We start from the raw sequence: 55,721 nt of genomic DNA on the forward strand, positions 1-55,721 counted from the left end.
ATTTGATATTTTAAGTATCGCGGAACTTGGTTACCCTTGTTCCGCGTGCACTTTCATCAAACGTCCACACTTATCGACTGTTAATTTTTAAAGAACTTTGTTTGGTGCTGCTTGCACGCTTGACAAATCGTTTTGTTCGTCAGCGAAGAAGGAAGAGTATGAATCGTTTAGACCGTTTCGTCAACCTTCTTTTTTATCCCGCTTCACTCTGCAACACCTTGTTTTGTGTGCACCGTTTTGCGAGGAGGCGAACTATAGCAAAGGCCCCTTCATCCCTGCAAGGCTTTTTTTTCGGCTGCTACAATCGCGCCTTTTTCGACACAGCGACCTGCAGCAATGACTAAGCAATCCATCAAGCGCGGCGGCTTCAGCTCCAGCTTCGGCGTTCTCGCCGCCACCCTCGGTTCCGCCGTCGGCCTCGGCAACATCTGGAAGTTCCCCTATCTAACCGGCGCCAACGGCGGCGCCGGCTTTTTGCTGGTGTACCTGCTCGCCACACTGGTCATCGGCCTGCCAGTAATGATTGCCGAAATCACCATGGGCCGCGCCGCGAAAGCCAATCCCATCACCACACTGCAACAGCTCGCACCCACCAAAATGCCCTGGTGGCTGATCGGCGTCGCCGGCATGGCGGCAGCGTTCCTGATCCTCTCGTTCTATTCGGAAGTGGTGGCGTGGGTGTTCGCCTATGTCTTCAAAGCCATTGGCGGCTCAATCCTCAGCAGCGATCGCCAAGTCACGGAGGCGGCTTTCACCTCCCTGATCAGCGATCCCCTGCAATCGCTGCTGTGGCAATGGGCGGTGCTGGTGTTTATTGGCGGCATCCTGCTGATGGGTGTGACCAAAGGCATCGAAGGAATCGCCAAGAAACTGATGCCGATATTGTTTTTTCTACTACTGGTGCTGTGCGCGGTCAGTCTTTCGCTCGACAAGGCGGCAGACGGCCTTGCCTTCCTGTTCCGTCCGGACTTTAGCAAGATTACGGCCGGTGTCATCCTCACGGCGATGGGCCTGGCATTCTTCAAACTGTCGCTGGGCATGGGGACGATGATGACCTACGGCTCCTACTTCCGCGACGACCAGAACATTCCGCAAACAACGCTGCGCGTGATGGCGGCCGATCTATGCGTCTCGATGCTGGCCGGGATCGCCATCTTTCCGGCGGTCTTCACGTTCGGTTTCGAGCCGGCCGCCGGCCCGGCGCTGGTGTTCATCACCATTCCGGCCGTGTTCTCGCAGATTCCCGGCGGCCACCTGCTGATGATCGCCTTCTTTGTGCTGGCCGCGGTAGCCGCGACCGGTGCGATGCTGTCGCTGATGGAGGTGCCGGTGGTGATCCTGCATGAGCGCCTCGGCATGAGCCGCGCGAAGGCGACGTTGCTGACCATCGCCATCCTGATGCTGCTCGGCTCGACCTGCGCGTTGACCAACAATGTACTGGCCGACTTCAAACTGTTCGGCATGAACATGTTCGACCTGTTCGACTTTGTGTCCTCCAACGTGCTGCTGCCGCTGGGCGGCATAGCGCTGGCCTTGTTCGTCGGCTGGGCCTGGGGCCCCGACCGGTTCGCGCATGCGCTGTCGAATCACGGCGCGCTGGCCAACCAGGCCACCGCGCGCGTGGTGTTTTTTCTGCTGCGTTATGTGTCGCCGCTGCTGATCCTGCTCGTCATGCTCAAGGGGCTGAATTTGCTGTAATCGGCAACACAGCCTTTACCTATTCCTGCGACCAGACGGCAACGCTTTCACCCGGCAAAATACTTGCCGCCGGGACGCTCGTGCCGCCCGTGGTCGCGGGAACGCTCATGCGCTGGACCAGGGCATATCCGGTGGCGCCGTTGGCGCGCACATAGCTGTATGCGAAGAAATAGAAATCCAGGTTATTCGCGGAGTCATGCAGCATCTGGCCTTTCAGACCCGCGTTCACGGTCGCCGCGTCGATCTTGCTCACGCCGGCAGCAGAAGTGAATGTAGCGTTGCCAGCGCTATCGAAACTGATCGATTGCCGAACGCTGTTGATGGCGCAATCCTCGCGGTACGTCGCCAGGGTTTGGCCCGCCAGTTCCGAGGCGGCGCCGAGCTGCCGCGCCGCGCGCGCCACCAGCACGTCGGTGGCGTCGGGAACCGAGGTGGTGCCCGTCGCAGGCCGGCACAACATTGTCACCGCAGGCATCAAGCCGCCTCCCTGGATAGTGGAGCTGGTGATAAAAGTAGAAGCGTACTGGATCTGATTCGCGGCGCCGCGCGTCCAGCCGACGGTTGTTTGCCCCAGCCCATAAATCAGGCTGCCGGCCGTGGCGGGGGGAGCGACGCCTCCCGCCGAGTAGCTGAAGCGCGCGGAATAGGATGGCGTGCCGGTCGGACGTTGCGCCGTGCTGAACCCGGAGTAACGCACGATCGTCGGGTATGCTCCAGGCCCCTGTATCGAGGCAACATATTCGTCGATCTGCGCCTGGTAGGCGGCCATGTCCGTTGTGGCTGTGATCGCGCTAAGAAGATCGCGTGCGCCCTGCAGGATGGAATCGCCGGCATAGGCGGCGCTCTCGGCCGGGGTATCCAGCGCGGCCGTGACAGCGGTGGCGCCCTGCGTTTTCTTCGTGATCATCATCGCGTCGCTGCCCTGCGCACCGTTCAGGATGACCAGCGCAATTTGCGCGCGCGTGAATTTTCCGCCATCGACAAGCGCACTCCAGTAGTCATTTCCGGTTGATTCAGCGATGCGATTAAACGCGTTGAGATAGACGGCGTTGACAAAGGCCGCGCTGGTGCCGGAGGTGACATCCTGCGCCTCGACGCTCAGGGCGAAGGCGTCGACCATTTGCTTGACACCGTCATTGGTCGCATAGCTCGACGCGAGACCTAGCAACGTCAGCGGCATATTGGCATTGCTGAACTGCTGTCCCCAAAACGCCAATCCCGCCGGGTCGGCCGGGCGGCCGTAGAAGCCGAGATAGATTTGCTGCAGCAGCGGTGTATAAACCGAAGCGGCCTGCTGCGCGGCCTGTGGCGAGACCACGGTGGCTCCCGATGAAAGCAACGCCGCCTTTTGCCCGGTGGTTTCCGTGTCCGAGCCACCGCAAGCGCTCAACGCCGCGCCCACTACGCAAAGACATGCAACTTTCGATGGGATCTTCATGAGGTCATCTCCAATTATCAAGGAGAAAATGATACCATTTTTGCAACCGCGAGAGCGAAATAAAAATACCCCGCCGGCGTCATGCGCGGCGGGCGCCCTGGGGTCCTCGTCAGAACCAGGTCTCGACCTGGAAGCCGACCGAGGTCCCGCTGGTGCGGTTGTTATACACCGGGCCGCTGCTGTTGGCGGCGTTCACGGACGCGGTCGCCGCGTCGTTCCACTTGCCGTACGTGACGAAGGCGCGCAGTTCGGGGCGCGCCCACAGACCGGGCCCGGCCGAGATGGTCGGCGCGAACGTCACTTTGGTCAACCGCTGCGCCGCGCCGCCGGTCGGCGAAGTCACGCGGTCGGTGCCCAGCTCCATCACCAGTTTGAAGTTCTTGGTCAGCGCGTAGACCGGGCGCACGCCCAGCGATGTCCAGGTGCTCGAACCGATCGCGTCGGATTTGTCCTTCTGCACCAGCGCCACCATTTCCACGCCGAAGTTCCAGGTGGGCTGGATCCACAGGTTGTCGAACACACGCATGCGCGTCACGTCCGATCCCAGCAGCGTGCTGCCGGCCGACCCCATGCCGCCATGGTCGCCGCCGATGCCGGTGCCCGGCCCCACGCCGTACTGCACGCCGAAGTTGTTGGCGCCGCCAAACACGTCAGCCTGCTTGTGGAAGGCCGACAGTTGCCAGCCGTTGTGACGGGCGCCCAAGGTCTCGTCGCCCTGCGCCGTGATGATGGACGCGGCCATGTCGATGGTGCCGCCGGCGTTGACCGGCAAGTCCTGGTACATCAGGTTCTGGCGGGTGGCGGCGGTGGAGCCGAGCACGGCGCCGTTCGGCGCGATGGCGTTGATATCGTTGTCCTTGAAAAAGGCGTATGAGATCTTGCCGGGGCCGGCCTGGATCTTGTCGAGGCCCGCGCCGGTGCCGCTGAAATTAATGTACTGGAAATCCATCATGTGGATATCGGGACGGTTGTAGTAGCGCTTGCCGATCCAGGCCGTGCCCCCGTGCAGGAAGTCCAGGCCCTTGGCCTCGACGTAGCCCTTCAAGATATCGAACTCGGCGTCGCGGAAGCCGGACTTGTTGCCGTAGGCGATCACCCACAGGGTGGCGACGTAGCGCACGCCATCCGATTCGGCGATCTCCTTGGTGTAGCCGCCTTCGAAGTCGGAATCGCACTCGTTGCCCAGCCGGTATTTGCGGGTGCTGCCGCCCAGGCCATAGCAGCCTTGCGGTCCGCGATCGCCGTTAAGCGAGGTGCCGGCGCCCACGCGCAGATAGCCGTGGAAGCCTTCGGCGTCCTGCCCGGCCTGGGCAGCGGCGGTGCCGCTCGCGACGCCAAGCGCCAGCACCATAGCCATCGGCAGCGCCGCTTTTTGCATTTGATTTTTCATGTTTGTCTCCGGTTTTATCGTTTTTTTGTTTTCGACGGACGTAGGGGTGCCGCCGGAGCGCCGTCGAGGAGCGCTCCGCTGTTTGCCACTGCGGGAAAAAGAACGAGCGTCTAGCTCATGACACTGCCGCCGTCGACGTTGAGCGTCTGGGCGGTGATGTAGGCCGAGTCGTCGCTGGCCAGGAAGATCGCGGCGCCGACCAGGTCCGCCGGTGTGCCCATGCGCCCCAGCGGCACGGCCAGGCCCACGGCTTTCTTCTTCTCGCCCGGCTGCAAACCTTCGTAGCGGGCGAACAGGGAATCGACATGGTTCCACATCGGCGTGTCGACCACGCCCGGCGCGATGCCGTTGACGCGGATGCCGTAGGGCGCCATGGCCAGCGCGGCCGACTGGGTGTAACTGATTACGGCAGCCTTGCTGGCGCAGTAATGCGCCACCAGCGCCTCGCCACGGCGGCCGGCCTGCGACGCCAGGTTGACGATGGCGCCGGTGCGGCCGGCGTCGCGCATGCTTTGAAGGACCCGCTGCATGACGAGGAACATGCCCTTGACGTTGACATCGAACAGGCGCTGGTACATGTCCAGATCCGATTCCAGCAGCGGCGCCATGTCAAACACGGCGGCGTTGTTGAACAGGATGTCGATGGGACCGAAGCGGCCCTGGGCCGCGGCCAGCAGCGCGCCGACCGATTCGGCGCTGGTGACGTCGGCCTGCACGTACTGCAGCTGCGCGGGATGGCGCGCCATCACCTCGGCCAGCGCGGGCGGCGCTTGCGGCGCCAGGTCGGCCACGGTGCAGCTGGCGCCTTCGGCCAGGTAGCCCTCGGCCACCGCGAGGCCGATGCCGCCACCGGCGCCGGTCAACAACGCATGCCGGGAAGCGAGACGATTCATGCGGATCTCCTTTCGTTATAGTCGATACAGTCATCTGCATCGTGAAAGAAAGTCTAGCAGCGGCCCCTCGGCAAAATCGATACTGCAAGCGCGATAATCGATACTCTTATACCTGTCAGGCGCCGAATCGTCCCGACGCCTGCTGGCGGAACTCCTTGGGCGTCATGCCCTTCAGCTCCAGGAAGCGGCGGTTGAAATTGGCGACGTTGTTAAAGCCGGCGTCGTAGCAGATGTTGGTGACATAGCGCTCCGTTTCCATCAGCAGCTGGCAGGCCTTGTTGACGCGCAGGCGGTTGACGAAATCGGTGAAGCTGTTGCCGGTGGCGGTGCGGAAGAAGCGCGTGAACATGCGCTCGGACATGCCCAGTTGCCGCGCCAGGTCGCCCATCGAAAACTGGCTGCTGAAATTCTGCACGATGAAGTCGACTGCGGAGCTGATGCGCGCCAGCGCGTCGTCGTCGTCGAACGACTGCATCGGCACGGTCGACAGCAGCTGGTAGTCGCTGCTGTCGGCCAGCTCGCCCAGCAAGGTGAGGAACTCGATGAAACGCGGCAGGCCCTTGCCGTCGCGGATGCGGATGAAGCGCTGCCTTGCCTGTTCGCTGATGCCGAAGAACTCGATGCCGTGGGTGGCGCGCTGCAGCAGCGGCATGATGCTCTTAACTTCGGGAATGGCGCCGGCCATCTGCTCCAGCGGCGCGTGGGTGAACTGAATCACCATGTCGCGCAACTTGACGCCTTCGGCGGGAGTGTCCAGCGACACCCAGTTGTGCGGAATGCGCGGCGCCGTCAGTACCAGATGGCCGGGGGAGAACTGGCCGATATAGTCGCCCACGAACACCTTGCCGCTGCTGGCGCAAATCAGGTGCAGCTCGTACTCGTCGTGGTAGTGCCAGCGTACCAGGGAGCTGGGGAAGCCATGCTCCAGGTAGCGGATAAAACCATATCGTCCATTCGGCTCGAACCCCTCGCTCGCGTCGCGCGCGCAATCGTGTTCCAGCTCCAGTGTGCGGTGTATGCTCTTGGGTGGCATGTCGCTGTCCTCCTCTCCTCGGTATGTGCTGCGCCAAATGAGTATAGCAAAGCCGATCCGCCTCAAAACAATGGCTGAACCTTCCGGTACAAGTCGCGGAATCGCTCGTGGCGCGGCAGCAGCTGCGCGCGCCAATCGGGTTCCGGCGCGATCACCTCCAGCACCGGCGGCGCCACGCATACCCGCGCCACATCAAGACCGGGATCGGCGGCCAACATCGCCAGCCGGGCCGCGCCCAACGCCGCGCCGACGTGCGCGCCGGCATTGAGCGTCAGCGGCACATCGAGCGCGCTGGCCAGCAGCCGCGCCCAGTATCGGCTTCGGCTGCCGCCGCCCACCAGTGCCGCCGTGCGCATGTCGCCGCCGGCGTCGCGCAGCGCCAGGTAGCTGTCGCGCAGGCCGAACGCAACGCCCTCCAGTACCGAGTAGCCTAGCGACGCGCGGTCGGTGTCGTGCCGCAGGCCGAGCCACACGCCGCTGGCCAGCGGATCGTTGTGCGGCGTGCGCTCGCCCGACAGGTACGGCAGGAACAATGGCGCGGTCGCGCGCACTCCCGGTCCCGCGCTTTCGATTTCCTCCAGCAGCGCCGCCTCGTCGGCGGCATGCGTCAGCGCCGTCACCCAGCGCAGGCAGCTGGCGGCCGACAGCATCACGCCCATCTGATGCCATTGCCCGGGCAGCGCGTGGCAAAAGGTGTGCAGGCCCTGCGCGGGATTCGGCCGGTAGGCATCGCTGGCGGCGAAGAAAACGCCCGAGGTGCCCAGCGAGATGAAGGTGTCGCCCGGCGCCGCGACGCCCATGCCCACCGCGCTGGCCGCGTTGTCGCCGGCGCCGCCGGCCACCACCACCGGCGTCGCGATGCCCCATCCGCGCGCCAACTCCGCGCGCAGCATGCCGCCCGGCGCCGTGCCCTCCACCAGACGTGGCATGTGGGCGCGGGACAAGCCGCAGGCCTCGAGCATTGTGTCGGACCAGTCGCGCCGCGCTACATCCAGCCACAAGGTGCCGGAAGCGTCGGACATGTCGGAGATGAACTCGCCCGTCAGCAGGTAGCGCAGGTAGTCCTTGGGCAGCAGCACCGTGGCGATGCGGGCGAACAGCTCAGGCTCGTGGCGCGCCACCCACAGCAGCTTGGGCGCGGAAAAGCCGGGCATGGCGAGGTTGCCGGTGATATGGCGCAGTTCCGGCGCGCGCCGTTCCAGCTCCGCGCATTCGGCGCCGGCCCGGGTATCGTTCCACAGGATGGCCGGACGCAGCACCCGGCCCGAAGCGTCCAGCAGCACCGTGCCGTGCATCTGGCCGGACAGGCCGATGCCGCGCAGCGCCGCCATCCCCTGGGGATGCTCGCGGACGATGGCGTCGATCGCGGTCCGGGTGGCGAGCCACCAGTCGGCCGGGTCCTGCTCCGACCATTGCGGCATCGGCCGGCTGATCGCCAGTGGCGCGTGCGCGCTGGCGACGGTGCGTTGCTCCGCGTCGATCAGCAGCACCTTCACCTCCGAAGTGCCCAGGTCTATGCCCAGATACATGGTCCTACTCCTTCGTGGCCAACACGTGATCCAGCGCGGCTCGCACGCCGTCGCGGTACAGGCGCGCGAGAGACTCTGTAACGGCCGCCGCAAAGCGCGGCTCGTCGGCCAATTCTCCGAACAATTCGCGCAGCGATAGCAGCGGCCCCGCATTGGCGCCGCCGCGCAGCGCGTGCTCGCGCAAGCGTTCCCCGTGCGGGTCGATCAGCGGCATCACCGCGCCCGACTCGGAGCGGCCGTTCAGGTAGCGGAACCAGCACGCCACGGTAAAGCCGAGCCGCGTGATCGGGCCGCCCCGTTCCAGCTGTTCCCGCACCGAGGGCAGCACAAATTTGGGAATGCGCGCCGATCCTTCGGTGCCGATGCGCGACAACTGGTCGCGGATGGTCGGATTGGAGAAACGCTCGATCAGCGTGCGCTTGTAGGCCTCCAGGTCGATGCCCTCGACGGCGGGCAGCAAGGGCGTGACCTCGATATCCATCATGTCGCTGAATAGCTGGCGGATGCCGGCGTCCGCCATCGCTTCGTGCGCGTACTCGTAGTCGAACAGCATGCCGAGATAGCACAGCGACTGGTGGCCGGCGTTGAGCAGCCGCAGTTTCATTTTTTCGTAGGGCAGCACGTCGCCCGTCATCTGCGCGCCGACCAGCTCCCACGCCGGCCGGCCGCCGGGGAAACGGTCCTCGATCACCCACTGCAGGAATGGCTCGGTCATCACCGGCCAGGCGTCGGCCAGGCCGAAGCGGTCGCGCAGCAGCGCGCGGTGTTCGTCGGTGGTGGCGGGCGTGATGCGATCGACCATGCTGTTGGGGAAAGCGGCGTGTTGCGCCACCCACTCGCTCAACGCCGGATCGCGCAGGGCGGTGAAGGCCAGCAGCATCTTGCGCAGCACGTCGCCGTTGTTTTGCAGGTTATCGCACGACATCAGCGTGAAGGGCGCCAGGCCGCGTTCGCGTCGGCGGTTCAGCGCCTCGGCCAGATAGCCGAACGAGCAGCGCGGCGTGAGCGGGTGCGCCAGGTCGTGCGCAATGTCCGCATGGCCGGCGTCGAATTCGCCGGTGCCCTGGTTGATGTAGTAGCCGCCCTCCGTGATCGTCAGCGCGACGATGCGGGTGCCGGGATCGGCCATCTTTTCCAGCACCGCCCCGGCGTCGTCCGGCGCGTACAGGAATTCCAGCAGTGATCCGATCACGCGCGCCGCATCGCCCTGCGCGCCGCGTTCGACCACGGTGTACAGGCAATCCTGGGCCAGCATGGCGTCGCGGATGGCCGCGTCGTGCGGCAGCAAGGCCACGCCGCAGTAGCCCCATTGCTGGTGTCCGGGCAGGTGCAGCAGCCGGTCCAGATAGACCGCCTGGTGCGCGCGGAAAAATCCGCCGACGCCGATATGCACGATGCTGCGCGCGACATCCCGGCGATCGTAATCCGGCCCGGCGACATTAGGCGGCAGATTGGCCAGCGCGGTCTGGTTCAATGCGATAGCCTTCATGCCGACACTCCCCGCGCGGCGGCATAGGTTTTGCCGGCGGCGTCGAAATGGTGCACCGCGCCCGGGTCGAAGCAAAGCCGCGTGCCGTCGCCGGGACGCAGGGCGGTGCGCTCGCCGCCACGCGTGACGATCTGCACGTTGTTTTCCAGGCGCGCGTAGACCAGCGTCTCCACGCCCAGCGATTCGACCAAGTCCACCGTCGCCGGCAGGCTGCCGGGTGTCGCGCCCTCCCCCGTCCCGCACAGCCGCACGTGTTCCGGACGGATGCCGACGAAGCCGTCGCCACGCGCCCCGCTCCCCGCCAGCGGTCCCAGCATCGGCAGGGCGGTCGCCGGCACCACGTTCATGCTCGGCGTGCCGATGAACTGCGCCACGAAACGGTTGGCGGGACGGTCGTAGAGTTCCAGCGGCGTGCCGTGCTGCTCGATCTGGCCGTCGCGCAGCACCACCACGCGGTCGGCCAATGTCATCGCCTCGACCTGGTCGTGGGTGACGTAGATCGAGGTCGCACCCAGTTCGGCGTGCAGCTTGGCGATCTGGATGCGGGTCTGCACGCGCAGCGCCGCGTCGAGGTTCGACAGCGGCTCGTCGAACAGGAACACCTTCGGATCGCGCACGATCGCGCGCCCGATCGCCACGCGCTGGCGCTGTCCGCCCGACAGGTCCTTCGGCGTGCGTTGCAGGTATTTTCCCAGGTCGAGAATGGCGGCGGCCTTCTCGACCTTCTCGCGGATCACCGCGCGGTCGACGCCGGCCAGCTTGAGCGCGAACGACATGTTCTCGAACACCGTCATGTGCGGATACAGCGCATAGGACTGGAACACCATCGCCAGGTCGCGCTTGGACGACGGCAGCGCGGTGATGTCGCGCCCATCCAGCAGCAGGCTGCCCTTGTCGATGGTTTCCAGGCCGGCGATCATGCGCAGCAAGGTCGATTTGCCGCAGCCGGATGGACCGACGAAGACCACGAATTCGCCCTTTTCGATGGCCAGGTCGATGCCCTTGATGGCGTGGTGCTCGCCGAAGAATTTTTCGATGTTACTGAGTTGGAGGTATGCCATGGTTGCTGTCCTAAGTTGATGGTTGCCGCGCTTATTTGACGGCGCCGAACGTCATGCCTTGCACCAGCTGCTTCTGGCAGAACCAGCCCAGCGCCATGATCGGCGCGATCGCCATCAGCGAGGCGGCCGACAGCTTGGCCCAGAACAGGCCTTCGGGGCTGGAGTAGGAGGCGATCAGCCAGGCCAGGGTGCCGGCGTTGGCCGCGCCCAGGTTCAGCGACCAGAACGACTCGTTCCAGGCCCACACCATGCACACCAGCGCGGTCGAGGCGATGCCGCCCGTCGACAGCGGCAGCACGATGTGGCGGAACTCGTGGAACACGGTGGCGCCGTCCATGCGCGCCGCCTCCAAAATCTCGCGCGGCAGTTCGCGCAGGTTGGTGTACAGGAGCCAGATCATGATGGGTAAATTCATCAGCATGAACATGACGGTCAATCCGGCCCAGCTATCGAGCAGGCCGAAATACTGGTAGCAGATATAGATCGGCATCAGCGCGCCCACGCCGGGCATGTAGCGCGAGCTGAGGATGAACTTGAGCAGGCCGATGGTGCCGCGCGTGGGGAAGAAGGCCATCGAGTACGCTGCAGGCAGCGCGATCGCCAGGCCGATGGCCGTCGACAGCACGCTGGTGAGCAGCGAATTGAGCGCGTAGCCGATGTAGTGGTCGCGCGCCATGACGTCGCGGAAGCTTTGCAACGTCGGCGAGAAGAACAGCAGCGGCGGCGTGGAGATGGCCTGGGCTTCGGTCTTGAAGGCCATCAGTCCGAGCCAGAAGATCGGAAAGAACAGCAGCAGCGCGAAGAACCAGGCGGCTACGGTGCGGACGTGCAGGGTGGTGTGCTTGTGCATCGCGGTCTCCTTATTTGGCCAGGTTCTTGCCGATGACGCGCATCAGGAAGAAGGCGGCGATATTCGCCAGCAGCACAGCGAACAACGCGCCGGCCGACGCCGCGCCGATGTCGTAGGATTGCAGCGCCTGTTGATAGATCATGAACGTGATCGTGGTGGTGTCGAAACCGGGGCCACCGCCGGTGGTGGTGAAGATTTCGGCGAACACCGACAGCAGGAAGATCATCTCGATCATCAGCACCACCGACACCGCGCGCCCCAGGTGCGGGATGTACAGGTAGCGCAGCTGCTGCAGGTAGTTGGCGCCGTCCATGCCGGCCGCCTCCAGCTGCTCGCGGTCCATCGACTGCAGCGCCGTCATGAAGATCAGGCAGGCGAAGGGCAGCCACTGCCAGGACACCATCATGACGATCGACAGCAGCGGATACTCCGACAGCCAGTCGATCGGCGTCTGCCCGAGCAAATGGCTGACTTGTGCGAACAGGCCGTAGATGGGATTGAGCAGCATGTTCTTCCACATCAGCGAGTTCACCGCCGGCATGACCAGGAACGGCGAGATCAGAAGCACGCGGACGATGGCGCGGCCGGGAAAGGCTTCGTTGATCAGCAGGCCGAGGGCGGCGCCACCCAGCACGGTGATCAGCATGACCGAGAACATCAGCACGAAGGTGTTGTGCAGCGCCGGCACGAAGGCGCCGTCGGTGAAGAAGAAGTAGAAATTCTCCAGCCCGTGGAACGGGTGGTCGCCCGGCGCCAGCAGGCTGAATTTGACCAGCGAGTAGTACAGCGTGATCAGCAGCGGGACGATGGAAATGATGGCGATGGAAAGCACCGCCGGCGTCAGCAAAGTCCGAGGTATCAGTCGTTTCATGGGTAATCTCAAAGTGCGTGCGGGTGCTTACGGAACCGCCGGCGGATGCCGACGGCCCGGATGACTGTCAGTGCGGGTACGACGGTCGCGCTATTTGTAATAGCCTGCCTTGCGCATTTCCCGGTCGGCCGCCTGTTGCGACTTCTCGAGCGCCTGGTCGACCGTCACCTTGCCCAACAGCGCTGCGGTGATCTGCTGGCCGGTGGCCATGCCGATCGCCTGGAACTCCGGCACCGCCGCGTACTGCACGCCGATGTAGGGCGACGGTGGCAGGGTGTTTTGCTTGGGACTGGCGGTGGCGATGGCCTTGCCTTCGGCCGCCGCGAACTTGGCCGCCTTCACGAACTCGGGATTGGCGTAGGTGGACTTGCGCGTGCCGGTGGGGACGTTGGCCCAGCTGGTTTCCTTGGCCACCAGCTTGATGTATTCCTTGGACGTGGACCAGTTGATGAACTTCTGCGCCGCTTCCGGATGCTTGGAGCTTTTCGGTATCGCCAGCGCCCAGGCCCACAGCCAGTTGGCGCCGCGCTCGGTGACGGCGAACGGCGATTGCGCGTAGGCGACCTTGTCGGCCACCTTGCTTTGCTTCGGATCGCTGACGAAGGAGGCGGCGATGGTGGCGTCGATCCAGATTCCGCACTTGCCTTCGTTGAACATCGCCAGGATTTCATTGAAGCTGTTGGAGGACGAACCGGGCGGCCCGTACTTCTTCATCAAGTCGACGTACATGGTCAACGCGTCGCGCCACGGCTTGCTGGTGAACTGCGGCTGCCATTTCATGTCGAACACCTGGCCGCCGTAGGAGTTGGCCATGGTGGTCAGCAGCACCATGTTGTCGCCCCAGCCTGGTTTGCCGCGCAGGCAGATGCCGTAAACACCGTTGGCCGGGTCGTGGATCTTGGCCGCCACGGCGCGCAACTGGTCCCAGCTGGGCCGGTCCGCGATTGTCATGCCGGCCTTTTTCACCAGATCGCTGCGGTACATGATCATCGAGCTCTCGCCGTAGAACGGCGCGGCGTACAGTTGGCCGTTGAACGACAAGCCTTCGCGTATCGTCGGCAGCAAATCGTCGACGTCGTAGGCGGCGTCCGGTTTGATCGGCAGCAGCCATTCCTTCTTGGCCCAGATCGGCGCTTCGTACATGCCGATCGTCATCAGGTCGAACTGTCCGCCTTTGGTGGCGATGTCGGTCGTCATGCGCTGGCGCAGCACGCCCTCTTCCAGGGTGACCCACTTCAGTTTGATATCGGGATTGGCTTGTTCGAAGTGTTTGCCGAGTTTTTGCATCTCGATCATGTGACCGTTGTTGACGGTTGCGATAACCAGGTCGGTGGCGGCGAGAGGGGAACCGCTGGCGCATAAAAGACCAACGCATAACGCACTGAGGGCGATACGATTCATGGTGTTGTCTCCAGATTTTATGATTTTTTGTCGGGGCGGCGCCTGTGAGCACCACTCCTGCAATGTATCATCGGCCTCCGATACTTTCCGATACTGAAAACCCAAGTCTCGATACTTTTCGGTACGGGGAACGGGATCAGGAAGGGCGTAACGGGAACCAGAGTATCTGGATAAGAAAACGCGAGATGAAAAGCAGGACGAAAAAAAACCCCACCGGCGCTCATGGCGGGTGGGGCTTTTAGGAATAACTAGCTTGACGATAACCTACTTTCACACTGGTTGCAGCACTATCATCGGCGCAGAGTCGTTTCACGGTCCTGTTCGGGATGGGAAGGGGTGGGACCGACTTGCTATGGTCATCAAGCATTGACCGGTACTACAAACGTCGCGTTTCCGCGCCGCTGAGAATCTTGGGATGAAAAGACCCCCACCTGCACCGGACGCGTTCTTGCGCATTCAGGCGGATGGGGGCTTCTCTATATAACTAGCCTGACGATAACCTACTTTCACACTGGTTGCAGCACTATCATCGGCGCAGAGTTGTTTCACGGTCCTGTTCGGGATGGGAAGGGGTGGGACCAACTTGCTATGGTCATCAGGCATTGACTTGTACGAGCCGCGTTCTTGTGAACGTTGCTCAGAATCTGGAGAAGTAAGTAATCAGTATCTCAATACTGGGTAATGAAGTTGTGTATCAACGAACGTTTCAACGCACTTCTTATTCAACCATAACCTGCTAAGGTTATAGGGACAAGCCGTACGGGCAATTAGTATCAGTTAGCTTAATGCATTACTGCACTTCCACACCTGACCTATCAACGTCCTGGTCTCGAACGACCCTTCAAAGAGCTCAAGGCTCTGGGAAATCTCATCTTAAGGCAAGTTTCCCGCTTAGATGCTTTCAGCGGTTATCTCTTCCAGACTTAGCTACCCGGCAATGCCACTGGCGTGACAACCGGTACACCAGAGGTCTGTCCACTCCGGTCCTCTCGTACTAGGAGCAGCCCCCTTCAAATTTCCAACGCCCACGGCAGATAGGGACCAAACTGTCTCACGACGTTTTAAACCCAGCTCACGTACCACTTTAAATGGCGAACAGCCATACCCTTGGGACCGGCTACAGCCCCAGGATGTGATGAGCCGACATCGAGGTGCCAAACTCCCCCGTCGATATGAACTCTTGGGAGGAATCAGCCTGTTATCCCCAGAGTACCTTTTATCCGTTGAGCGATGGCCCTTCCATACAGAACCACCGGATCACTATGTCCTACTTTCGTACCTGCTCGACTTGTCAGTCTCGCAGTTAAGCACGCTTATGCCATTGCACTATTAGCACGATGTCCGACCGTACCTAGCGTACCTTCGAACTCCTCCGTTACACTTTAGGAGGAGACCGCCCCAGTCAAACTGCCTACCATGCACTGTCCCCGACCCGGATAACGGGCCAAGGTTAGAACCTCAAATGAACCAGGGTGGTATTTCAAGGTTGGCTCCACGAGAACTGGCGTCCCCGCTTCAAAGCCTCCCACCTATCCTACACAGATTGATTCAAAGTCCAATGCAAAGCTACAGTAAAGGTTCATGGGGTCTTTCCGTCTAGCCGCGGGTAGATTGCATCATCACAAACACTTCAACTTCGCTGAGTCTCGGGAGGAGACAGTGTGGCCATCGTTACGCCATTCGTGCAGGTCGGAACTTACCCGACAAGGAATTTCGCTACCTTAGGACCGTTATAGTTACGGCCGCCGTTTACTGGGACTTCAATCAAGAGCTTGCACCCCATCATTTAATCTTCCAGCACCGGGCAGGCGTCACACCCTATACGTCCACTTTCGTGTTTGCAGAGTGCTGTGTTTTTATTAAACAGTCGCAGCCACCAGTTTATTGCAACCCGTTCACCCTACTGAAGTAAATCAGCCAAGCTACAAGGGCGTACCTTTTCCCGAAGTTACGGTACCAATTTGCCGAGTTCCTTCTCCCGAGTTCTCTCAAGCGCCTTAGAATACTCATCTCGCCCACCTGTGTCGGTTTGCGGTACGGTCTCGTATGACTGAAGCTTAGAGGCTTTTCTTGGAACCACTTCCGATTGCTTCGAGACCTAAATCTCTCGTCCCACTCCCTTGAATTACGCGCCCGGATTTGCCTAAGCGCCTTCTATGAAGCAGCAACCAACTATTCCAACAGTTGGACAACCTTCCGCGATCCGTCCCCCCATCGCATCATACGACGGTGCAGGAATATTAACCTGCTTCCCATCAGCTACGCATCTCTGCCTCGCCTTAGGGGCCGACTCACCCTGCTCCGATGAACGTTGAACAGGAAACCTTGGGCTTACGGCGTGGGGGCTTTTCACCCCCATTATCGCTACTCATGTCAGCATTCGCACTTCTGATACCTCCAGCATCCTTTACAAGACACCTTCGCAGGCTTACAGAACGCTCTCCTACCATATGCTTACGCATATCCGCAGCTTCGGTGACTGGCTTAGCCCCGTTACATCTTCCGCGCAGGACGACTCGATCAGTGAGCTATTACGCTTTCTTTAAATGATGGCTGCTTCTAAGCCAACATCCTGACTGTTTTAGCCTTCCCACTTCGTTTTCCACTTAGCCAATCTTTGGGACCTTAGCTGGCGGTCTGGGTTGTTTCCCTCTTGACGCCGGACGTTAGCACCCGACGTCTGTCTCCCAAGCTCGCACTCATCGGTATTCGGAGTTTGCAATGGTTTGGTAAGTCGCGATGACCCCCTAGCCATAACAGTGCTCTACCCCCGATGGTGATACTTGAGGCACTACCTAAATAGTTTTCGGAGAGAACCAGCTATTTCCAAGTTTGTTTAGCCTTTCACCCCTACCCACAGCTCATCCCCTAATTTTTCAACATTAGTGGGTTCGGACCTCCAGTGCGTGTTACCGCACCTTCATCCTGGCCATGAGTAGATCACTTGGTTTCGGGTCTACACCCAGCGACTATCGCCCTGTTCGGACTCGATTTCTCTACGGCTTCCCTATATGGTTAACCTTGCCACTGAATGTAAGTCGCTGACCCATTATACAAAAGGTACGCAGTCACGGAACAAGTCCGCTCCTACTGTTTGTATGCACACGGTTTCAGGATCTATTTCACTCCCCTCCCGGGGTTCTTTTCGCCTTTCCCTCACGGTACTGGTTCACTATCGGTCGATTACGAGTATTTAGCCTTGGAGGATGGTCCCCCCATATTCAGACAGGATTTCTCGTGTCCCGCCCTACTTGTCGCACGCTTAGTTCCACACATCGCATTTCACATACGGGACTATCACCCGCTATGGTTCCTATTTCCAGAGGATTCTGTTATGCGTCATGCTAAAACGTGCAGGCTCTTCCCATTTCGCTCGCCACTACTTTGGGAATCTCGGTTGATTTATTTTCCTGCAGCTACTTAGATGTTTCAGTTCGCCGCGTTCGCTTTGCATACCTATGTATTCAGTATGCAATGACCTAAAAGGCCGGGTTTCCCCATTCGGAAATCTGCGGATCAAAGCTTGTTTGCTAGCTCCCCGCAGCTTATCGCAAGCTACTACGTCCTTCATCGCCTGTAATCGCCAAGGCATCCACCATGTGCACTTATTCACTTGTCCCTATAACGTTAGCCCCTTGCGACTAAACAAAGGAGCGGTTATAGAAATAAGAAGTACTACGTTGTTGCGTTTGTTGATACATACAATCATTACCCATCGCGCCACCTGTCGGTGATGCGATCAATAAAAATTTACTTACTTCTTCCAGATTGTTAAAGAACGTACAGCACTTGATCTCTAAAAGATCAAATCTAAAGGCTTACCCTTACATTTGAACTCTTGGTGGAGGATGACGGGATCGAACCGACGACCCCCTGCTTGCAAAGCAGGTGCTCTCCCAGCTGAGCTAATCCCCCTGAGATTTACTACTAGGGTAAAACTGGTAGGGCTGGTTGGACTCGAACCAACGACCCCCGCGTTATCAACACGGTGCTCTAACCAGCTGAGCTACAGCCCCAAATGCTGTTCTTTGAATTTACAGTCGATAAGTGTGAACGCTTGATGAGTGAGTTATTGCTAACTCGTGCGACTCTAGAAAGGAGGTGATCCAGCCGCACCTTCCGATACGGCTACCTTGTTACGACTTCACCCCAGTCACGAATCCTACCGTGGTAAGCGCCCTCCTTGCGGTTAAGCTACCTACTTCTGGTAAAACCCGCTCCCATGGTGTGACGGGCGGTGTGTACAAGACCCGGGAACGTATTCACCGCGACATGCTGATCCGCGATTACTAGCGATTCCAACTTCATGCAGTCGAGTTGCAGACTACAATCCGGACTACGATACACTTTCTGCGATTAGCTCCCCCTCGCGGGTTGGCGGCGCTCTGTATGTACCATTGTATGACGTGTGAAGCCCTACCCATAAGGGCCATGAGGACTTGACGTCATCCCCACCTTCCTCCGGTTTGTCACCGGCAGTCTCATTAGAGTGCCCTTTCGTAGCAACTAATGACAAGGGTTGCGCTCGTTGCGGGACTTAACCCAACATCTCACGACACGAGCTGACGACAGCCATGCAGCACCTGTGTGATGGTTCCCTTTCGGGCACTCCCAAATCTCTCCGGGATTCCATCCATGTCAAGGGTAGGTAAGGTTTTTCGCGTTGCATCGAATTAATCCACATCATCCACCGCTTGTGCGGGTCCCCGTCAATTCCTTTGAGTTTTAATCTTGCGACCGTACTCCCCAGGCGGTCTACTTCACGCGTTAGCTGCGTTACCAAGTCAATTAAGACCCGACAACTAGTAGACATCGTTTAGGGCGTGGACTACCAGGGTATCTAATCCTGTTTGCTCCCCACGCTTTCGTGCATGAGCGTCAGTTTTGACCCAGGGGGCTGCCTTCGCCATCGGTGTTCCTCCACATATCTACGCATTTCACTGCTACACGTGGAATTCTACCCCCCTCTGCCAAACTCTAGCCTTGCAGTCTCCATTGCCATTCCCAGGTTGAGCCCGGGGATTTCACAACAGACTTACAAAACCGCCTGCGCACGCTTTACGCCCAGTAATTCCGATTAACGCTTGCACCCTACGTATTACCGCGGCTGCTGGCACGTAGTTAGCCGGTGCTTATTCTTCAGGTACCGTCATTAGATCTCTGTATTAGAAAGACCCGTTTCTTCCCTGACAAAAGAGCTTTACAACCCGAAGGCCTTCTTCACTCACGCGGCATTGCTGGATCAGGCTTGCGCCCATTGTCCAAAATTCCCCACTGCTGCCTCCCGTAGGAGTCTGGACCGTGTCTCAGTTCCAGTGTGGCTGGTCGTCCTCTCAGACCAGCTACTGATCGATGCCTTGGTAGGCTTTTACCCTACCAACTAGCTAATCAGATATCGGCCGCTCCAGGAGCATGAGGTCTTGCGATCCCCCACTTTCATCCTTAGATCGTATGCGGTATTAGCGTAACTTTCGCTACGTTATCCCCCACTCCAGGGTACGTTCCGATATATTACTCACCCGTTCGCCACTCGCCGCCAGGTTGCCCCGCGCTGCCGTTCGACTTGCATGTGTAAGGCATGCCGCCAGCGTTCAATCTGAGCCAGGATCAAACTCTTCAGTTTAATCTCTGTTACTTTTGCCGTTTTACCGGCACTCTTATTACTAAGAGGTCGCTCACTCAAAATACTGACAGGCCACTACTTTCGTAGCGCCTATTTCATTACTTCTTGTGAACATTTGATATTTTAAGTATCGCGGAACCGAAGTTCCGCGTGCACTTTCATCAAACGTCCACACTTATCGACTGTTAATTTTTAAAGAACTTTGTCTGGTACTGCTTGCACGCTTGACAAATCGTTTTGTTCGTCAGCGCAGAAGAAAGAGTATGAAGCGTTTCGCTTATTTCGTCAACCCCTCAACCACTTCTTCTTTTCTCGTTTCACTCCGCATTTAGCTTGTCGCTGAGATGCGTTGTTCTGCGAGGGGGCGAACTATAGCAAAGCCGGGACTGAACTGACAAGGTTTATTTTTGCATCAGCGTCCTGAACGCTGCGCGGTGCACTTGGATGGTGCTACATTAAGGCCCAGAGCTGCCAACAGCCATCGGAGACCGAGACAAATGGAACGCCACACCGCGCCACATCTGAGCACGGCATGGGAAGACACCATGCCGCTGATTATCGAAACCTCGCACCGCCGCTCCCGGCAGTACGGACTGCGTCCAGACTCCGCTGCGGACTTGAGCCGCGTCCCCACCGTCGATCTCTCGCTGCTGCTCGAACAAAACCGCCTGCTCCACACCCACGCGGTACCGGCCATGGAAACTCTGTACCAGCAGATCGTCAACACCCACAACATGGTGATCCTGACCGATGCGCACGGCGTGATCGTCCATTCCCTCGGCGACGACGACTTTCTGGAGAAAGCCAACCGCGTCGCGCTGCAGCCCGGCGCCGCCTGGTCCGAGCAAAGCAAGGGCACCAACGCCATCGGCACCGCGATCGCGGAACAGGCGCCGGTGCTGGTCCATGCGGAGCAGCACTACCTGACCGCCAATCATTTCCTCACCTGCTCGGCCGCGCCGATCGCCGACCACCTGGGCAACGTCATCGGCGTGCTCGATGTTTCCGGCGACCAGCGCAGTTTTCACAAGCACACCATGGCACTGGTGCGCATGTCCGCGCTGATGATCGAGAACCAGCTATTCTCCGCCACCTATGAGGACTCGATCACGCTGCACTTCCATGCGCGTCCGGAATTCATCGGCACGTTGATGGAAGGAATCGCATCGTTCAGCCCCGGTGGCCGCTTCCTCGCCGCAAACCGCAACGGCCAGTTCCAGTTGGGCCTGTCGCCGGCGGAATTGCAATCGCACACCTTCAGCTCTCTATTCGGCCTGCCGCTGTCGGCGCTGTACGAGCACTACCGCACCGCTTCGCCGGGCCTGCTGAATTTGTGCATGCACAGCGGCGTGCGTGTGGCCGGCCGCGCCCAGCTGCGCCTGAGCAACGGCGTGTTCCAGCAATCGCTGACGCACGACAAAACGCAACGCACCGAGCGGCCCAGCGCCACCCAGGCCGCGGCGGCCAAACGGCGCCTGTCCGGCCTGCGCTACCTGCGCACCGGCGATCCCCAACTGGAATTGGTGATCGACAAGGTCACGCGCGTGCTGGGCCACGACATTCCCATCATGATCATGGGCGAGACCGGCACCGGCAAGGAGCTACTGGCCCAGGCGATCCATAACGATTCGCCGCGTGCGATGAGTCCTTTCGTGGCGGTCAACTGCGCGTCGATCCCGGAGACGCTGATCGAATCCGAACTGTTCGGCTATGAGGACGGCGCCTTCACAGGTGCGCGTAAGAAAGGCGCTGTCGGCAAGATACTGCAGGCCAACGGCGGCACCTTGTTCCTCGACGAGATCGGCGACATGCCGTATAGCTTGCAGGCACGCTTGCTGCGGGTGCTGCAGGAGCGCGTGGTGACGCCGCTCGGCAGCGACAAGTCGATACCGGTGAACGTGGAACTGATCTGCGCGACCAATCATAATCTGCGCGATCGCATCGCCAAAGGTTTGTTCCGCGAAGACTTGTACTACCGGCTGAACGGGCTGGTGGTCAAGCTGCCGCCGCTGCGTGACCGGACCGATCTGGAGAGCGTGGTCAAGAAGATCCTCTCCACCGAGGCGGAGAGCGGCCGCTATCGTGTTTCCGACGAGATCCTGCGACTGTTCCGCCGCCATCGCTGGCCAGGGAATTTCCGGCAGTTGACCAATCTGCTGCGCACGGCCGTGGTCATGGCGGGCGATGAACATGAGATTTGCCTGCGCCATATGCCGGACGATTTTCTGGACGACGTTGAACAGGATGATGAACAGGCGGCGCCGCCTCAAAGCAACGGGGGCGCCGATGCCAACCTGGGGGAGATGGAGATACACGCCATCAACAAGGCGCTGGCGGCGCACGGCGGCAATGTCTCCGCCGCCGCGCGCGCTCTCGGCATCTCGCGCAATACGATTTACCGCAAAGTCCCGAACCTCAAATAGCGCTAAGCCTGTTGCTTCAACAGCGACACCTCCTCGTCGCTGAACAAGCGCGAGCGCGTCAGGAAGCGCTTGCCGGTGCCGTTGTCGAGCGAGAACATGCCGCCGTTGCCGGCGACTACGTCAATGATCAGCTGCGTGTGCTCCCAGTAAGCGAACTGCTCGCACCCCATGTAGAACGGCGCACCGTCCAACTCCCCCAGAAACACGTCGGTATCGCTGATGTTGAACTCTCCCGCCTGGTAGCACATCGGCGTGCTGCCGTCGCAGCAGCCGCCGGACTGGAAGAACATCAGCGGCCCGTGCCGGTCGCGCAACGCGGCGATCAGCTCGAGCGCCGCCGGCGTGGCCGTGACACGGGCGATGGCCGCGCTCATGGTTAGAAGAACCCCAAGGCGTTGGGGCTATAGCTGACCAGCAAGTTCTTGGTCTGCTGATAGTGGTCCAACATCATCTTGTGATTCTCGCGGCCGATACCCGATTGCTTGTAGCCACCAAACGCGGCATGCGCCGGATACAGGTGGTAGCAGTTGGTCCAGACACGGCCGGCCTGAATCGCGCGGCCGACACGGAAGGCGCGCGAACCGTCACGCGTCCACAGCCCCGCGCCCAGCCCGTACAGCGTGTCGTTGGCGATGCGCAGCGCGTCGGCCTCATCCTTGAAGGTCGTGACCGACACCACCGGCCCGAAAATCTCCTCCTGGAAGATGCGCATCTTGTTGTCGCCCTTGAACACGGTTGGACGCACGTAGTAGCCATCCTTCATGTCGCCGCCCTGCACATTGCGCTCGCCGCCGGCCAGCAGCTCGGCGCCCTCCTGCTTGCCGATGTCGATGTACGACATGATTTTCTCCAGCTGCTCCTGCGACGCCTGCGCGCCGAGCATCGTGGAGGCGTCGAGCGGATTGCCTTGCTTGATCGCGGCCACGCGGGCCAGCGCGCGCTCGATGAATTTCTCGTAGATCGATTCCTGGATCAGCACGCGCGACGGGCAGGTGCACACCTCGCCCTGGTTGAGCGCGAACATGGAGAAGCCTTCCAGGCATTTGTCGAAGAAGGCGTCGTCGGCGTCCATCACGTCGGCAAAGAAAATGTTCGGCGATTTGCCGCCCAGCTCCAGGGTCACGGGGATGAGGTTCTGCGCGGCGTACTGCATGATCAGGCGGCCGGTGCCCGTTTCACCGGTGAAAGCGATCTTGGCGATGCGCTTGTTCGACGCCAGCGGCTTGCCCGCCTCCAGGCCGAATCCATTGACCACGTTCAACACACCTGGCGGCAACAAATCGGCGATGATTTCCAGCAGCACCATGATCGAGGCCGGCGTCTGCTCGGCCGGCTTCAAGACCACGCAATTACCGGCCGCCAACGCTGGCGCCAGCTTCCACACCGCCATCAGGATGGGGAAGTTCCACGGAATGATCTGGCCGACCACGCCCAGCGGTTCATGGAAGTGATAGGCGTAGGTTTCCGAGTCGATCTGCGCCACCGAGCCCTCCTGCGCGCGGATGCAGCCGGCGAAGTAACGGAAATGATCGATCGCCAGCGGAATGTCGGCGGCGGTGGTTTCGCGGATCGGCTTGCCGTTGTCGATGGTCTCGGCGGTGGCGATCAGGGCCAGGTTGGCCTCCATGCGGTCGGCGATCTTGTTGAGGATGTTGGCGCGCTCGGTCTGCGAGGTCTTGCCCCACGCGTCCTTGGCGGCGTGCGCGGCGTCGAGCGCGAGTTCGATGTCTTCAGCGGTCGAGCGCGCCACCTCGCAAAACACCTGGCCTGTGATCGGCGTGATGTTGCCGAAGTATTCGCCCTTGACCGGCGCGACGAACTTGCCGCCGATGTAGTTGTCGTACCGTGGCTTGAATGGATTGGCTACGCCCAGTTTGCTGATGTCTGCGAGATTCATGTCGTCCTCTTTCTGCTATGGTTGTGTGGTGTTGGTGACCACCATTCTTTCGCAAACACCGTGCCAGCGGCGTTGAGAGGGATGGCCGGGGATTTCCACGTTGTCCGCCGGTGACAGTGTTCAGTTTTGACACACCGGTGGAGCAACGCGGCGCACTTTTTGCGTCGGACAGGTATATTGCAGGCTGCCCATCCGGAGAAAACATGAAGCGTTCCCCAATTCAACTTAATGCCGTCGCCGCGCTGTTCGCGCTTGGCGCTTCCAGCGTGGCCACCGCCGCCGACAATGCAGGCAATACAGACGCGCCGGTCGAAGTTGTCGTCGTCAGCGCCACGCGTGTCGGCCACACCGTCTTCGACATGCCGGCCGCGATCGATGTGGTCGACGCCGCGCGCATCCATGAGTCCCAGGCACGGGTGAACGCCTCCGAGGCGCTGGCGGCGGTGCCGGGCCTGGTGGCGCAGAACCGCCAGAACTATGCGCAGGACTTGCAGATCTCGTCGCGCGGCTTCGGGGCGCGGTCGACCTTTGGCGTGCGCGGCGTGCGGTTGATCGCCGACGGCATTCCCGCCAGCATGCCGGACGGCCAAGGCCAGGCGGCCACCTTCAATCTCGACATGGCCGAACGCATCGAAGTGTTGCGCGGCCCGTTCTCCGCCATCTACGGCAACCACTCGGGCGGCGTGATCCAGATGTTCACGCGCGATGGCGACGGCGCGCCCACCATCGAAACCAGCCTGACCGCCGGCAGTTACGGCACCCGCAAGGCCGACGTCAACGCGCAGGGCAAGCAAGCCGGTGTCGGTTACGTGCTCGACGCTTCGCGCTTCGAGACCGACGGCTACCGCGCACACAGCGCCGCCACGCGCGACCAGGCGTTTGCCAAGCTGACCGTGAAGCCTATGGACAACGCCAAGCTGACCATCGTCGCCAACGCGCTGCGCCAGGACGACACCCAAGATCCGTTGGGCGTGACCTGGGCCACCTACCAGCGCGACCCGCGCGCGGGCGAAACCGACGCCACCGATACCCAGACACCGAAGCGCACGCTGGCCGACCGCTACAACACCCGCAAGAGCATCGATCACACGCAGATCGGCGCCACGTGGGAGCAACGCTTCGGCCAGGACCGGCTGCGCGTGACCGCCTACGGCGGCAATCGCGAGGTGATCCAGTACCAGGCGTTTTCGCGTGGCTTCCAGGCGCCGCCGACGCACTCGGGCGGCGTGGTGAATTTCGCCCGCGACTTCTATGGAACCGACCTGAGCTGGATGCACGTCAGCCAGCTGGCCGGCGGGAAGCTGAGCACAACCGTCGGCGTCGAGTACGGCCGCTCCACCGATGGTCGTCAGGGATATGAAAATTTCATCGGCGCCCAGTTGGGCGTGAAGGGCGCGCTGCGCCGCGACGAACAGGACAAGGTCTCCAATCTCGATCCGTATGTGCAGGCCGAGTGGCAATCCGGTCCCTGGATGCTGAGCGCGGGCCTGCGCCGCAGCACGGTGAAGATTTCCGTCGACGACCGCTTCCTGAGCAATGGCAACGACAGCGGCAGCCTGGAGTACAGCCACACGACGCCGGTGCTTGGCGTGCTGTACCGCGTGTCGCCGATGCTCAACGTGTACGCCAGCGCCGCGCGCGGTTTCGAAACGCCGACGCTCAACGAACTGTTCTACTCGGGTACCGGCGGCGGTTTCAACTTCGGCCTGCAACCAGCCAAGAGCACGCATCTGGAAGCGGGCATCAAGAGCAAGCTGGACGAGCGCACCAGCATCAACGCCGCCGTGTTCCAGGTCCGCACGACGGATGAAGTGGTGGTCGACAGCAGCGGCGGCGGCCGCACCAGCTATCGCAACGCCAGCAAGACCTTGCGGCAAGGATTGGAAGTGTCGCTCGACTCGTCATGGCGTTACGGTTTGAGCACGCGCGTCGCGCTGACCAGCTTGCGCGCGATCTACGATCAAAGCTACGGCGCGGTGCTGGAAGGCAGCCGCCTGCCCGGCGTTCCGAATGCCAACGCCTATGCGGAGGTGGCGTGGAAGGATAGCGGCGACCGCTATGGCGCCGCGCTGGAAGCGATCGCCAGCAGCAAGATCTACGCGGACGATGGGAACGTCGATCAGCCGGCGCCCGGCTACGGCATATTGAATGCACGGGTCAGCGCCAAGCAGCAGTGGCGAGGCTGGCGCTTCAAACAATTCGTGCGGCTGAACAATCTGCTGGATAAAAACTACGTCGGCTCGGTGATCGTCGGTGACACGAACAAGCGCTATTACGAAGCCGCCCCGCAACGCAACTGGCTAGTCGGCGCAAGCGCGCAATACCAGTTCTAACGACCGCGAAGTTCAAATGCCACGGAGACACGTAGGGCGGATTAGGCGAAGCCGTAATCCGCCATGCATGCTCCGCCCGCGAAGCTCAAAGAATCACGCGGCCTTCTCAACCAACCTGTCCAGCAACCGCTCCCGATTGTCCAACACAAAATCAACAAACACCGGCTCCTTCACCGCCAGCCTCACCAACCCCGGCAACATCAAATAACAATACCCCGCAACCTTACGCACCGCCTCATCATCGCGCAGCGCCGCGCGCGTGATCGATCCCGAGCCCCCGCCCAGCATGGGCATGATGGTCGCATGGTGTTTGTCCAATATCGCTGAAACCGGTCCGGTCAATTTTTCGGCCATTCGGCTGTGCTCGTTGGTGTCGCTCATGTCAACGCTCCTGCAAAGTTGTGGAATCAGGATAGTGACCCGCTGACGCAAATCGGTTATGTGTTTGCGCAAGCGGGCACAAAATGCGCTAAGGTGAACGCCTCATATAGGAATATCCCCATGAACCAGCAAGCCGTCCAAACGTTTGATGCGATCGTTGTCGGCAGTGGACCTGGCGGCGCCAGTGTCGCGCGAGAACTGGCGCGCCGGAAACTCCGCGTATTGATACTGGAACAGGGAAGCGCGGCGCCACTGCAAGGGACGCTCTCGCAAATGGCTGGCATCGCCGCCGTTCCCGGAAAGGGCGCGTTCATCCATCGCGACGCTTCACTATTGGTCAGCGGTATCGCCGCAGGCGGCACCACCACCATCAACTTCGCCACCGCCGCCCCGCCGCCATTGCCCATGTTCGCCGCCCACGGCATCGACCTGGCGCCGGCGTTGGAATCGCTGCGCGCCGAGTTGCCGATGGCGCCGCTGCCGGACGAGTTGATCGGCCCGATGGCGAAGCGCATCCAGCAAGGCGCCCTGGCGCGCAAGCTGGGGTGGCGCAAGCTCGATAAGCTGATTCGTCCGCAATCTTGCCGCACCGGTTGTTGGCGGTGCGTCTATGGTTGCCCGTTCGGCGCCAAGTGGACCGCCCGGGATTTCGTCGATGAAGCTGTTCAGCTTGGCGCGGTCCTCATCGACCAGGCCAAGGTGGAGCAAGTGATTGTGGAGAACGGCCGTGCCACCGGCGTGCGCTATCGACGGGATGGTGAAATGCTCCAAGTGTTCGGCGCGAACGTGGTGTTGGCGGGAGGCGGCATCGGCAGTCCGCGACTGCTGCATCGCTCTGGTCTGCATGCGGAAAGCAGCGCTTTCTTCAGCGATCCGGTGATCGCGGTCATGGGTGTGGTGGACGATATCGACGGCGGCGCCGAGGTGCCGATGGCTGCCGGGATGTATTTGCATGAGGAAGGTATCGCGCTGGCGGATATGACGTTGCCGAAGCCGATGTATCAGGCCTTCGCGGCGCAGGTCGGGCGACTTGACCGGCTGATGTCGCATGCGCGGACGCTGACTTTGATGGTGAAGATACGCGACGATATCGGTGGAGACGTCGGCCCGCGATGGGTGGATAAGACGTTGACCGCCCGGGATAGGGCGAAGTTGGCGACCGGGGTTGGCATGGCGCGCGAGATTCTTCGGGCGGCCGGAGCGAAGAAGATTTTCAAGAGCTGGCATTTCGCCGCGCATCCTGGAGGGAGTTTGCGCATAGGCGATGTGGTGGACGGTAATTTGCAGACGACTACGCGGAACTTGTTTGTTTGCGATGCTTCGGTGATTCCGGCGCCGTGGGGACTGCCGCCGACGTTGACGTTGCTTTGTCTTGGGAAGCGGTTGGGGGTGGGTTTGGGTGGCAATTAACCCAACCGCCCGCCGCCGCACCGCGAGCCGCCGTGGAATGGGGTCGTACCCCTTGGGGTACGACCCCGCATGGCCGTGCGGGTTTCCAAACGCAAAAAACCCCCACCTGCACTGAACGCGATCTTGAGCGCGTTCAGGCTGATGGGGGTTTTTCTATATAACTAGCCTGACGATAACCTACTTTCACACTGGTTGCAGCACTATCATCGGCGCAGAGTTGTTTCACGGTCCTGTTCGGGATGGGAAGGGGTGGGACCAACTTGCTATGGTCATCAGGCATTGACTTGTACGAGCCGCGTTCTTGTGAACGTTGCTCAGAATCTGGAGAAGTAAGTAAATGGGGTAATGAAGTTGTGTATCAACGAACGTTTCAACGTACTTCTTATTCAACCATAACCTGCTAAGGTTATAGGGACAAGCCGTACGGGCAATTAGTATCAGTTAGCTTAATGCATTACTGCACTTCCACACCTGACCTATCAACGTCCTGGTCTCGAACGACCCTTCAAAGAGCTCAAGGCTCTGGGAAATCTCATCTTAAGGCAAGTTTCCCGCTTAGATGCTTTCAGCGGTTATCTCTTCCAGACTTAGCTACCCGGCAATGCCACTGGCGTGACAACCGGTACACCAGAGGTCTGTCCACTCCGGTCCTCTCGTACTAGGAGCAGCCCCCTTCAAATTTCCAACGCCCACGGCAGATAGGGACCAAACTGTCTCACGACGTTTTAAACCCAGCTCACGTACCACTTTAAATGGCGAACAGCCATACCCTTGGGACCGGCTACAGCCCCAGGATGTGATGAGCCGACATCGAGGTGCCAAACTCCCCCGTCGATATGAACTCTTGGGAGGAATCAGCCTGTTATCCCCAGAGTACCTTTTATCCGTTGAGCGATGGCCCTTCCATACAGAACCACCGGATCACTATGTCCTACTTTCGTACCTGCTCGACTTGTCAGTCTCGCAGTTAAGCACGCTTATGCCATTGCACTATTAGCACGATGTCCGACCGTACCTAGCGTACCTTCGAACTCCTCCGTTACACTTTAGGAGGAGACCGCCCCAGTCAAACTGCCTACCATGCACTGTCCCCGACCCGGATAACGGGCCAAGGTTAGAACCTCAAATGAACCAGGGTGGTATTTCAAGGTTGGCTCCACGAGAACTGGCGTCCCCGCTTCAAAGCCTCCCACCTATCCTACACAGATTGATTCAAAGTCCAATGCAAAGCTACAGTAAAGGTTCATGGGGTCTTTCCGTCTAGCCGCGGGTAGATTGCATCATCACAAACACTTCAACTTCGCTGAGTCTCGGGAGGAGACAGTGTGGCCATCGTTACGCCATTCGTGCAGGTCGGAACTTACCCGACAAGGAATTTCGCTACCTTAGGACCGTTATAGTTACGGCCGCCGTTTACTGGGACTTCAATCAAGAGCTTGCACCCCATCATTTAATCTTCCAGCACCGGGCAGGCGTCACACCCTATACGTCCACTTTCGTGTTTGCAGAGTGCTGTGTTTTTATTAAACAGTCGCAGCCACCAGTTTATTGCAACCCGTTCACCCTACTGAAGTAAATCAGCCAAGCTACAAGGGCGTACCTTTTCCCGAAGTTACGGTACCAATTTGCCGAGTTCCTTCTCCCGAGTTCTCTCAAGCGCCTTAGAATACTCATCTCGCCCACCTGTGTCGGTTTGCGGTACGGTCTCGTATGACTGAAGCTTAGAGGCTTTTCTTGGAACCACTTCCGATTGCTTCGAGACCTAAGTCTCTCGTCCCGCTCCCTTGAATTACGCGCCCGGATTTGCCTAAGCGCCTTCTATGAAGCAGCAACCAACTATTCCAACAGTTGGACAACCTTCCGCGATCCGTCCCCCCATCGCATCATACGACGGTGCAGGAATATTAACCTGCTTCCCATCAGCTACGCATCTCTGCCTCGCCTTAGGGGCCGACTCACCCTGCTCCGATGAACGTTGAACAGGAAACCTTGGGCTTACGGCGTGGGGGCTTTTCACCCCCATTATCGCTACTCATGTCAGCATTCGCACTTCTGATACCTCCAGCATCCTTTACAAGACACCTTCGCAGGCTTACAGAACGCTCTCCTACCATATGCTTACGCATATCCGCAGCTTCGGTGACTGGCTTAGCCCCGTTACATCTTCCGCGCAGGACGACTCGATCAGTGAGCTATTACGCTTTCTTTAAATGATGGCTGCTTCTAAGCCAACATCCTGACTGTTTTAGCCTTCCCACTTCGTTTTCCACTTAGCCAATCTTTGGGACCTTAGCTGGCGGTCTGGGTTGTTTCCCTCTTGACGCCGGACGTTAGCACCCGACGTCTGTCTCCCAAGCTCGCACTCATCGGTATTCGGAGTTTGCAATGGTTTGGTAAGTCGCGATGACCCCCTAGCCATAACAGTGCTCTACCCCCGATGGTGATACTTGAGGCACTACCTAAATAGTTTTCGGAGAGAACCAGCTATTTCCAAGTTTGTTTAGCCTTTCACCCCTACCCACAGCTCATCCCCTAATTTTTCAACATTAGTGGGTTCGGACCTCCAGTGCGTGTTACCGCACCTTCATCCTGGCCATGAGTAGATCACTTGGTTTCGGGTCTACACCCAGCGACTATCGCCCTGTTCGGACTCGATTTCTCTACGGCTTCCCTATATGGTTAACCTTGCCACTGAATGTAAGTCGCTGACCCATTATACAAAAGGTACGCAGTCACGGAACAAGTCCGCTCCTACTGTTTGTATGCACACGGTTTCAGGATCTATTTCACTCCCCTCCCGGGGTTCTTTTCGCCTTTCCCTCACGGTACTGGTTCACTATCGGTCGATTACGAGTATTTAGCCTTGGAGGATGGTCCCCCCATATTCAGACAGGATTTCTCGTGTCCCGCCCTACTTGTCGCACGCTTAGTTCCACACATCGCATTTCACATACGGGGCTATCACCCGCTATGGCTCCTATTTCCAGAGGATTCTGTTATGCGTCATGCTAAAACGTGCAGGCTCTTCCCATTTCGCTCGCCACTACTTTGGGAATCTCGGTTGATTTATTTTCCTGCAGCTACTTAGATGTTTCAGTTCGCCGCGTTCGCTTTGCATACCTATGTATTCAGTATGCAATGACCTAAAAGGCCGGGTTTCCCCATTCGGAAATCTGCGGATCAAAGCTTGTTTGCTAGCTCCCCGCAGCTTATCGCAAGCTACTACGTCCTTCATCGCCTGTAATCGCCAAGGCATCCACCATGTGCACTTATTCACTTGTCCCTATAACGTTAGCCCCTTGCGACTAAACAAAGGAGCGGTTATAGAAATAAGAAGTACTACGTTGTTGCGTTTGTTGATACATACAATCATTACCCATCGCGCCACCTGTCGGTGTCGCGATCAATAAAAATTTACTTACTTCTTCCAGATTGTTAAAGAACGTACAGCACTTGATCTCTAAAAGATCAAATCTAAACCTTGTGGCTTACATTTGAACTCTTGGTGGAGGATGACGGGATCGAACCGACGACCCCCTGCTTGCAAAGCAGGTGCTCTCCCAGCTGAGCTAATCCCCCTGAGATTTACTACAGGCAGAAACTGGTAGGGCTGGTTGGACTCGAACCAACGACCCCCGCGTTATCAACACGGTGCTCTAACCAGCTGAGCTACAGCCCCAAATGCTGTTCTTTATATTGACAGTCGATAAGTGTGAACGCTTGATGAGTGAACCGAAGTTCGTGCCACTCTAGAAAGGAGGTGATCCAGCCGCACCTTCCGATACGGCTACCTTGTTACGACTTCACCCCAGTCACGAATCCTACCGTGGTAAGCGCCCTCCTTGCGGTTAAGCTACCTACTTCTGGTAAAACCCGCTCCCATGGTGTGACGGGCGGTGTGTACAAGACCCGGGAACGTATTCACCGCGACATGCTGATCCGCGATTACTAGCGATTCCAACTTCATGCAGTCGAGTTGCAGACTACAATCCGGACTACGATACACTTTCTGCGATTAGCTCCCCCTCGCGGGTTGGCGGCGCTCTGTATGTACCATTGTATGACGTGTGAAGCCCTACCCATAAGGGCCATGAGGACTTGACGTCATCCCCACCTTCCTCCGGTTTGTCACCGGCAGTCTCATTAGAGTGCCCTTTCGTAGCAACTAATGACAAGGGTTGCGCTCGTTGCGGGACTTAACCCAACATCTCACGACACGAGCTGACGACAGCCATGCAGCACCTGTGTGATGGTTCTCTTTCGAGCACTCCCAAATCTCTCCGGGATTCCATCCATGTCAAGGGTAGGTAAGGTTTTTCGCGTTGCATCGAATTAATCCACATCATCCACCGCTTGTGCGGGTCCCCGTCAATTCCTTTGAGTTTTAATCTTGCGACCGTACTCCCCAGGCGGTCTACTTCACGCGTTAGCTGCGTTACCAAGTCAATTAAGACCCGACAACTAGTAGACATCGTTTAGGGCGTGGACTACCAGGGTATCTAATCCTGTTTGCTCCCCACGCTTTCGTGCATGAGCGTCAGTTTTGACCCAGGGGGCTGCCTTCGCCATCGGTGTTCCTCCACATATCTACGCATTTCACTGCTACACGTGGAATTCTACCCCCCTCTGCCAAACTCTAGCCTTGCAGTCTCCATTGCCATTCCCAGGTTGAGCCCGGGGATTTCACAACAGACTTACAAAACCGCCTGCGCACGCTTTACGCCCAGTAATTCCGATTAACGCTTGCACCCTACGTATTACCGCGGCTGCTGGCACGTAGTTAGCCGGTGCTTATTCTTCAGGTACCGTCATTAGGCCTCTGTATTAGAAAGACCCGTTTCTTCCCTGACAAAAGAGCTTTACAACCCGAAGGCCTTCTTCACTCACGCGGCATTGCTGGATCAGGCTTGCGCCCATTGTCCAAAATTCCCCACTGCTGCCTCCCGTAGGAGTCTGGACCGTGTCTCAGTTCCAGTGTGGCTGGTCGTCCTCTCAGACCAGCTACTGATCGATGCCTTGGTAGGCTTTTACCCTACCAACTAGCTAATCAGATATCGGCCGCTCCAGGAGCATGAGGTCTTGCGATCCCCCACTTTCATCCTTAGATCGTATGCGGTATTAGCGTAACTTTCGCTACGTTATCCCCCACTCCAGGGTACGTTCCGATATATTACTCACCCGTTCGCCACTCGCCGCCAGGTTGCCCCGCGCTGCCGTTCGACTTGCATGTGTAAGGCATGCCGCCAGCGTTCAATCTGAGCCAGGATCAAACTCTTCAGTTTAATCTCTGTTACTTTTGCCGTTTTACCGGCACTCTTATTGCTAAGAGGTCGCTCACTCAAAATACTGACAGGCCACTACTTTCGTAGCGCCTATTTCATTACTTCTTGTGAACATTTGATATTTTAAGTATCGCGGAACTTGGTTACCCTTGCTCCGCGTGCACTTTCATCAAACGTCCACACTTATCGACTGTTAATTTTTAAAGAACTTTATTCGGTACTGCTTGCTGATGGAGCGTTGTGTTCATCAGCGAAGAGGCAAGATTATGAGGCGTTTCGAACATCTCGTCAACCACTTCTTTTTGCCCCGCTTCATTCTGCGACACGCTGTTTTGTGCACACCGTTTTGCGGGGAGGCGAACTATAGCAAAGGGTTCGACTGCTGACAAGAGCGACAGCGTAAAATGTCGCTTTTACCGATCCAAAAGTGCGTCATGTCCATCCTGCTCACCACCCTCAACGCCCGCTACACCCACGCCTCGCTGGGATTGCGCTATCTATTAGCAAATATGGGAGAGCTGCAGGAACAGACGCGCTTGCAGGAATTCGTCATCGGTGCCAAGACCACCGAGGTCGTCGAGCGCATCCTGGCGCACGCGCCGAAGATCGTCGGTTTCGGTATCTATATATGGAACGTCGAGGAATCGACCAAAGTCATCGCCATGCTCAAGCGCGTGGCGCCGCATGTGATGGTGGTGCTGGGCGGGCCGGAAGTGTCGTACGAGTCGAACGAGCAGGAAATCGTCAAACTGGCGGACTACCTGATCACCGGCTGGGGCGATGTCACCTTCCCCAAGCTGTGCGGCGAAATCCTCAACGGCCCGAAACCGCTGATGAAGGTGCACGCCGGCGTGCAGCCGCCGATGGCCGAGATCAAGCTGCCCTACTCCTTATATAGCGACGACGACATCAAAAACCGCACGATCTACGTGGAAGCCTCGCGCGGTTGCCCGTTCAAGTGCGAATTCTGCCTGTCTGCCCTGGACAAGACGGCGTGGCCGTTCGCGCTGGAGAGCTTCCTGGCGGAGATGGAATCGCTGCACGCGCGCGGCGCGCGGCTGTTCAAGTTCGTCGACCGCACCTTCAACCTGAATATCAAGACCAGTTTGAAGATCATGCAGTTCTTTCTCGATAAGCTGGAGGCCAACCCGGACGATCCGGTCTACGCCCACTTCGAGCTGGTGCCGGACCACCTGCCGGACGCCCTGAAAGAGGGCATCAGCAAGTTCCCGCCCGGCGCGCTGCAGTTCGAGATCGGCATCCAGAGCTTCAATCCGGCGGTGCAGACCTTGGTCAGCCGTAAGCAGGACAACCAGAAGGCCGCCGACAACATCCGCTGGCTGACCGACCACTCCAACGCCCACATGCATGTGGACCTAATCGCCGGCCTGCCCGGGGAGACGGTGGAGAGCTTCGCCGAAGGCTTCAACAAACTGTGGGCGCTCGATCCGCACGAGATCCAGTTCGGCATCCTCAAACGCCTGCGCGGCACGCCGATCATCCGCCACACGCAGGAATTCGGGCTGGTGTTCGAGCCGTACGCGCCCTATACCATCCTGGCCAACCGCGATATCGACTTCCCCACCATGCAGCGGCTGGTGCGTTTCGCCCGCTACTGGGACCTGGTGGCCAACTCGGGCCGCTTTGGCAATACGCTGCCGGTGCTGCTGGGGGATTCTGCGTTCGAACACTTCATGGCCTTCTCGGACTGGCTGTACGCGAACACCGACGCCACCCACCGCATCGCGCTCGAGCGGCTGGTTGCTATGGTGTCGCGGTATTTGCAGGAACGCGGCATGGACAAGTCGGACGCCGACGCGCTGCTGGCCAGCGATTACGCCGGGTCCAAGCCCAAACCGGCCGAGACGCCGGCGCCCAAGCGGCAGGCCCGGAGGCTGGCTGCCTGATGCCGCCAACCCGCAAACCGGAGCCTGGGGTCGTACCCCATTGGGTCGACGGGGACGCCGAGTCCCCGCCTGGCGGTGCGGGTTTCGCCTTTAGCGCCTCCGCCATTTGCCAGAGGGCGGCAGCGCACCGCCGCCGCGAACTCCTATGGCGGACAGTGCCAAACTCCCTTAAACTGACGTAATGCCTACAGCCCAAGAGCCCACCCTCACCCTCAATCCAGGTGCCGCCAACGGCCCGTCGGTCGCGGCGGGCGGCACCTGGCAAGTGCACGCTCTGGCGCAGGGCAAGGCGATGGCCACCATCACCGGGCTGCTGAAATCCCTCAAGGCCGACAAAGTGAGCTGGGACCTGTCGGCGATCGACAGCATGGACCACATCGGCGCCCAGCTGTTCTGGAACGCCTGGGGCAAAACCCGCCCGCCCGACCTGCACCTGGCGCCGGGGCAGGAAGAATTCTTCAACCGGCTCGAAACCACCGGCAAAATCGAACTGCCGCGCCCACGCCAGCAGCGCCTGACGTGGGTGATGAAGCTTGGCTTCGCGATGCTGCTGTTCTTCGAGCACATGCTCGGCTTCATCACGCTGATCGGCCAACTGACCCTGGACCTGTGGCGCTTCGTCCGCGCGCCGCAACGCGGTCCGTGGAAGGAAATCTCGGCCAACATCTTCCACGCCGGCTTCCAGGCGCTGGGTATCACTGCGCTGGTCGGGTTCTTGATCGGCGTGGTGCTGTCGTTCCTGTCGGCCCAGCAGCTGCGTGCCTTCGGCGGCGACATCTATCTGGTCAACCTGCTCGGCATGAGCATCATCCGCGAACTGGGACCGCTGCTGGCGGCGATTCTGGTGGCGGGCCGCTCGGGCTCCTCGATCACCGCGCAATTGGGCGTGATGCGGGTGACCGAGGAACTCGACGCCATGCTGGTGATGGGAATCTCGCACGGCTTCCGCCTGGTGATGCCGAAGGTGCTGGCCCTTGCCATCTCGATGCCGCTGCTGGTGATCTGGACCGATTCGATGGCGCTGATCGGCGGCATGCTGTCGGCGCAGGTAGAACTCGGCCTGTCGCCGCAGTACTTCATCTCCAAGCTGCCGGACGCGGTGCCGCTGGCGAACTACATGATCGGCCTTGGCAAGGGCGTGGTGTTCGGCGTGCTGATCGCGCTGGTGTCGTGCCACTTCGGCCTGCGCATCAAGCCGAACACGGAAAGCCTGGGACGCGGCACCACCACCTCGGTGGTCACGGCCATCACGGTCGTGATCCTGGCCGACGCGGTGTTCGCCATCCTGTTCAACGGCGTGGGGTTCTGATGGCCGATCTTGCACTCGTTCCCGACAAAGCCTGCGGTCCGGGCACAGGTGAACTAACCCTCGACGGCAGCGTGCCGATCGTCGACATCACCGGCCTGTGGACCAAGTACGGCCGCACCGTCGTGCACCAGGACTTGAACCTGGAAATCGAACAAGGCGAGATCATGTCCATCGTCGGTGGCTCCGGTACCGGCAAGACCACACTGGTGCGCCAGATGCTGGGCCTCGAGCGCCCCGCGCGCGGCTGCGTGCGCGTGTTCGGCGAAGACATCAGCGAGATCGGTCCGGCGCAACTCCAGCAGCTGCGCAACCATTGGGGTATGCTGTTCCAGCAGGGAGCGCTGTATTCGGCGCTGACGGTGTTCGAGAACATCGCCCAGCCGATGCGCGAGCTGCAGGTGCTGCCGGAAGACCTGGTGCGCGACGCCGTGCTGCTGAAAATGAATATGGTCGGCCTGGGACCGGAACACGCGAACAAGATGCCGTCCGACCTGTCCGGCGGCATGGTCAAGCGCGTGGCCCTGGCGCGCGCGCTGGCGCTGGAACCGAAGCTGCTATTCCTCGACGAGCCGACCGCCGGCCTCGATCCCGACCTGTCGGAAGCGTTTGTATCCCTGATCAAATCGCTGCACCGGGAGCTGGGACTGACCGTCGTCATGGTCACGCACGATCTGGATACGCTGTTCGCACTGTCGACGCGCATCGCCGTGCTGGCGGAAAAACACGTGATCGCCCTCGGCCCGCTGCAGGATGTGCTGAAGGTCGACCACCCGTTCATCAAGGAGTTCTTCCTGGGCGACCGGGGACGCCGCGCGCTGGAGGCACTGGACGAAAAGGCGCTGGACGAAAAAACCAATAAGGATCACTGATGGAAAACAGATCACACGCACTCACCACCGGCTTTTTCACGATCACCCTGCTGATCGCGGCGATCCTGTTCGGCATCTGGTTCAACCGCGACCGCGTCGAGCGGGCGCCGTACGTGATCGCCACCACGCAATCGGTGCCGGGCCTGAACCCGCAGGCGCCGGTGCGCTACCGGGGCCTGGAAGTGGGCAAGGTCGGCGGCATCGCCTTCAATCCCAAGATGGCCGGCCAGATCCTCGTCACGCTCAACATCAACACCGACGCGCCGATCACCAAGACCACCTACGCCACCCTGGGCTACCAGGGCGTGACCGGGATCGCCTTCATCCAGCTCGACGACGAGCAAACCGGCTCGCCGCTGCTGGCCACCAGCAACGAGGCGCCGGCCGTCATTCCGCTGCGCCAGGGCTTCCTGGACCAGGTGGAAAAGCGCGGCAAGGAGATCCTGTCGCAGACCGAGGAAGTGACCAAACGCCTCAACACCCTGCTCAGCCCCGAAAACCAGAAGATCATGCTGGCGGCGTTCGCCGACGTCAGCGCGACCGCCAACAAATACCGCGACCTGCCGGCCAAGCTGGAGCCGACCATCGTCAAGCTGCCGGCGCTGGCCAACGAGGTGCAAAAGACGCTGGTGTCCGTCAACGCGCTGGCGACCGACGTCAATCGCCTGACCACCGGCCTGCAAGCGCCGGACGGGCCGATCGCGCGCGTCAGCGGCACCGTCGACCGCATCGGCCTGTCGGTCGAATCGGTGGCCGGAGGCCTGGAACTGGACACGCTGCCGCAGGTGAACTCGCTGGCCGACGACACCCGCTCGTCGATGCGCGCGCTGCGCAAGACCATGAACAAGATTAACGATCGTCCGCAAAGCCTGATCTTCGGCGCGCCCGGCACCCCGCCCGGCCCGGGGGAAGAAGGCTTTACCGCTCCGACCAAATAAGGATCACCGATGACCACGACCCTGCGCGCCCGCGCCGCCATCATCATCGCCGCCGTTTTGCTGAGCGCCTGCGCCAGCAAAGGCCCGACCAACGCCCACTACGACTTTGGCCCGCTGCCGCCGCCAACCCAGGCGGCCGCCGCCAACAGCATCGGCGCCATCATCGTCGCCGACGCCACCGGTCCGGCGTCGCTCGATTCGGAGCGCATGCAATACCGCCTGCTGTACGCCGACGCGCGCCAATCGCGCCCCTACGCCTACAACCAGTGGACCAGCACCCCGCTGCAGCTGGTCACGCAGCGCATGAAGGCGCGCATCGCGCAGGCCGGCGTGAAGGTGCTGTCGACCACCGACTCGGCCGCCGCCGTCAACCTGCTACGGCTGGAGGTCGACGACTTCGCACAGAACTTCGAGACGGCCACGCAAAGCAGCGGCAATATCAGCCTGCGCGCCTCGGTGTTCCGCAACCACCGCCTGGTGGACCAGAAGACCTTTGCCCGCAGCGCCCCGGCGCCTAGCGCGGATGCCGCCGGCGGCGCGCGCGCCCTGGCCGACGCCTCCGACGCACTGGCCGCCGACGTGCTGGTGTGGCTGGCGGCGCTGCCGCCGCAAGGACAATGACGCAACCGGCGGCATCGGCGCCGCCCGTTCCGGCGCCCGTCCGCAAAGGCTCGCCGCTCTCGCGCGCGGCGCTGCTGGCTTATCTGCTGCTGATCATCTACGCCAGCTGGTTCCCGTTCTCCGGTTGGCAGAACCAGGGCCTGTCGCCGCTGATCTTCCTCGAAACCTCCAGCATGCCGCGCTACTGGACCAAGTTCGACGCCATCATCAACGTGGTCGGCTACGTGCCTTTGGGGGCGCTGATCGTCTACTCGCTGTACCCGCGCATTCGCGGCATCTTCGCCTTCCTGCTCGCCACCTTATGCGGGTTGCTGGTGTCCGGCACGATGGAGGCGGTGCAAACCTACCTGCCCAGCCGCGTCTCGTCCAACCTGGACTTCTACACCAACGCCGCCGGCTGCGCGATCGGTGGCCTGATCGGCGCGCTAACGGTGCGGCGGCTGCTCGATGAAAGCCCGCTGCAGCGGCTGCGGCGCGCCTGGTTCGCGCCGCACGCCAGCCAGGGCCTGGTGCTGCTGGCGCTTTGGCCGCTGGCGCAGATCTATCCGCAAAGCTTCCTGTTCGGCCTGGGCCAGTTGCTGCCGATCCTGTCGGACTGGATGTCGCAGCTGCTCGACATGGAGATCGACCTGGCCAGCTACGTGCGGCCGGACATGGTGCTGACGGTCGAACAATACTGGCTGTCGGAGACCATTATCACCGCCTGCGGCATGGTCGGCGCGGCGTTGACCTTGCTATGTTTGCTGCGCAAGCCGGCCCCGCGCGCCCTGCTGGTGGTGGCCATGATCGGTTCGGCCATCGTCGTCAAGGCGTTGGCGACGGCGCTGCTATTTTCGCCGGAAAACGCCTTCGCCTGGGTGACGCCGGGCGCCGAGGGCGGCTTCCTGATCGGCGCCATCATGCTCGCCGGCCTGATGTTCGCCCCGCACGTGGCGCAGCGGCGGCTGGGCGCGGTGACGTTGTTGTTAAGCCTGGTGGTCATCAACACCACACCCGCCAACCCGTATTTCGTGGCCACTTTGCAAACATGGGTGCAGGGTAAGTTCCTCAACTTCAATGGCGCGGCGCAATTCCTGTCGCTGCTGTGGCCGTTCTTCGCGGTCTGGTTCCTGTGGCTGCCCTCGCACAAGCTCAACAAGGAGCCCAGAGACCCAAACACCGGCCCGGGCCAAGGGCGGGTATCATAGCGCCTCAAGCATTGGCCTCGCCGGCTGACAACTTTTTCCGAGAGAGATAGCCATGAGCGACACTCCGTATTTCAAACACCACGTCTTCTTCTGCATGAACAAGCGTGACGACGGCCGCAACAGCTGCGGCGACCACGGCGCGGAAACCGCCCAAAAGCACGCCAAGAAACGCTGCAAGCAACTGGACATCAACGGCCACGGCGGCGTCCGCATCAACCAGGCAGGCTGCCTGGACCGTTGCGAGGAAGGCCCGGTGCTGGTGGTCTACCCGGAAGGCGTCTGGTACACCTACGTCGACACCAGCGACATCGATGAAATCATCGACAGTCACTTGGTACAAGGCAAGATTGTTGACCGTCTTAAAATTTAAAGAGCTATGAACAAGAACGAAAAATTCACCCTGGCAGGTAACGCCGGCCTGATGGAAGGCCAGATCGACTATCCGAAGAACGACACGCCGGTCGGCGTCGCCCTGGTGGCCCATCCGCACCCGCTGTACGGCGGCACGATGGACAACAAGGTCGCCGTCACGCTGGCGCGCACCTTCGCCAGCCTCGGCTACGTGGTGGCGCGCATCAACTTCCGTGGCGTCGGCGCCTCCGAGGGCGTGCACGACCACGGCCACGGCGAGACCGACGACATGGCCATCCTGCACGCCTGGATGACGGAGAAATATCCGGGCCTGCCGGTGGCGCTGGGCGGTTTCTCGTTCGGCACCTTCGTGCAGTCGAAGCTGGCGCAGCGCCTGGTCGCCGCCGGCACCCCGGCCGAGCGCCTGGTGCTGGTCGGCAGCGCCGCCAAGAAATGGGAAATGGCCGACATTCCAGCCGACACCATCCTGATCCACGGCGAAAACGACGACACCATCCCGCTGATCGACGTGCTCGACTGGCTGCGTCCGCAGGAGATCCCGGTGATCGTCATCCCGGGCGCCGACCACTTCTTCCATCGCAAGTTGCAACACATCAAAAGCTGGGTAACCCAGCTGTGGCGCCGTCCCGGCGACGTCGCCGGCACCGAAACGGACACCTCCGCAGCGGATTAACGCTCTATAATCCCCGCTGTTTTTTTACGCACTTTTTTAACCTTACCACCGAACAACTAGCCCATGAAAAAATTGATCGCGGCACTGGCCACCAGTGTGATGTTGATGTCCGCCGCTGTGGCCCAAACCCTGCCGCCCCCTACCATCGCCGCCAAATCCTGGCTGCTGCTGGACGCCACCAGCGGCCAGGTGATCGCCTCGCAAGATCCGAACGCCCGCGTCGAGCCTGCCTCGCTGACCAAGATCATGACGGCCTACGTCGTCTTCGGCGCGCTGCGCGACAAGAAGCTCACCCTGAACCAGATGGTCAACGTCTCGACCAAGGCGTGGAAGGTCGACGCCAGCAGCTCGAAGATGTTCATCGACCCGGCCACGCCGGTCAGCATCGACGACCTGCTGCACGGTCTGATGATTCAATCCGGCAATGACGCCGCCGTCGCGCTGGCCGAGGCCGTCGCCGGCGACGAATCGGCCTTCGTCGTCATGATGAACAAGGAAGCCGAGCGCATGAGCTTGAAGTCGACCCGCTTCGCCAATCCGCATGGCCTGCCAAGCCCGGACAATTATTCCACTGCGCAAGACCTGTCGGTGCTGGCAAAGCGCGTGATCCTGGACTTCCCGCAGTTCTACAAGATCGACTCGGTCAAGAGCTTCACGTATAACAAGATCACGCAGCCAAACCGCAACCGCCTGCTGTGGCTGGACCCGACCGTCGACGGCATGAAGACCGGCCACACCGAAGCGGCCGGCTATTGCATGATCGCCTCGGCGCGTCGTCCGAACGGCGCCAGCGAGCGCCGCCTGATTTCGGTGGTGCTGGGCACCAATTCCGACAACACCCGCACGCAGGAAAGCCAGAAGCTGCTGAACTGGGGCTTCCAGAACTTCGACACGGTCAAGCTGTACTCCAAGGGCCAGGCCATCGCGACGCCGGAAATCTGGAAGGGCTCGCAGGGTTCGGTCAAGATCGGCTTCACCAGCGATGTGATGGTGACGGTGCCGAAGGGGGTCGCCGCCAAGATGAAGCCGGTGCTTGAGCGTAAGGACCCGCTGGTCGCGCCGTTGCCGCTCAATACCCGTGTCGGCTCGCTGAAGATGATGGTGGACGGCAAGCCGCTGCTGGAACTGCCGGTGGTGGCGCTGGAGAATGTGGAAGAAGCGTCGATCTTCGGCCGCGCCTGGGATTCGATGCGCCTCTGGATGAACTAAGACGACATCCGATTTGGCTCGCTGATGTCAATACACGTGGGGACACGTGGAGACACGTAGGGCGGATTAGCGCAGCGTAATCGGCCAATGCGTGCGTTTCGACGACGCATGGATTGGCCGATTACGGCGTTCCGCCTAATCCGCCCTACGTATTTCCCGTGTTTCCCGGGTCTCCTGTGTAACGCATCGATTCCTGGGCCCACTTGAACGCGGCTCTGCCACACGCCGCCAGCCCATCTGCTTCCATCCCCAGCGTCCGCGCGATCTCCAGCGCCCGCTCGACCTTGTCCCGCTCCAGCAGCAGCACCACCATCAAATACGGCCCGTACACGCCCTCGCTACCCAGCAGCACATCGCGGATATCGTCCGACAGATGCATCTTGCCGACCAAATTGGCCATCGGCACGCCCAGCAACACATCAAACAGCGACAACAGCCCCACCAGGAACAATTCGTCCCGCTTGGCCAACGGCAGCGGACTGCACGTCTCCAAAAAACGCGCGCGCGTCAGCGCCACTTCCAACAAGGAGGCGTCACGCTCGCGGTTGGCACCACTGCCCAGACGGAACATCGACACCGTCAGCCCGCGATACAGTTGATTGCGTCCCAGCACCATGAACGCCTGCTGCAGGCTGGTGACCTTGGTGGTCTGACCGTTGCTCGGCGCATTGGCCCATTGCAGCACCTGGAACGTCATGCCGGGATCGCGCTTGGCCACCTCGATCATGGCGGGCAGTTCGGCGTCCGTGCGCAGCAGGTTCAGCAGCTCAATCGACGTCATGCGGCTTTGATCGACCTTGGCGTCCGGATCGACCTGGTCGCTGGTGGAGAGGTAGTGGCCGAGGAAATAGTCGCAGCCCCACGACAGGCACATGCGCTGCTCGTCCCACGATTCGACGCCATCGACCGCCAGCATCATGTCCGGGTAGCGCATGCGCAATTGCTTGGCCAGCGTCTGGAAGTCCGCCAGCGCATGTTCATTCAAGTACAGCATCGCCAGGTCGCACAGCGCCAGCAGCGGCACGTCGTCGGCGTCCAGCGACACGCCGCGCAAGGCGACCTTGCAGCCGGACTGGCGCAGCGCGGCCATCCGCTCGGCGATTTGCGCCACGGGCAGTTCGGTGGCCTTAAGGTCCAGCATGAATATGGTGTGCGGCGCGATCAGCGGAAGGTGGTGTTGGGCGACTACCGCATCCATGCTGAGCTGTACCAGTGCCAGGCGGTTCTGCGCGAACTCCGGCAGGCCCGCAGCGGCCAATGTGTCGATCGCGAGCGGCTCGACCAATGGCAGCCCGCTGCCACCAAGGGGAACGGAGAACCGGTAGCCGCAAAGGCGGTTGCGCGTGTCGACGATCTCGGCACGCACGACGACGGCGTCCGGATCGCCGGCGGGAGGCTTGACCGGCGTCGGCCCTGGCACCTGCACCGGCGGTGGCTCCATGACGGACATGCTGACGGCAGGTGCGGCAGGCTGCGCCCTCGGCCTCAGAAAAGACAAAAATCCCACGTCATACCCTCTGCGGAAGCGTTTTCTACAACGATCATACCGTGGAATTTATGGCGCACAACTTGGCATGGCGAAAAAACCCGGGGCGCCGCCACGCAATCTCTGTAACTAAAATACAGGGTTCTCGTATAATCTGCGCACTCCCGCCACCTGTGAAAGCATGCTCATGAGCTACGTCCCGCCGACCGACCTGTCCTGCCCTTCCATCGTCACCAGCAAGGGCGGTCCGACCTTGTCGCGCATCGTCGCCGGCATGTGGCGCATGAACGAATGGAAGCTGACGCCCCAGCAACGGATGGCGTTCATCGAGCAATGCCTGGACATGGGCGTGACCAGCTTCGACCACGCAGATATCTACGGCGGCTACGGCGTCGAAGCGGTGTTCGGCGAGGCGCTGGCGTTGCAACCGTCGCTGCGCGCGCGCATGCAGCTGGTGAGCAAGTGCGGCATCAAACTACTCAACGCGGCACGTCCGGACCATACGATTCAGCACTATGACACCAGCGCCAGCCACATCATCGCGTCGGCGGAGAACTCGCTGCGCCAGCTGGGCACCGATCACCTGGATCTGCTGCTGATCCACCGTCCCGATCCGCTGATGGATTTCGACGAGATCGCCGAGGCTTTCGGGCGCCTGCGCCAGGAGGGCAAGGTGCGGCATTTCGGCGTGTCCAATTTCAGCCGCCACCAGTTCGAGAGCCTGAACCGCCGCATCGCGCTGGCGACCAACCAGGTGGAGTTCTCGCCGCTGTGCGTGGCGCCGATGTTCGACGAGACCTTCGACGGGTTGCAGGATTTGGGCGTAGCGCCGATGATCTGGTCGCCACTGGCCGGAGGGCGGTTGTTCAGCAAGGACGATGCGGCCGGCGTGCGGGTGAGCGCCGTGATCCAGAAGATCGCCGATGAAGTGCGGCGTCCGTTCGGCAGCGTGGTGTTCGCCTGGATTATGCAGTTGCCGAGCCGCCCGGTGCCACTGACCGGATCAGGGCGGATTCAGGCGGTGGCGGAGGCGGTGGAAGCGACGCAGTTCACGCTGAGCCGCAGCCAGTGGTTTGAGATCCTGCGCGCCGCGCGCGGCCACGAAGTAGCGTGAGCTAAGCGCTGCAAAACCTTGCTCAATTCTAAAACACGTAGGGCGGATTAGCGCAGCGTAATCCGCCAATGCATGCGTTTCGACAGCTCACGCATTGGCGGATTACGGCGTTCCGCCTAATCCGCCCCTACGTGTTTTAGATTTTTTCGGTGGCCGCAGGCCGCCGCAAACGCGGATCAGATTTTTTTGACAGTCGCAGGCCCCGGTGGCGCGTCACGTACCGCGCTCAAATGTCGTCATACACGACCGGCGGCGCGATCCCCTTCCAGCCCCTCTTCCAAGCCAGGTTCAGCGCCAGCGTGAAGGCGATATACACCACAAAGAACAGCACGAAGTAGGCGGCCTGCAACCACGCCAGCAATCCCAGATTCACCACCAGCAGCACCAGCGCGCCCCAGCTCTTCTTCTGCTTGGAACTCGGGAAGCGCACCGTCGACACCATCAGCGTGCCCACCACAAACAACAGCAGCACGACCAGAATCGCGTGCCAGGTGGTGGCCGCCGGGTCCGGCCAGGCAACCACCACCGACGCCACGCAGGCGGCCCCCGCCGTGATTGGCATGCCGACGAAATAGCGCGGGTCGGTCCGGCCGACGCTGACATTGAAACGCGCCAGCCGCAGCGCCCCGCAAGCGACAAAGAAGAAACTGGCGATGCCGCCGGCCCGCAGCAGGGTCGGATGGTCGACGCCCAGTTGCACGAAGCCATAGCAATACAGCAGCAGCCCCGGCGCGCAGCCGAAGTTCATCACGTCGGCGATGGAGTCGAGCTGCATGCCGAACTCGGACGCGGTGTTGGTGGCGCGCGCGACAAAGCCGTCGAGCGCGTCGAACACGCCGGCCAGCACCAGCAAGATGGCCGCCAACCGGTAGTCCTCGGCGGACCCGACAAGGGCGTTGTCGACCGAGATGACGATGCTGCCGAAGCCGCAGGCGATCGACATCAGGGTCACCATACTGGGCAAGGCGAACTTGGCGCGCCGAACGCGCGCTTGATTGATAGGTTTCAAATGACGACTTCCAGGTTAAGCATGCGTCGCCAACGGGCGGCTGGCTGAACGGTTAGCTTACCATTTTACGCAAGCCGTCCCGTACAGGGCGGCCCGACTAGCATATTGCGTGCCGCAATCGAGCAAACTGGCTTAAAATCGCTGTAGCCAGTCCGGGCAAAACGCCCACACGCACAGGAGTTTCAAACATGGCAGATCATAAGCACCGGCAACTCCCCTTTTCCCCGTTGCCGGCGGCAATGGTGCTTATCGCCGCCCTGCTCGCCGGCTGTGGTGGCGGAGGAGGGGAAAGCAATAGCGCGACCGCGCCAGTGACATCGGTTCCCCCCACCACCTCGCTGCCGCAGGAACCAGGCGCGCCCACGCTGACCGGCAACACCGCCCTCGACGGCTTCAACTGGCTCAATTACCGGCGCGCCCAGCTGGGTTTGTCGGTGCTGACGCGTAACAGCCAGGTCGATGCGGCGGCGCTGGGACATTCCAATTATCTGCGCCTGAACAACACCGTCAGCCACGACCAGACTGTGGGGGCGCCGGGCTTTACCGGCGTCAACCTGACCGACCGGCTAAGTCGCGCCGGCTATGTGCTGACCACCAACGGCTTCGCCATCGGCGAAGTCATCTCCGCCACGACGGACACCTCCGGCTTTTACCAGGCGGAGGAACTGATCACCGCGATCTATCACCGCTTCGTGATGTTCGAGCCCGTCTTCAGGGAAGTCGGCACCGGCGCCACCACGGTCGCCGGCGGCTACACCTACTTCACCGCCGACCTGACGGCTACCAACGGTTTGGGCGCCGGCATCGGCGCGGGCAGGCTGGTCAACTACCCGGTCAACAACCAGACCAACATCCCGATCAATTTCTTCAGCGATACCGAATCGCCCGATCCCGTGCCAAATCAGAACGAGGTGGGTTACCCGGTCAGCGTCCACTCCGACAGCGGCCGGGGCGGCGCCGGCGTAGTGGTGCGCAGCTTTACCATCACGCCGCGCGGCGGCGCGGCGCTGAATACGCTTCTGCTCAGCAGAGCAACCGACTCGCGTACCGCGCCCGAGGTGGCCGCGATCATCCCGCTGGCGCCGCTTCGCAGGGGCACCGTCTACGATGTCAGCTTCGACGGCACGGTGAACGGCGTGGCGGCCCCGCGCACCTGGTCGTTCACCACCCGGCAGTGACCGCGTGCGAGGGCGGTCGACGCGTTGTTGCGGCCGGTAAGGTCTGCTATGGTACGGCTTCGATATAGTTCCGTACGGCTTCCGACCAACCACCGATCCGCGATAACGCACCGCTCATGATACTTTCCAGCATGCCTGCCTCACCGGTTCACGCCGAGGGCCATATTTTGCAAGTGGAAACCGGCTTGCAGCAGCTGATGGGCGACCGCGCCCTCTATCTGCAGATCCTGCGCCGCTTCCGGCAACGCTATCAGGACAGCGCCAACCAGGCGCGCAACGAATTGACGGCCGGCGACGCCACTGGCGGGCAACGCATCATCCATACCCTCAAGGGAGCGGCCGGCATGATCGGCGCCCAGCAGGTGTATCTATTGGCAGCCAATCTGGAGCAAGCCTGCGCGGGACCGGCGGCACTGTGCATGGGGCCGCTGGCGCAGCTGGAGCACGCGCTGCGCTGCCTGATGGGCGCGATCGACGCCGAGTTGAGCGCGGCCGACGAGCAACCGCATGCGGAGCCGACGGCCGCCGGCCAGCATCCCCCGGAGACGCGCATGCTGGTGCAGCATCTGGCCAGGCTGCTGGAAGAAGGCGACGGCGCGGCGATCGATGTGCTGGAGCACTCGGCGACGGTGCTCGCGGCAAGCTTGGGAGTGGCGGTGTTTCAGGAGGTGACCGAGGCGGCGCATCAGTTCGACTTCGAGGCGGCGCTGGCGGTGCTGCAGGCGGCGAAGAGCTAAGTCCTCAGCGCGTATATTCTTTCTCTTCGTCGAAGGCGTCGGCGCATTCCTTGTCGCAGAAACGTTTGACGTTGTCGAGCGGCTTCTCGCAGTACCAGCACGAGCCCTTGGGCGGCAACATCTGCCGCGTGCGGGCCGGCGAAACGGGCGCCGCCATCGAAGGGGGCGCCGTGCCGCCGCCGTCGTCCGGTACGCTTTCTTGTGTCGGTTCCACGATCCCCTCCGTTCCAGGCAGTGCCCAAGTCAACGTTGCAAGGTTACTTCAGCGGAATATCTCAAGCATGAGAATTCTCAAGGCCGTGCCGGTTTCGAGCCATGTGTTGGAAACCGAACACTCTTCTGCGACGAATCAATCATAGCAGGTTCGGTGGACCGGCCACAGCGGCCGGATCGGCAAAAAATGCGCCCAAACGACACTTCTCCAGCGATGCGCAGCGCGCTCCCGAGGGCGCTCATAGGGGATAAATATTTTTTAATTGAAAAGTCGAAAATGATAGTGAGTCACCACGAAATTGTGGCTCCAAGGCATCTTCGACGACCCCGTGCCGGGCCGCGCGGCTTATAATCATTACACCATTATCATTCCCGCCTGGAAAGTTCGAATGTCTGAAACTGTTCATGCTTCCCCGCCTGCGACGGCGGGCCACTCCCACTTGTCCGCCCGCGCGCTGGCGCTCGCCGACCTCGGCCTGATCGTGCTCGACGCCGGCCAGCGCATCGTCCTGTGGAACCAATGGATGGCCAGCCACTCCGGCCAGTCCGCGCACCGCGTGCTCGGCAGCGACCTGTTCGACGTGTTTCCCGAATTGCGCGGCCAGCGGCTGGAGCAGGCCGTGCACAGCGCGATGCAGAGCAAAACGCCGCAGCAGCTGTCGCCGGGACTGAACCGCTCGCCCTTCCCCCTGTTCCCGACCGGTACCTGGGGCGGCGAGCGCATCGAGCAGTCTGTATCGGTGACGCCGTTCACCGAAGGCAAGGAACGGTTTTGCCTGATCCAGGTGAGCGACATCAGCAGCACCGTCGGCCGCGAGCGCCAGCTGCGCGGCCAGGCCGAGGCGCTGCGCGCGCAATCGTACGTGGACGGGCTGACCGGCATCGCCAACCGGCGCCACTTCGACGTCGCGCTCGACCGCGAACTGCGGCGCGCCCAGCGCAACGGCGGCCAGCTGTCGCTGCTGCTGATGGATATCGACTCGTTCAAGGCGTATAACGACCACTTCGGCCACCAGCAGGGCGACGCCTGCCTGACCCTGGTGGCGGAAGCGTTCGCCGCCATGCTGCAGCGGCCGGCCGATCTGGCCGCGCGCTACGGCGGCGAGGAATTCGGCGCCGTGCTGCCGGACACCGGGCCGGAGCAGGCGGCGCTGGTCGCCGAGGGCATCCGCGCGCGCATCGCCGCACTGGAGGTCACGCACGCACCCGCAGCGATGCGTCCGTATGTGACAATGAGCATCGGCGTGGCCAGCTTCGTCAAGGACCGGTTGTGCACCGCCGAAACCATGCTGGCCGCCGCCGACAGCTGCCTGTACGCCGCCAAACACGCCGGACGCGACTGCGTCATCGTTCACAAACTGGAAGAAACCAACGCATGAAAATTCGCCCTGCCTTTAGCTTCGCATCGATCTTTTCCGCCGCCGTCGCCACTGCCTTGGTGGCCTTTGGCGCCCCGGCCGCCTTCGCCGCCGCCGCCGCGCCGGCCGCCTGCACCGGCGCCGCGCCCTCCGGCGAATTGACCGCGCAGCGCATCGTCGCCGCCAACCCGACCCGCTCGGAGCCGGGGCTGTATGAAGGTCCGGTATGGATCAAGGATGCGCTGTATTTCTCGGACTTCACGTTCGGTCCGGGCTTCCCGTCGCGCATCCAGAAGCTCGACGCCAGCGGCAAGGTCACCACACTGATCGCCGACAGCGGCAGCAACGGCCTGGCGGTCGACGCGCACGGCAACATCCTGGCGGCGACGCACAAGTACAAAAGCGTGTCGCGCTACACGATGGATGGCAAGCGCAGCGATGTCGTGACCAAGTACAACGGCAACGTCTTCAACTCGCCGAACGACATGGCGCTGGCCGCCGACGGCACCTTGTACTTCAGCGACCCGGCCTTCCAGCGCGACGCCGCGCCGGGCGGGCAGGACAAGACGCGCGTCTATCGCGTGGCGGCCGACGGCACGGTGACCGTGGTGGACGACACGCTCACCAATCCGAACGGCGTATCGCTGTCGCCGGCAGGGGACGTACTGTATGTGAACGGTATGGTTGGCGAAAAAGGCGTGCTGCGCGCGTACGCCATCGTCGACGGCAAGCCTGGCAAGGGACGCGACCTGGTCAATGGCCTGGGCATCCCGGACGGCATGGCGATCGACTGCCAAGGCAACGTCTACGTCACCGAGCACACGGACAAGCGCATCCGCGTATTCACGCCGCAGGGCAAGCACATCGCCACGATCAAGGTGGATGCGAATGTCACCAATGCCGCGTTCGGCGGTGCCGATGGCAAGACCTTGTTCATCACGGGTGCGGGGTCGGTGTGGAAGATCGCGTTGAACGTGAGCGGGTTGCCATACTGATCGCGCGGCAAACAAATCTGAACCACTATCCGGGCCGGGATCTGAAACAGACCTGGCCCGCGCTGCAAATCAAAAGCTGATCCACAACCCGAACCAAAGTCTGAACGCGCTTCGAACCCCATATCTGCGGCCACAACCCGAATCCAAATCTAAAACACGTAGGTCGGATTAGCGCAGCGTAATCCGACAGGCTCCGTCGACGGCCCAGGTCGTCCCAACCCACACTCCGAAATGAGATAAATCAGCCAAATATCGCAAATTGCGATACTCTGGAGCATGCGAGTTATTTCCAACAAAGCGCTGGTCGACTTCTCGACAATTCATCCACCTGCGCGCTTGCCGATGCAGACGTGGAGGAAGATCATTGAGTCTCGCTCGTTTTCGAACTTCGCCGACATTAAAAGCACCTTCAACGCCGTGGACAAAGCCGGCGACCACTATATTTTTGACGTTGGCGGAAATAAGTACCGCATCATCGCTGGGATCAGCTTTCCCCACCAGAAGCTGTACATCCGGCATGTATTTACCCATGAGGAGTACAACAAATGGAAGCCCTGACGGACCAAGCAGTGGTAGCAGAAATCACCTCCCACTATCAAGCCTTGTCGTCGCTTGTGCCACTGCGCGCCATTCATAGCGAGCAGGATTACGAGAACGCTATCTCTGCACTTAATCGCCTTTTAGATGCTGGCGCCGCCGATGAGAAGCATCCGCTTGCCGATCTAGTGAACGCCTTAGGAAACCTCATCGGGGATTACGAAGATCGGGCATATCCCGCCGAGCATGTCTCTCCAGTCGAGATGATCCGCTTTTTAATGGAGCAGCATCAGCTCTCTCAATCCGAGTTGCCCGAGATTGGTGGGCAGAGCGTAGTCTCAGAAGTGCTGAGTGGAAAGCGAGAGCTCAACGTGCGTCAGATCAAAGAACTGTCCGCACGTTTCAACATCCCCGCCGCCGCTTTTTTGTAGAGGCAGAGGCAAGGTAACGCTACCCGGCTAACCGATACACTTGAGCCCGTGTAGCAATGGCGGACCTGACCCCGGAGTTTATTTGCCGATACAGAACCGGCTGAAGATCACTCCCAGCAAATCATCCGACGAGAACGCGCCCGTGATGCTCGACAGCTGCGCCTGCGCCAGGCGCAATTCCTCCGCGAACAAATCCAGAGACTGATCGTTTTGCGCCGCGTGCTCCCCTGCCCGCTCCAGATGCGCGCCGGCGTTTTTCAGCGCGATCAGATGCCGCTCGCGCGCGAGGTACAGCGACTCACCCGTCTGCTGCCAGCCGGCGATGCGCAGCAGTTCCTTGCGCAGCAGGTCGATGCCGATGTTCTCGTGCGCCGACAGATACACGTGCGTGGCATCCGGCATCGCATCCACGCTCGGCTTGTGCCCCGACAAATCGATCTTGTTCCAGATGCGCAGCACCGGCACGCCCTCAGGGAATGCCGCGACGATGTTTTCATCCGCGCGCGACGGGCCGTGGTCGGCATCCAGCAAATGCAGAATCACATCCGCCTTGCCGACCTCGCCCCAGGTGCGCTCGATACCGATGCGCTCGACCACATCCACCGTCTCGTCCGCATGACGGATACCGGCCGTGTCGATGATGTTGAGCGGGATGCCTTCAATCTGGATCGTTTCGGTAACCTTGTCGCGCGTGGTGCCGGCTATCGGCGTGACGATGGCGACGTCGGAACCGGCCAGCGAATTGAGCAACGACGATTTGCCGACGTTAGGCTGGCCAACCAGCACCACGCTCAGTCCCTCGCGCAATAGCGCGCCTTGCGCCGCCTGCTTGAACACCTGGTCCAACGCGCTGACGATGCCCGCCAACTGCCCGCGCGCATCCGACTTCTCTAGGAAGTCGATCTCCTCCTCGGGGAAATCCAGGGTCGCCTCGACCAGCATGCGCAAACCGGTCACGCCCTCCACCAGCTTGTTGACCGTCTTCGAAAACGCCCCCGACAACGATTGCGACGCCGACTTGGCCGCCGCCTCGGTCGATGCGTCGATCAGATCGGCCACCGCCTCCGCCTGCGCCAGGTCGAGCTTGTCGTTCAGATACGCGCGGCGCGTGAATTCGCCCGGCTCGGCCAGCCGCAACCCCAGCTCGGCGCCGGCCTCCAGCACGCGCGCCAGCAGCAGTTGCAGCACGATCGGTCCGCCATGCCCCTGCAACTCCAGCACATCCTCTCCTGTGTACGAGTTCGGTCCCTTGAACCAGATGGCGATGCCTTGGTCGATGATGGCGCCGTCGGCCTGCGTGAACGGAATGTAGGTGGCGTGGCGCGGCTTCAAGGCCGTGGCGCCGAACAGCGCGGCGATCAGCGGTTGCAAATTCTTGCCGGAGGCGCGCACGACGCCGATGCCGCCGCGTCCCGGTGCGGTGGCGATGGCGGCGATGGGGGAGGAGTCGATATTCATGGGCTAATTGTAGAGGATATAAAAAAAGCCCGCGATCAACACGGGCTTTCTGGCAACACTAAACGCTAAGGATTACGCCTTGGCGGGCTCCGGCGTCGCATACTTCTTGGTGATCACATACTGTTGACCGATCGACAGCACGTTGTTGACCACCCAGTACAGCACCAGGCCGGACGGGAAGAAGAAGAACATGACCGAGAACGCCAGCGGCATGAACAGCATGATCTTCGCTTGCATCGGATCGGCCGGGGCCGGATTCAGCTTGGTGGTGATGTACATCGAGATCGCGTACAGCACCGGCAGGATGAACCATGGGTCCGGCGCGGCCAGGTTGGTGATCCAGCCGATCCACGGCGCGCCGCGGATTTCCACCGACGCCTGCAGCACCCAGTACAGCGCGATGAAGACTGGCATCTGCACCAGGATCGGCAGACAGCCGCCCAGCGGATTGATCTTCTCGGCCTTGTACAGTTCCATCGTGGCCTGGTTCATCTTGGCCGGGTCGCCTTTGTAGCGCTCGCGGATGGCCTGCATCTTCGGCGTGACCAGCTTGACCTTGGCCATGCTCTTGTAACCGGCGGCCGACAGCGGGAAGAACAGCAGCTTGATCAGGATCGTGAAGACGATGATGGTCCAGCCCCAGTTGCCCAGCACCTGGTGGATATGCACCATGACCCAGAAGATCGGCTTGGCGATCACGGTCAGCATGCCGTAGTCCTTGACCAGTTCCAGGCCAGGGGTGACTTTTTCCAGCAGCTTTTCTTCCTGCGGACCGGAATACAGCTTGGCGGTGTTCGACACGGTGGCGCCCGGCGCCAGGGTGCCCAGCGGCTGGATGGTGCCGATCGCGTACTGGTTGGTCGTCACTTTCTTGGTGAAGATGGTGCGCGGCGTCTTATCCTGCGGCACGAAGGCCGAGACGAAGAAGTGCTGCGAGATCGCGACCCAGCCGTTGTCGGCTTTGGTTGGATGCTCCTGGATCATGTCCTTGCCGGACTTGGCGGCGGACTCGGCGTCCTTCTCCAGGGTTTCGAACTTCAGCTTGTGGTACTTGTCGGCGTCGGTGTACAGGGTCGGGCCGGTGTAGCTGCTGTTGAAGAACGAGTCGCCGGCAGGCTTGTTGCCGTCGTGGACCAGTTGCAGGTACAGCTCAGGCTTGACCGGTGCGGTGCCGACGTTGGTCACATCGTGGCGCACGTCGATGACGTAGTCGCCGCGCTTGAACGTGAAGGTCTTGGTCAGCTTGACGCCGCCCTGCTCCGATTCCAGCACCAGTTGCACCTGGTTGGCGCTATCCAACGTGCGCGGACCTGGCTTGGCGACGAAGCCGGTGGTGTGATTCGGCAGGCCCGGCGCGCCGATCAGGCCGGTCTGGCCCAGATAGGTCTTGCCGGTGGCGCTGTCGATGTCGAACAGCACCTGATTCTTGTGGGTGTCGACGCCGTCTTTGTAGTTGAGCAGTTCCAGGCGGCGGATGGTGCCGCCCAGGGTGTCGATGTCGACCTTGAACAGGTCGGTCGTTACGGTGATGCGCTCACTCTTAAATGGCGCGTCGGCGCCGGTCGCGGCGGTCGCGCCCGGCAATGCGGCGGCGCCGGCGGTTGCTCCGGCTGCGGCGGCGGTCGGCAGTTCCGATTTCTTCGCCTCGGGCGCCTTGGCGGTTTGGGCCGGTGCCGGGGCGAACATGGAAGGCTGGCCGGTCGAGACCATCCAGTTGTTCCATAGAACTACCAGCGACACGGCAAACACGATCCACAGGATGGTACGTTTATTGATATCCATTAGGGTATTTATCAGGAGTGGTTGCAACCGCAAGCGGTCGTTGAAGAGGAATTCTTGGCATCCGGCGCGTCCTTCGGAGGCACCGGATCGAAACCGCCGTCGTTGAACGGATGGCAGCGGCACACGCGTTTGGCGGCCAGCCAGCTGCCCTTGCCCGCCCCATGCACCTGCAACGCTTCCAGCGCGTAATTCGAGCAGCTTGGATAGAAGCGGCAACGCGGCCCCAGCAGCGGACTGATGGTCAGCTGGTAGGCGCGCAGCAGGAAGCGGAGCAACTTCGTCATGACGGCGTAAGTGGAGGCGTCGTAGCCGAAGGCAAGGCCGCCGGCGGCGCTGCCGATACTGCAGCGGGCTGCGCGGACGCGGAGGTCTGCGCCTGCCGACCGGACAACTTGGCCTGCGCGGCGAACAGGCGCGCCAATTCCACCCGCAGCGCCCGTTTGAGCGCCGCAGTGGTGGCGGGACCGTCCTTGCTGTTGACCGGCTTGGCCAGGCGCACCACGCAATCGATGGCGGGCAGGCCGGTCACGCGGAACAGCTCGCGGGTGACGCGCTTGATCGTGTTGCGCGTGACGGCCCGGGGCGCAAAGCGCTTGGCCACCACGACGCCCAGCCGCGCATGCGGCAATTCGTTCAGACGGGTGTAGAGCACGAAATGCGCGCTTTTTTGCGTGGGGCGCAAACGAAAAACGGATGAAAATTCATCCGTTTTAACGATACGCCGAACGCGCGCGAAGTCGTGGGAACCTTCGCCTGTCGAGCCGCTTGAAATACAGCTTTCCACGCGATCAGCTAACAAGCAGGTGGCTTATACAGCCAGACGCTTGCGGCCTTTTGCGCGACGTGCGTTGAGCACATCACGGCCACCACGGGTAGCCATACGAGCGCGGAAGCCGTGGGTGCGTTTACGACGCACGACGGAAGGTTGGTAAGTACGTTTCATGTTGGTCTCGCTAAAAGCAGAAAAAAATACAAAATCGGGCCAGCGCCCGTCAATTTTTGGTGCCAATGACACTTCGCGCACCCATGCCAACGCTACCGGCACAGCTGGGTCCATCTCATCGCCCGCTAATCCACGCTTACTCCATATTGACGTTCAAGTGAATAAACACGGAATACGGGCGGGGAACCCTGAATTATCAGCATTTCGGCCCTGCTTGTCAACAACAGATCCGGATTGCCGGCGATTCCAGCTCAGCCGAAAGTGCGAAAATAAGCGGCGTGCCTGTGGATAACTTTAGCGAGCGAGAGTAGAATAGCGCGTTACGTGTGGCGAACCCGCGGCGCAACAGCCCCGGTCCACACCCTCATCAGCAGTAGAGAATAGATAAGATTC

At 60.8% G+C, this 55,721-nt stretch carries 41 protein-coding genes, 4 tRNA genes and 7 rRNA genes; 20 read left to right on the plus strand and 32 right to left on the minus strand.

Annotated elements, in window-relative coordinates; translation table 11 throughout:
- The first annotated feature begins 336 nt into the window (after window positions 1-336).
- Window positions 337-1,698, plus strand: a complete 1,362-nt coding sequence (locus NHH88_31870; protein ID USX14177.1) for a sodium-dependent transporter — start codon at window positions 337-339, stop codon at window positions 1,696-1,698.
- A gap of 19 nt (window positions 1,699-1,717) precedes the next feature.
- On the opposite strand, the gene NHH88_31875 is transcribed toward NHH88_31870, so the two are convergent.
- The 16 genes from NHH88_31875 to NHH88_31950 all read right to left on the minus strand — a co-directional run bounded on the left by NHH88_31875 (window position 1,718) and on the right by NHH88_31950 (window position 19,276).
- On the minus strand, window positions 1,718-3,136 hold the full coding sequence (locus NHH88_31875; GenBank protein ID USX14178.1) for a DUF4214 domain-containing protein: 1,419 nt from the start codon (window positions 3,134-3,136) through the stop codon (window positions 1,718-1,720).
- A gap of 109 nt (window positions 3,137-3,245) precedes the next feature.
- Complete coding sequence (locus tag NHH88_31880) at window positions 3,246-4,526, minus strand: carbohydrate porin (GenBank protein USX14179.1); 1,281 nt, start codon at window positions 4,524-4,526, stop codon at window positions 3,246-3,248.
- Between the two features lie 110 nt (window positions 4,527-4,636).
- Window positions 4,637-5,419: an L-iditol 2-dehydrogenase gene (locus NHH88_31885; protein ID USX14180.1), complete on the minus strand. Its 783-nt coding sequence runs from the start codon at window positions 5,417-5,419 to the stop codon at window positions 4,637-4,639.
- Window positions 5,420-5,534: 115 nt separating this feature from the next.
- Window positions 5,535-6,452 (minus strand): AraC family transcriptional regulator, encoded by a 918-nt coding sequence (locus NHH88_31890; GenBank protein USX14181.1) that lies wholly within the window; start codon window positions 6,450-6,452, stop codon window positions 5,535-5,537.
- Window positions 6,453-6,514: 62 nt separating this feature from the next.
- Window positions 6,515-7,981, minus strand: coding sequence for a xylulokinase (gene xylB, locus NHH88_31895; protein ID USX14182.1), 1,467 nt, complete (start codon window positions 7,979-7,981; stop codon window positions 6,515-6,517).
- A 4-nt stretch (window positions 7,982-7,985) separates the two neighbouring features.
- Window positions 7,986-9,470, minus strand: coding sequence for a mannitol dehydrogenase family protein (locus NHH88_31900; GenBank protein USX14183.1), 1,485 nt, complete (start codon window positions 9,468-9,470; stop codon window positions 7,986-7,988).
- Window positions 9,467-10,531, minus strand: coding sequence for an ABC transporter ATP-binding protein (locus tag NHH88_31905; protein USX14184.1), 1,065 nt, complete (start codon window positions 10,529-10,531; stop codon window positions 9,467-9,469). The genes NHH88_31900 and NHH88_31905 overlap by 4 nt, the downstream gene beginning before the upstream one ends.
- Window positions 10,532-10,562: 31 nt before the next feature.
- Window positions 10,563-11,381 carry a carbohydrate ABC transporter permease gene (locus NHH88_31910; protein USX14185.1) on the minus strand — a complete coding sequence of 273 codons (819 nt, stop codon included), beginning with the start codon at window positions 11,379-11,381 and terminating at the stop codon, window positions 10,563-10,565.
- Between the two features lie 10 nt (window positions 11,382-11,391).
- Entirely contained in the window at window positions 11,392-12,252 is an 861-nt protein-coding gene (locus NHH88_31915; protein USX14186.1) for a sugar ABC transporter permease, read from the minus strand.
- A gap of 90 nt (window positions 12,253-12,342) precedes the next feature.
- Window positions 12,343-13,548 (minus strand): sugar ABC transporter substrate-binding protein, encoded by a 1,206-nt coding sequence (locus NHH88_31920; GenBank protein USX17493.1) that lies wholly within the window; start codon window positions 13,546-13,548, stop codon window positions 12,343-12,345.
- 356 nt (window positions 13,549-13,904) lie between these two features.
- Window positions 13,905-14,017: ribosomal RNA gene (gene rrf, locus NHH88_31925) — 5S ribosomal RNA — on the minus strand.
- 123 nt (window positions 14,018-14,140) lie between these two features.
- Window positions 14,141-14,253, minus strand: a 5S ribosomal RNA gene (rrf, locus tag NHH88_31930).
- A 146-nt stretch (window positions 14,254-14,399) separates the two neighbouring features.
- Window positions 14,400-17,272, minus strand: a 23S ribosomal RNA gene (locus tag NHH88_31935).
- Between the two features lie 220 nt (window positions 17,273-17,492).
- Window positions 17,493-17,568: transfer RNA gene (locus tag NHH88_31940), tRNA-Ala, on the minus strand.
- Between the two features lie 24 nt (window positions 17,569-17,592).
- Window positions 17,593-17,669 (minus strand) — tRNA-Ile (locus NHH88_31945).
- A 78-nt stretch (window positions 17,670-17,747) separates the two neighbouring features.
- Window positions 17,748-19,276 (minus strand): 16S ribosomal RNA (locus tag NHH88_31950).
- The 16S, 23S and 5S rRNA genes sit together here with 2 tRNA genes alongside, the layout of an rRNA operon.
- 497 nt (window positions 19,277-19,773) lie before the next feature.
- Between NHH88_31950 and NHH88_31955 the strand changes: the two genes are divergently transcribed.
- Window positions 19,774-21,699 (plus strand): sigma-54-dependent Fis family transcriptional regulator, encoded by a 1,926-nt coding sequence (locus tag NHH88_31955; protein USX14187.1) that lies wholly within the window; start codon window positions 19,774-19,776, stop codon window positions 21,697-21,699.
- A 2-nt stretch (window positions 21,700-21,701) separates the two neighbouring features.
- On the opposite strand, the gene NHH88_31960 is transcribed toward NHH88_31955, so the two are convergent.
- Window positions 21,702-22,073 (minus strand): DUF779 domain-containing protein, encoded by a 372-nt coding sequence (locus tag NHH88_31960; GenBank protein ID USX14188.1) that lies wholly within the window; start codon window positions 22,071-22,073, stop codon window positions 21,702-21,704.
- 2 nt (window positions 22,074-22,075) lie between these two features.
- Window positions 22,076-23,596, minus strand: coding sequence for an aldehyde dehydrogenase family protein (locus tag NHH88_31965; protein USX14189.1), 1,521 nt, complete (start codon window positions 23,594-23,596; stop codon window positions 22,076-22,078).
- Window positions 23,597-23,799: 203 nt separating this feature from the next.
- Here NHH88_31965 and NHH88_31970 point away from each other — a divergent pair, with 203 nt between their 5' ends.
- Window positions 23,800-25,929: a TonB-dependent receptor gene (locus tag NHH88_31970; protein USX14190.1), complete on the plus strand. Its 2,130-nt coding sequence runs from the start codon at window positions 23,800-23,802 to the stop codon at window positions 25,927-25,929.
- A gap of 93 nt (window positions 25,930-26,022) precedes the next feature.
- Here NHH88_31970 and NHH88_31975 read toward each other — a convergent pair whose 3' ends face one another.
- Window positions 26,023-26,310, minus strand: coding sequence for a hypothetical protein (locus NHH88_31975; protein ID USX14191.1), 288 nt, complete (start codon window positions 26,308-26,310; stop codon window positions 26,023-26,025).
- Window positions 26,311-26,430: 120 nt separating this feature from the next.
- Between NHH88_31975 and NHH88_31980 the strand changes: the two genes are divergently transcribed.
- On the plus strand, window positions 26,431-27,720 hold the full coding sequence (locus tag NHH88_31980) for a GMC family oxidoreductase N-terminal domain-containing protein (protein USX14192.1): 1,290 nt from the start codon (window positions 26,431-26,433) through the stop codon (window positions 27,718-27,720).
- 164 nt (window positions 27,721-27,884) lie between these two features.
- Here the strand turns inward: NHH88_31980 and rrf (NHH88_31985) are convergent.
- The 5 genes from rrf (NHH88_31985) to NHH88_32005 form a co-directional block, all read right to left on the minus strand.
- A 5S ribosomal RNA gene (gene rrf, locus NHH88_31985) occupies window positions 27,885-27,997 on the minus strand.
- Window positions 27,998-28,130: 133 nt separating this feature from the next.
- A 23S ribosomal RNA gene (locus tag NHH88_31990) occupies window positions 28,131-31,003 on the minus strand.
- Between the two features lie 220 nt (window positions 31,004-31,223).
- Window positions 31,224-31,299: transfer RNA gene (locus NHH88_31995), tRNA-Ala, on the minus strand.
- 23 nt (window positions 31,300-31,322) lie between these two features.
- Window positions 31,323-31,399: transfer RNA gene (locus tag NHH88_32000), tRNA-Ile, on the minus strand.
- Between the two features lie 74 nt (window positions 31,400-31,473).
- Window positions 31,474-33,002, minus strand: a 16S ribosomal RNA gene (locus NHH88_32005).
- 434 nt (window positions 33,003-33,436) lie between these two features.
- Between NHH88_32005 and NHH88_32010 the strand changes: the two genes are divergently transcribed.
- The 9 genes from NHH88_32010 to NHH88_32050 all read left to right on the plus strand — a co-directional run bounded on the left by NHH88_32010 (window position 33,437) and on the right by NHH88_32050 (window position 42,087).
- Window positions 33,437-34,909 (plus strand): DUF4080 domain-containing protein, encoded by a 1,473-nt coding sequence (locus NHH88_32010; GenBank protein USX14193.1) that lies wholly within the window; start codon window positions 33,437-33,439, stop codon window positions 34,907-34,909.
- A 181-nt stretch (window positions 34,910-35,090) separates the two neighbouring features.
- Complete coding sequence (locus NHH88_32015; GenBank protein USX14194.1) at window positions 35,091-36,218, plus strand: ABC transporter permease; 1,128 nt, start codon at window positions 35,091-35,093, stop codon at window positions 36,216-36,218.
- Window positions 36,218-37,087 carry an ATP-binding cassette domain-containing protein gene (locus tag NHH88_32020; protein USX14195.1) on the plus strand — a complete coding sequence of 290 codons (870 nt, stop codon included), beginning with the start codon at window positions 36,218-36,220 and terminating at the stop codon, window positions 37,085-37,087. Before NHH88_32015 ends, NHH88_32020 begins: the two co-directional genes overlap by 1 nt.
- A complete protein-coding gene (locus tag NHH88_32025) occupies window positions 37,087-38,025 on the plus strand; it encodes an MlaD family protein (protein ID USX14196.1) in 939 nt (312 codons plus the stop codon). The genes NHH88_32020 and NHH88_32025 overlap by 1 nt, the downstream gene beginning before the upstream one ends.
- Before the next feature lie 9 nt (window positions 38,026-38,034).
- Complete coding sequence (locus NHH88_32030) at window positions 38,035-38,646, plus strand: ABC-type transport auxiliary lipoprotein family protein (protein ID USX14197.1); 612 nt, start codon at window positions 38,035-38,037, stop codon at window positions 38,644-38,646.
- Window positions 38,643-39,833, plus strand: coding sequence for a VanZ family protein (locus tag NHH88_32035; GenBank protein USX14198.1), 1,191 nt, complete (start codon window positions 38,643-38,645; stop codon window positions 39,831-39,833). The genes NHH88_32030 and NHH88_32035 overlap by 4 nt, the downstream gene beginning before the upstream one ends.
- 52 nt (window positions 39,834-39,885) lie before the next feature.
- Window positions 39,886-40,203: a (2Fe-2S) ferredoxin domain-containing protein gene (locus NHH88_32040; protein ID USX14199.1), complete on the plus strand. Its 318-nt coding sequence runs from the start codon at window positions 39,886-39,888 to the stop codon at window positions 40,201-40,203.
- Between the two features lie 6 nt (window positions 40,204-40,209).
- Window positions 40,210-40,878, plus strand: a complete 669-nt coding sequence (locus tag NHH88_32045; GenBank protein USX14200.1) for an alpha/beta hydrolase — start codon at window positions 40,210-40,212, stop codon at window positions 40,876-40,878.
- 63 nt (window positions 40,879-40,941) lie between these two features.
- Complete coding sequence (locus NHH88_32050; GenBank protein USX14201.1) at window positions 40,942-42,087, plus strand: D-alanyl-D-alanine carboxypeptidase; 1,146 nt, start codon at window positions 40,942-40,944, stop codon at window positions 42,085-42,087.
- A 145-nt stretch (window positions 42,088-42,232) separates the two neighbouring features.
- Here NHH88_32050 and NHH88_32055 read toward each other — a convergent pair whose 3' ends face one another.
- On the minus strand, window positions 42,233-43,528 hold the full coding sequence (locus NHH88_32055) for an HDOD domain-containing protein (GenBank protein USX14202.1): 1,296 nt from the start codon (window positions 43,526-43,528) through the stop codon (window positions 42,233-42,235).
- Window positions 43,529-43,760: 232 nt separating this feature from the next.
- Here NHH88_32055 and NHH88_32060 point away from each other — a divergent pair, with 232 nt between their 5' ends.
- Window positions 43,761-44,687, plus strand: a complete 927-nt coding sequence (locus NHH88_32060) for an aldo/keto reductase (protein USX14203.1) — start codon at window positions 43,761-43,763, stop codon at window positions 44,685-44,687.
- Between the two features lie 226 nt (window positions 44,688-44,913).
- On the opposite strand, the gene pssA is transcribed toward NHH88_32060, so the two are convergent.
- Window positions 44,914-45,696, minus strand: coding sequence for a CDP-diacylglycerol--serine O-phosphatidyltransferase (gene pssA / locus NHH88_32065; protein ID USX14204.1), 783 nt, complete (start codon window positions 45,694-45,696; stop codon window positions 44,914-44,916).
- A 188-nt stretch (window positions 45,697-45,884) separates the two neighbouring features.
- Between pssA and NHH88_32070 the strand changes: the two genes are divergently transcribed.
- Window positions 45,885-46,874, plus strand: coding sequence for a CAP domain-containing protein (locus tag NHH88_32070; GenBank protein ID USX14205.1), 990 nt, complete (start codon window positions 45,885-45,887; stop codon window positions 46,872-46,874).
- A gap of 131 nt (window positions 46,875-47,005) precedes the next feature.
- On the plus strand, window positions 47,006-47,611 hold the full coding sequence (locus NHH88_32075) for an Hpt domain-containing protein (GenBank protein USX14206.1): 606 nt from the start codon (window positions 47,006-47,008) through the stop codon (window positions 47,609-47,611).
- A 4-nt stretch (window positions 47,612-47,615) separates the two neighbouring features.
- Here NHH88_32075 and NHH88_32080 read toward each other — a convergent pair whose 3' ends face one another.
- Complete coding sequence (locus tag NHH88_32080) at window positions 47,616-47,825, minus strand: hypothetical protein (GenBank protein ID USX14207.1); 210 nt, start codon at window positions 47,823-47,825, stop codon at window positions 47,616-47,618.
- Between the two features lie 388 nt (window positions 47,826-48,213).
- Here NHH88_32080 and NHH88_32085 point away from each other — a divergent pair, with 388 nt between their 5' ends.
- The 4 genes from NHH88_32085 to NHH88_32100 all read left to right on the plus strand — a co-directional run bounded on the left by NHH88_32085 (window position 48,214) and on the right by NHH88_32100 (window position 51,145).
- Window positions 48,214-49,203, plus strand: a complete 990-nt coding sequence (locus NHH88_32085; protein ID USX14208.1) for a GGDEF domain-containing protein — start codon at window positions 48,214-48,216, stop codon at window positions 49,201-49,203.
- Complete coding sequence (locus tag NHH88_32090) at window positions 49,200-50,177, plus strand: SMP-30/gluconolactonase/LRE family protein (GenBank protein USX14209.1); 978 nt, start codon at window positions 49,200-49,202, stop codon at window positions 50,175-50,177. The genes NHH88_32085 and NHH88_32090 overlap by 4 nt, the downstream gene beginning before the upstream one ends.
- Window positions 50,178-50,453: 276 nt before the next feature.
- Window positions 50,454-50,735 carry a type II toxin-antitoxin system HigB family toxin gene (locus NHH88_32095; protein USX14210.1) on the plus strand — a complete coding sequence of 94 codons (282 nt, stop codon included), beginning with the start codon at window positions 50,454-50,456 and terminating at the stop codon, window positions 50,733-50,735.
- Window positions 50,723-51,145 carry a transcriptional regulator gene (locus NHH88_32100; GenBank protein ID USX14211.1) on the plus strand — a complete coding sequence of 141 codons (423 nt, stop codon included), beginning with the start codon at window positions 50,723-50,725 and terminating at the stop codon, window positions 51,143-51,145. The genes NHH88_32095 and NHH88_32100 overlap by 13 nt, the downstream gene beginning before the upstream one ends.
- 78 nt (window positions 51,146-51,223) lie before the next feature.
- On the opposite strand, the gene mnmE is transcribed toward NHH88_32100, so the two are convergent.
- The 5 genes from mnmE to rpmH all read right to left on the minus strand — a co-directional run bounded on the left by mnmE (window position 51,224) and on the right by rpmH (window position 55,328).
- Window positions 51,224-52,603 (minus strand): tRNA uridine-5-carboxymethylaminomethyl(34) synthesis GTPase MnmE, encoded by a 1,380-nt coding sequence (gene mnmE, locus NHH88_32105; GenBank protein ID USX14212.1) that lies wholly within the window; start codon window positions 52,601-52,603, stop codon window positions 51,224-51,226.
- Between the two features lie 72 nt (window positions 52,604-52,675).
- Window positions 52,676-54,385: a membrane protein insertase YidC gene (gene yidC, locus NHH88_32110; protein USX14213.1), complete on the minus strand. Its 1,710-nt coding sequence runs from the start codon at window positions 54,383-54,385 to the stop codon at window positions 52,676-52,678.
- Window positions 54,386-54,396: 11 nt separating this feature from the next.
- On the minus strand, window positions 54,397-54,669 hold the full coding sequence (gene yidD / locus NHH88_32115) for a membrane protein insertion efficiency factor YidD (GenBank protein ID USX14214.1): 273 nt from the start codon (window positions 54,667-54,669) through the stop codon (window positions 54,397-54,399).
- The gene (rnpA, locus tag NHH88_32120; GenBank protein ID USX14215.1) at window positions 54,666-55,067 is read right to left on the minus strand and encodes a ribonuclease P protein component; all 402 of its coding nucleotides are present in this window, start codon (window positions 55,065-55,067) and stop codon (window positions 54,666-54,668) included. The genes yidD and rnpA overlap by 4 nt, the downstream gene beginning before the upstream one ends.
- 126 nt (window positions 55,068-55,193) lie before the next feature.
- A complete protein-coding gene (gene rpmH / locus NHH88_32125; GenBank protein ID USX17494.1) occupies window positions 55,194-55,328 on the minus strand; it encodes a 50S ribosomal protein L34 in 135 nt (44 codons plus the stop codon).
- Between the last annotated feature and the right edge of the window lie 393 nt (window positions 55,329-55,721).

Source organism: Oxalobacteraceae bacterium OTU3CAMAD1 (genome assembly GCA_024123915.1).
Taxonomy (GTDB): domain Bacteria; phylum Pseudomonadota; class Gammaproteobacteria; order Burkholderiales; family Burkholderiaceae_D; genus Rugamonas.

Bases quoted from the DNA above. Each gene is read 5' to 3' on its own strand.
- xylB (USX14182.1), bottom strand. From the start codon at position 7,981: ATGTATCTGGGCATAGACCTGGGCACTTCGGAGGTGAAGGTGCTGCTG.
- NHH88_32045 (USX14200.1), top strand. From the start codon at position 40,210: ATGAACAAGAACGAAAAATTCACCCTGGCAGGTAACGCCGGCCTGATG.
- NHH88_31885 (USX14180.1), bottom strand. From the start codon at position 5,419: ATGAATCGTCTCGCTTCCCGGCATGCGTTGTTGACCGGCGCCGGTGGC.
- NHH88_31960 (USX14188.1), bottom strand. From the start codon at position 22,073: ATGAGCGCGGCCATCGCCCGTGTCACGGCCACGCCGGCGGCGCTCGAG.
- NHH88_32035 (USX14198.1), top strand. From the start codon at position 38,643: ATGACGCAACCGGCGGCATCGGCGCCGCCCGTTCCGGCGCCCGTCCGC.
- NHH88_31910 (USX14185.1), bottom strand. From the start codon at position 11,381: ATGCACAAGCACACCACCCTGCACGTCCGCACCGTAGCCGCCTGGTTC.
- NHH88_31870 (USX14177.1), top strand. From the start codon at position 337: ATGACTAAGCAATCCATCAAGCGCGGCGGCTTCAGCTCCAGCTTCGGC.
- NHH88_32010 (USX14193.1), top strand. From the start codon at position 33,437: ATGTCCATCCTGCTCACCACCCTCAACGCCCGCTACACCCACGCCTCG.
- NHH88_32025 (USX14196.1), top strand. From the start codon at position 37,087: ATGGAAAACAGATCACACGCACTCACCACCGGCTTTTTCACGATCACC.
- NHH88_31965 (USX14189.1), bottom strand. From the start codon at position 23,596: ATGAATCTCGCAGACATCAGCAAACTGGGCGTAGCCAATCCATTCAAG.
- NHH88_31970 (USX14190.1), top strand. From the start codon at position 23,800: ATGAAGCGTTCCCCAATTCAACTTAATGCCGTCGCCGCGCTGTTCGCG.
- NHH88_32100 (USX14211.1), top strand. From the start codon at position 50,723: ATGGAAGCCCTGACGGACCAAGCAGTGGTAGCAGAAATCACCTCCCAC.
- NHH88_32050 (USX14201.1), top strand. From the start codon at position 40,942: ATGAAAAAATTGATCGCGGCACTGGCCACCAGTGTGATGTTGATGTCC.
- NHH88_31890 (USX14181.1), bottom strand. From the start codon at position 6,452: ATGCCACCCAAGAGCATACACCGCACACTGGAGCTGGAACACGATTGC.
- NHH88_32015 (USX14194.1), top strand. From the start codon at position 35,091: ATGCCTACAGCCCAAGAGCCCACCCTCACCCTCAATCCAGGTGCCGCC.
- NHH88_32020 (USX14195.1), top strand. From the start codon at position 36,218: ATGGCCGATCTTGCACTCGTTCCCGACAAAGCCTGCGGTCCGGGCACA.
- NHH88_31915 (USX14186.1), bottom strand. From the start codon at position 12,252: ATGAAACGACTGATACCTCGGACTTTGCTGACGCCGGCGGTGCTTTCC.
- NHH88_32055 (USX14202.1), bottom strand. From the start codon at position 43,528: ATGGAGCCACCGCCGGTGCAGGTGCCAGGGCCGACGCCGGTCAAGCCT.
- NHH88_32075 (USX14206.1), top strand. From the start codon at position 47,006: ATGCCTGCCTCACCGGTTCACGCCGAGGGCCATATTTTGCAAGTGGAA.
- NHH88_31900 (USX14183.1), bottom strand. From the start codon at position 9,470: ATGAAGGCTATCGCATTGAACCAGACCGCGCTGGCCAATCTGCCGCCT.
- NHH88_32090 (USX14209.1), top strand. From the start codon at position 49,200: ATGAAAATTCGCCCTGCCTTTAGCTTCGCATCGATCTTTTCCGCCGCC.
- rpmH (USX17494.1), bottom strand. From the start codon at position 55,328: ATGAAACGTACTTACCAACCTTCCGTCGTGCGTCGTAAACGCACCCAC.
- NHH88_32060 (USX14203.1), top strand. From the start codon at position 43,761: ATGAGCTACGTCCCGCCGACCGACCTGTCCTGCCCTTCCATCGTCACC.
- NHH88_32070 (USX14205.1), top strand. From the start codon at position 45,885: ATGGCAGATCATAAGCACCGGCAACTCCCCTTTTCCCCGTTGCCGGCG.
- NHH88_31955 (USX14187.1), top strand. From the start codon at position 19,774: ATGGAACGCCACACCGCGCCACATCTGAGCACGGCATGGGAAGACACC.
- NHH88_32040 (USX14199.1), top strand. From the start codon at position 39,886: ATGAGCGACACTCCGTATTTCAAACACCACGTCTTCTTCTGCATGAAC.
- NHH88_32095 (USX14210.1), top strand. From the start codon at position 50,454: ATGCGAGTTATTTCCAACAAAGCGCTGGTCGACTTCTCGACAATTCAT.
- mnmE (USX14212.1), bottom strand. From the start codon at position 52,603: ATGAATATCGACTCCTCCCCCATCGCCGCCATCGCCACCGCACCGGGA.
- NHH88_32085 (USX14208.1), top strand. From the start codon at position 48,214: ATGTCTGAAACTGTTCATGCTTCCCCGCCTGCGACGGCGGGCCACTCC.
- yidD (USX14214.1), bottom strand. From the start codon at position 54,669: ATGACGAAGTTGCTCCGCTTCCTGCTGCGCGCCTACCAGCTGACCATC.
- NHH88_31920 (USX17493.1), bottom strand. From the start codon at position 13,548: ATGATCGAGATGCAAAAACTCGGCAAACACTTCGAACAAGCCAATCCC.
- NHH88_31880 (USX14179.1), bottom strand. From the start codon at position 4,526: ATGAAAAATCAAATGCAAAAAGCGGCGCTGCCGATGGCTATGGTGCTG.
- NHH88_31975 (USX14191.1), bottom strand. From the start codon at position 26,310: ATGAGCGACACCAACGAGCACAGCCGAATGGCCGAAAAATTGACCGGA.
- NHH88_31905 (USX14184.1), bottom strand. From the start codon at position 10,531: ATGGCATACCTCCAACTCAGTAACATCGAAAAATTCTTCGGCGAGCAC.
- yidC (USX14213.1), bottom strand. From the start codon at position 54,385: ATGGATATCAATAAACGTACCATCCTGTGGATCGTGTTTGCCGTGTCG.
- NHH88_31875 (USX14178.1), bottom strand. From the start codon at position 3,136: ATGAAGATCCCATCGAAAGTTGCATGTCTTTGCGTAGTGGGCGCGGCG.
- NHH88_31980 (USX14192.1), top strand. From the start codon at position 26,431: ATGAACCAGCAAGCCGTCCAAACGTTTGATGCGATCGTTGTCGGCAGT.
- NHH88_32030 (USX14197.1), top strand. From the start codon at position 38,035: ATGACCACGACCCTGCGCGCCCGCGCCGCCATCATCATCGCCGCCGTT.